This window comes from Acidobacterium capsulatum ATCC 51196, from assembly GCF_000022565.1.
GTDB lineage: Bacteria > Acidobacteriota > Terriglobia > Terriglobales > Acidobacteriaceae > Acidobacterium > Acidobacterium capsulatum.
Window position 1 is genome coordinate 1,901,352 of record NC_012483.1, and the last position, 57,671, is coordinate 1,959,022.

General features: G+C 62.0%; 49 protein-coding genes (2 of these 49 cut by a window edge). 21 read left to right on the forward strand and 28 right to left on the reverse strand.

Going from position 1 to position 57,671, the window contains the following annotated elements:
• Both ACP_RS07620 and ACP_RS07625 read left to right on the forward strand, forming a co-directional pair.
• Window positions 1–340, forward strand: the final stretch of a protein-coding gene (locus ACP_RS07620; protein WP_015896712.1) for a vitamin B12-dependent ribonucleotide reductase. 2,912 nt of this gene lie to the left of the window's left edge; the window shows 340 of its 3,252 coding nt (coding positions 2,913–3,252); its start codon lies off the left edge, out of view; it ends in the stop codon at window positions 338–340.
• A 390-nt stretch (window positions 341–730) separates the two neighbouring features.
• Entirely contained in the window at window positions 731–1,426 is a 696-nt protein-coding gene (locus tag ACP_RS07625) for a hypothetical protein (RefSeq protein ID WP_015896713.1), read from the forward strand.
• 205 nt (window positions 1,427–1,631) lie between these two features.
• On the opposite strand, the gene ACP_RS18815 is transcribed toward ACP_RS07625, so the two are convergent.
• On the reverse strand, window positions 1,632–1,838 hold the full coding sequence (locus ACP_RS18815; RefSeq protein ID WP_083770555.1) for a LysR substrate-binding domain-containing protein: 207 nt from the start codon (window positions 1,836–1,838) through the stop codon (window positions 1,632–1,634).
• A 56-nt stretch (window positions 1,839–1,894) separates the two neighbouring features.
• The gene (locus tag ACP_RS07630) at window positions 1,895–2,212 is read right to left on the reverse strand and encodes a winged helix-turn-helix transcriptional regulator (RefSeq protein ID WP_052294736.1); all 318 of its coding nucleotides are present in this window, start codon (window positions 2,210–2,212) and stop codon (window positions 1,895–1,897) included.
• A gap of 214 nt (window positions 2,213–2,426) precedes the next feature.
• Between ACP_RS07630 and ACP_RS07635 the strand changes: the two genes are divergently transcribed.
• Complete coding sequence (locus ACP_RS07635; RefSeq protein WP_015896717.1) at window positions 2,427–3,368, forward strand: oxidoreductase; 942 nt, start codon at window positions 2,427–2,429, stop codon at window positions 3,366–3,368.
• 39 nt (window positions 3,369–3,407) lie between these two features.
• Here ACP_RS07635 and ACP_RS07640 read toward each other — a convergent pair whose 3' ends face one another.
• Window positions 3,408–3,818, reverse strand: coding sequence for a hypothetical protein (locus ACP_RS07640; RefSeq protein ID WP_015896718.1), 411 nt, complete (start codon window positions 3,816–3,818; stop codon window positions 3,408–3,410).
• Window positions 3,819–3,957: 139 nt separating this feature from the next.
• On the opposite strand from ACP_RS07640, the gene ACP_RS07645 reads away from it, so the two are divergent.
• Window positions 3,958–4,992, forward strand: a complete 1,035-nt coding sequence (locus tag ACP_RS07645) for a tetratricopeptide repeat protein (protein ID WP_169305948.1) — start codon at window positions 3,958–3,960, stop codon at window positions 4,990–4,992.
• A gap of 8 nt (window positions 4,993–5,000) precedes the next feature.
• Here the strand turns inward: ACP_RS07645 and ACP_RS07650 are convergent, their stop codons facing one another.
• Window positions 5,001–6,248 (reverse strand): hypothetical protein, encoded by a 1,248-nt coding sequence (locus ACP_RS07650; protein WP_015896720.1) that lies wholly within the window; start codon window positions 6,246–6,248, stop codon window positions 5,001–5,003.
• Between the two features lie 220 nt (window positions 6,249–6,468).
• Here ACP_RS07650 and ACP_RS07655 point away from each other — a divergent pair, with 220 nt between their 5' ends.
• The 3 genes from ACP_RS07655 (at window position 6,469) to ACP_RS07665 (ending at window position 13,187) form a co-directional block, all read left to right on the forward strand.
• Window positions 6,469–10,086: a TonB-dependent receptor domain-containing protein gene (locus ACP_RS07655; protein ID WP_015896721.1), complete on the forward strand. Its 3,618-nt coding sequence runs from the start codon at window positions 6,469–6,471 to the stop codon at window positions 10,084–10,086.
• 138 nt (window positions 10,087–10,224) lie between these two features.
• Window positions 10,225–12,744: an amylo-alpha-1,6-glucosidase gene (locus ACP_RS07660; RefSeq protein WP_052294737.1), complete on the forward strand. Its 2,520-nt coding sequence runs from the start codon at window positions 10,225–10,227 to the stop codon at window positions 12,742–12,744.
• 89 nt (window positions 12,745–12,833) lie between these two features.
• On the forward strand, window positions 12,834–13,187 hold the full coding sequence (locus ACP_RS07665) for a hypothetical protein (RefSeq protein WP_015896723.1): 354 nt from the start codon (window positions 12,834–12,836) through the stop codon (window positions 13,185–13,187).
• 1,222 nt (window positions 13,188–14,409) lie between these two features.
• Here ACP_RS07665 and ACP_RS07670 read toward each other — a convergent pair.
• From ACP_RS07670 to ACP_RS07680, 3 genes are read right to left on the reverse strand one after another with little or no spacing between them, the layout of a single operon-like run.
• Window positions 14,410–15,597 (reverse strand): efflux RND transporter periplasmic adaptor subunit, encoded by a 1,188-nt coding sequence (locus tag ACP_RS07670; protein WP_015896725.1) that lies wholly within the window; start codon window positions 15,595–15,597, stop codon window positions 14,410–14,412.
• 1 nt (window position 15,598) lies between these two features.
• Window positions 15,599–17,962, reverse strand: a complete 2,364-nt coding sequence (locus ACP_RS07675; RefSeq protein WP_015896726.1) for an ABC transporter permease — start codon at window positions 17,960–17,962, stop codon at window positions 15,599–15,601.
• Window positions 17,963–17,965: 3 nt separating this feature from the next.
• Window positions 17,966–18,703 carry an ABC transporter ATP-binding protein gene (locus tag ACP_RS07680; protein WP_015896727.1) on the reverse strand — a complete coding sequence of 246 codons (738 nt, stop codon included), beginning with the start codon at window positions 18,701–18,703 and terminating at the stop codon, window positions 17,966–17,968.
• A gap of 988 nt (window positions 18,704–19,691) precedes the next feature.
• Here ACP_RS07680 and ACP_RS18605 point away from each other — a divergent pair.
• Window positions 19,692–20,861, forward strand: a complete 1,170-nt coding sequence (locus ACP_RS18605; RefSeq protein WP_238525679.1) for a hypothetical protein — start codon at window positions 19,692–19,694, stop codon at window positions 20,859–20,861.
• Window positions 20,862–20,946: 85 nt separating this feature from the next.
• On the opposite strand, the gene ACP_RS07700 is transcribed toward ACP_RS18605, so the two are convergent.
• Genes ACP_RS07700 through ACP_RS07720 form a run of 5 tightly spaced genes read right to left on the reverse strand, consistent with a single transcriptional unit; the run spans window position 20,947 to window position 25,840 of the window.
• Window positions 20,947–21,726, reverse strand: coding sequence for a DUF3108 domain-containing protein (locus ACP_RS07700; protein ID WP_238525680.1), 780 nt, complete (start codon window positions 21,724–21,726; stop codon window positions 20,947–20,949).
• A gap of 43 nt (window positions 21,727–21,769) precedes the next feature.
• A complete protein-coding gene (locus tag ACP_RS07705) occupies window positions 21,770–22,348 on the reverse strand; it encodes a methyltransferase family protein (RefSeq protein ID WP_015896731.1) in 579 nt (192 codons plus the stop codon).
• Window positions 22,345–23,415, reverse strand: coding sequence for a glycosyltransferase family 9 protein (locus ACP_RS07710; protein ID WP_238525681.1), 1,071 nt, complete (start codon window positions 23,413–23,415; stop codon window positions 22,345–22,347). The genes ACP_RS07705 and ACP_RS07710 overlap by 4 nt, the downstream gene beginning before the upstream one ends.
• Before the next feature lie 29 nt (window positions 23,416–23,444).
• Window positions 23,445–24,509, reverse strand: a complete 1,065-nt coding sequence (lpxK, locus tag ACP_RS07715) for a tetraacyldisaccharide 4'-kinase (RefSeq protein WP_015896733.1) — start codon at window positions 24,507–24,509, stop codon at window positions 23,445–23,447.
• The gene (locus ACP_RS07720; protein WP_015896734.1) at window positions 24,506–25,840 is read right to left on the reverse strand and encodes a 3-deoxy-D-manno-octulosonic acid transferase; all 1,335 of its coding nucleotides are present in this window, start codon (window positions 25,838–25,840) and stop codon (window positions 24,506–24,508) included. Before ACP_RS07720 ends, lpxK begins: the two co-directional genes overlap by 4 nt.
• Window positions 25,841–25,890: 50 nt before the next feature.
• Here ACP_RS07720 and ACP_RS07725 point away from each other — a divergent pair, with 50 nt between their 5' ends.
• Window positions 25,891–26,508: a hypothetical protein gene (locus tag ACP_RS07725; protein WP_015896735.1), complete on the forward strand. Its 618-nt coding sequence runs from the start codon at window positions 25,891–25,893 to the stop codon at window positions 26,506–26,508.
• A gap of 215 nt (window positions 26,509–26,723) precedes the next feature.
• On the opposite strand, the gene ACP_RS07730 is transcribed toward ACP_RS07725, so the two are convergent.
• From ACP_RS07730 to ACP_RS07745, 4 genes are all read right to left on the reverse strand, one after another.
• Window positions 26,724–27,884 (reverse strand): cysteine desulfurase family protein, encoded by a 1,161-nt coding sequence (locus tag ACP_RS07730; RefSeq protein ID WP_015896736.1) that lies wholly within the window; start codon window positions 27,882–27,884, stop codon window positions 26,724–26,726.
• Window positions 27,885–28,243: 359 nt separating this feature from the next.
• Entirely contained in the window at window positions 28,244–29,668 is a 1,425-nt protein-coding gene (gene rseP, locus ACP_RS07735; protein WP_015896737.1) for an RIP metalloprotease RseP, read from the reverse strand.
• 31 nt (window positions 29,669–29,699) lie between these two features.
• The gene (gene dxr, locus ACP_RS07740) at window positions 29,700–30,890 is read right to left on the reverse strand and encodes a 1-deoxy-D-xylulose-5-phosphate reductoisomerase (RefSeq protein ID WP_041839404.1); all 1,191 of its coding nucleotides are present in this window, start codon (window positions 30,888–30,890) and stop codon (window positions 29,700–29,702) included.
• 91 nt (window positions 30,891–30,981) lie between these two features.
• Window positions 30,982–31,806: a phosphatidate cytidylyltransferase gene (locus ACP_RS07745; protein ID WP_041839405.1), complete on the reverse strand. Its 825-nt coding sequence runs from the start codon at window positions 31,804–31,806 to the stop codon at window positions 30,982–30,984.
• Window positions 31,807–31,983: 177 nt separating this feature from the next.
• Here ACP_RS07745 and ACP_RS07750 point away from each other — a divergent pair, with 177 nt between their 5' ends.
• The gene (locus ACP_RS07750; RefSeq protein ID WP_015896740.1) at window positions 31,984–32,949 is read left to right on the forward strand and encodes a vWA domain-containing protein; all 966 of its coding nucleotides are present in this window, start codon (window positions 31,984–31,986) and stop codon (window positions 32,947–32,949) included.
• Between the two features lie 96 nt (window positions 32,950–33,045).
• On the opposite strand, the gene gltX is transcribed toward ACP_RS07750, so the two are convergent.
• The 7 genes from gltX to ACP_RS17320 all read right to left on the reverse strand — a co-directional run bounded on the left by gltX (window position 33,046) and on the right by ACP_RS17320 (window position 39,891).
• On the reverse strand, window positions 33,046–34,491 hold the full coding sequence (gene gltX / locus ACP_RS07755; RefSeq protein WP_015896741.1) for a glutamate--tRNA ligase: 1,446 nt from the start codon (window positions 34,489–34,491) through the stop codon (window positions 33,046–33,048).
• 303 nt (window positions 34,492–34,794) lie between these two features.
• Window positions 34,795–35,418: a 2-C-methyl-D-erythritol 2,4-cyclodiphosphate synthase gene (gene ispF, locus ACP_RS07760; RefSeq protein WP_015896742.1), complete on the reverse strand. Its 624-nt coding sequence runs from the start codon at window positions 35,416–35,418 to the stop codon at window positions 34,795–34,797.
• A 20-nt stretch (window positions 35,419–35,438) separates the two neighbouring features.
• Window positions 35,439–36,158 carry a 2-C-methyl-D-erythritol 4-phosphate cytidylyltransferase gene (ispD, locus tag ACP_RS07765; protein ID WP_015896743.1) on the reverse strand — a complete coding sequence of 240 codons (720 nt, stop codon included), beginning with the start codon at window positions 36,156–36,158 and terminating at the stop codon, window positions 35,439–35,441.
• A gap of 50 nt (window positions 36,159–36,208) precedes the next feature.
• Window positions 36,209–36,487, reverse strand: coding sequence for a hypothetical protein (locus ACP_RS07770; RefSeq protein ID WP_041839406.1), 279 nt, complete (start codon window positions 36,485–36,487; stop codon window positions 36,209–36,211).
• Window positions 36,488–36,647: 160 nt separating this feature from the next.
• Window positions 36,648–36,959, reverse strand: a complete 312-nt coding sequence (locus ACP_RS07775) for a hypothetical protein (RefSeq protein ID WP_015896745.1) — start codon at window positions 36,957–36,959, stop codon at window positions 36,648–36,650.
• A 369-nt stretch (window positions 36,960–37,328) separates the two neighbouring features.
• On the reverse strand, window positions 37,329–38,915 hold the full coding sequence (bshC, locus tag ACP_RS07780; protein WP_015896746.1) for a bacillithiol biosynthesis cysteine-adding enzyme BshC: 1,587 nt from the start codon (window positions 38,913–38,915) through the stop codon (window positions 37,329–37,331).
• Window positions 38,899–39,891, reverse strand: a complete 993-nt coding sequence (locus tag ACP_RS17320) for a DUF2520 domain-containing protein (RefSeq protein WP_015896747.1) — start codon at window positions 39,889–39,891, stop codon at window positions 38,899–38,901. Before ACP_RS17320 ends, bshC begins: the two co-directional genes overlap by 17 nt.
• A 44-nt stretch (window positions 39,892–39,935) precedes the next feature.
• On the opposite strand from ACP_RS17320, the gene ACP_RS07790 reads away from it, so the two are divergent.
• The 6 genes from ACP_RS07790 (at window position 39,936) to ACP_RS07815 (ending at window position 45,142) form a co-directional block, all read left to right on the forward strand.
• The gene (locus ACP_RS07790) at window positions 39,936–40,694 is read left to right on the forward strand and encodes an NUDIX hydrolase (RefSeq protein WP_148215086.1); all 759 of its coding nucleotides are present in this window, start codon (window positions 39,936–39,938) and stop codon (window positions 40,692–40,694) included.
• Window positions 40,695–40,827: 133 nt separating this feature from the next.
• Window positions 40,828–41,046 carry a cold shock domain-containing protein gene (locus ACP_RS07795; protein WP_015896749.1) on the forward strand — a complete coding sequence of 73 codons (219 nt, stop codon included), beginning with the start codon at window positions 40,828–40,830 and terminating at the stop codon, window positions 41,044–41,046.
• Window positions 41,047–41,159: 113 nt separating this feature from the next.
• Window positions 41,160–42,902, forward strand: coding sequence for a DNA polymerase/3'-5' exonuclease PolX (gene polX / locus ACP_RS07800; RefSeq protein WP_015896750.1), 1,743 nt, complete (start codon window positions 41,160–41,162; stop codon window positions 42,900–42,902).
• Window positions 42,903–42,936: 34 nt separating this feature from the next.
• The gene (locus ACP_RS07805; protein WP_015896751.1) at window positions 42,937–43,548 is read left to right on the forward strand and encodes a hypothetical protein; all 612 of its coding nucleotides are present in this window, start codon (window positions 42,937–42,939) and stop codon (window positions 43,546–43,548) included.
• Between the two features lie 51 nt (window positions 43,549–43,599).
• Window positions 43,600–44,223 carry a flavin reductase family protein gene (locus ACP_RS07810; RefSeq protein ID WP_015896752.1) on the forward strand — a complete coding sequence of 208 codons (624 nt, stop codon included), beginning with the start codon at window positions 43,600–43,602 and terminating at the stop codon, window positions 44,221–44,223.
• Window positions 44,224–44,356: 133 nt separating this feature from the next.
• Window positions 44,357–45,142, forward strand: coding sequence for an isoprenyl transferase (locus ACP_RS07815; protein ID WP_015896753.1), 786 nt, complete (start codon window positions 44,357–44,359; stop codon window positions 45,140–45,142).
• Between the two features lie 234 nt (window positions 45,143–45,376).
• On the opposite strand, the gene ACP_RS07820 is transcribed toward ACP_RS07815, so the two are convergent.
• Window positions 45,377–45,700 carry an integration host factor subunit beta gene (locus tag ACP_RS07820; protein ID WP_015896754.1) on the reverse strand — a complete coding sequence of 108 codons (324 nt, stop codon included), beginning with the start codon at window positions 45,698–45,700 and terminating at the stop codon, window positions 45,377–45,379.
• A gap of 239 nt (window positions 45,701–45,939) precedes the next feature.
• Between ACP_RS07820 and ACP_RS07825 the strand changes: the two genes are divergently transcribed.
• Complete coding sequence (locus tag ACP_RS07825; protein WP_015896755.1) at window positions 45,940–46,722, forward strand: dolichyl-phosphate beta-glucosyltransferase; 783 nt, start codon at window positions 45,940–45,942, stop codon at window positions 46,720–46,722.
• An 87-nt stretch (window positions 46,723–46,809) separates the two neighbouring features.
• Here ACP_RS07825 and ACP_RS07830 read toward each other — a convergent pair whose 3' ends face one another.
• Complete coding sequence (locus ACP_RS07830; protein WP_041839408.1) at window positions 46,810–47,082, reverse strand: hypothetical protein; 273 nt, start codon at window positions 47,080–47,082, stop codon at window positions 46,810–46,812.
• Window positions 47,083–47,439: 357 nt separating this feature from the next.
• Between ACP_RS07830 and ACP_RS07835 the strand changes: the two genes are divergently transcribed.
• Together ACP_RS07835 and ACP_RS07840 are read left to right on the forward strand one after the other, a co-directional pair.
• Window positions 47,440–48,225 carry an ABC transporter ATP-binding protein gene (locus tag ACP_RS07835; protein ID WP_015896757.1) on the forward strand — a complete coding sequence of 262 codons (786 nt, stop codon included), beginning with the start codon at window positions 47,440–47,442 and terminating at the stop codon, window positions 48,223–48,225.
• The gene (locus ACP_RS07840; protein ID WP_041839409.1) at window positions 48,213–49,904 is read left to right on the forward strand and encodes a hypothetical protein; all 1,692 of its coding nucleotides are present in this window, start codon (window positions 48,213–48,215) and stop codon (window positions 49,902–49,904) included. The genes ACP_RS07835 and ACP_RS07840 overlap by 13 nt, the downstream gene beginning before the upstream one ends.
• Window positions 49,905–50,290: 386 nt before the next feature.
• Here the strand turns inward: ACP_RS07840 and ACP_RS07845 are convergent, their stop codons facing one another.
• The 3 genes from ACP_RS07845 to ACP_RS07855 form a co-directional block, all read right to left on the reverse strand.
• Window positions 50,291–52,459, reverse strand: a complete 2,169-nt coding sequence (locus ACP_RS07845; protein WP_015896759.1) for a prolyl oligopeptidase family serine peptidase — start codon at window positions 52,457–52,459, stop codon at window positions 50,291–50,293.
• Between the two features lie 142 nt (window positions 52,460–52,601).
• Window positions 52,602–52,928 (reverse strand): hypothetical protein, encoded by a 327-nt coding sequence (locus ACP_RS07850; RefSeq protein WP_041839410.1) that lies wholly within the window; start codon window positions 52,926–52,928, stop codon window positions 52,602–52,604.
• A gap of 123 nt (window positions 52,929–53,051) precedes the next feature.
• On the reverse strand, window positions 53,052–54,521 hold the full coding sequence (locus ACP_RS07855) for a TolC family protein (RefSeq protein ID WP_052294740.1): 1,470 nt from the start codon (window positions 54,519–54,521) through the stop codon (window positions 53,052–53,054).
• A gap of 304 nt (window positions 54,522–54,825) precedes the next feature.
• Between ACP_RS07855 and ACP_RS07860 the strand changes: the two genes are divergently transcribed.
• Both ACP_RS07860 and ACP_RS07865 read left to right on the forward strand, forming a co-directional pair.
• Window positions 54,826–55,761 carry a sensor histidine kinase gene (locus ACP_RS07860; RefSeq protein WP_052294741.1) on the forward strand — a complete coding sequence of 312 codons (936 nt, stop codon included), beginning with the start codon at window positions 54,826–54,828 and terminating at the stop codon, window positions 55,759–55,761.
• A 201-nt stretch (window positions 55,762–55,962) separates the two neighbouring features.
• A protein-coding gene (locus ACP_RS07865; RefSeq protein ID WP_015896764.1) for a glycoside hydrolase family 31 protein crosses the window boundary here: on the forward strand, window positions 55,963–57,671 show its 5' portion. Its footprint extends 745 nt past the window's final position; only the first 1,709 of its 2,454 coding nucleotides appear in the window; the start codon lies at window positions 55,963–55,965; its stop codon lies off the right edge, out of view.

Genomic DNA, 57,671 nt, shown 5'->3' on the forward strand with positions numbered 1-57,671 from the left:
GCAGCAGCTCTCGCTCTTCGCGGGCCTTGCGGCTCCGGCCTCGGGCGAAGGAATCGAGGCGCTGAGCACGGCCGCACTGTCGCCCGAACAGCACACCCCCACGCGCGGCATGGGAGCGACCGGCGCGCCGCAGGGCGGACTGCTCTCTGAGTTGCACGCCACCGCCGAGGCCGGAGACCTGAAGATGGAAGACCGTGGCGTGTTCCACGCCGCCGACGCCATGAAGGACCTCTATGACATGGGCGACGCACCAAGCTGCCACACCTGCGGAGCCATCATGGTCCGCAACGGAAGCTGCTACCGCTGCATGAGCTGCGGCAGCACCAGCGGCTGCAGCTAAGAACATGCGCGCACACCTAAAAGTAAAAGTGTGCGCGCACACTTAAAATGAAAGTCGCGCACACGAAAATGAAAGTTGCGCTGAAAGTGAAAGTTCCGCCAAAGAGACCACCTCTCAGCGGGAAATCATAAAAAGCCGGCCAGACTCTGGCCGGCTTTTCTATTCGTCCGGGACGAGGACAATTTGAGCTTTTTAGGAGCGGCACGCCCATGGCGTTTCCCACTTTCTCACCGCTGCGGCGGCGAATTAACTTACCTCAGAACCGTGCGGAATCTCGGGGCAGGTCAATCGCACGAGGAACTCAGCAGGAGGTTATAGGCAATAAGGATTTCTATTTGGACGCATTACCGGGAACAGGCGGAGACTAGCGGCAGATAGGAGAAGACAACCATGAAGGTCAACGTGAAATCACTTGTTGCAGTCGCGGCGCTGGCAGTTGCCAGTGTCTCAGCAGACGCCGCAGCGAGGCCTCGTTCCAATACCCTCCGGGTCGAATTCCCGGCAAGCAATTCAGTTCTTGCACAGACCGGCGCAGAAGCAATGTATCTGTATTACAACAATGACGGGCAAGCGCTGCTCTATGTGGAGTCCGATCATGGACGCGAGCTCACTACTTTGGATGTGACAGACCCGTCAGCGATCCGCAGGGTATCCCGGACAGAACTGTCCGTTCCCTCGGCATATGACTTTGTACGGTCCATCGGCGAGCACACCATTCTGATTCGCTATCGCAAGGGCAGTGAAGTGGCGGCGCTTTGCCTTAAGCACGACATGCATCCGGCGCTGAAAAGCGCGTCCGCTCTGGAAGATGCCAGCGTGCAGCAAACATTGGGGCAGACCGGGCTTCTGATCTCGCAAGGACAAACAACCCCGGAGGCATTACCCGATCCGCAGAGCTATGAGGTAGTGGATACGGCGAATATAACGCACCCGGTGGTTCTTGCCGACATTGCAGGAGTGACGGAGCAAGTATCAAATCCTGACACCGGCACGCTCTTCCTGCTGAACGAAAGTGGTGTCACAGTAGTTCGCCGACTGCGTGTCGAAACAGAGCACCAGATGGAACTGGACCAGGACTTGAACTGATCGAGTGCTGGCTATAAATTGAGCTGCCTCGGCGGAGAGGAAAGGATAAATCTTTTCCGCCGGCACGCTGTCATCGCCTTCCAGGCCAATTTGGCCCTGCTCCCTGCGCCAGCGGTAGTAAGTCTGTTTGGCGATTCCCGCTTCGAGGCTTGCTATCGGGTGCGGCTTGGAGCTTCCCTTGGCATGCACAGCAGTCAAGGTCGAATCACTTTCTCAAACCAGCTGACAAAGGCTCGAGCCTTTGTGGCGGTAAACTTCCCCGACGGATAGATAGCCAGAGATCCATCGGTGGCAGAGTCCACTCCGGCAGCACCGAAATGACCCTTCCATCCGCAAGTTCGGGCCAGAACATCCAGCGCGACACTACCGCAAATCTATTTCCGCGGAGCGCTGTCGATACGGCACTAGAGATTTGGCATCAACTGACGAGAAGAACGTTTCATGCGAAGTAGTCGCTGACCGTCCGACTTACCGTTGGTCGAAGCTTGCTTGCGCCTTCTGAAAGCGTTCCACATTCTTCACGGCCCACAGCCATAGGGGATGGACCTGCTCAAGCATCTCCTGTCCCAGGTCCGTGGCTTCATACTCGACGCGTGGAGGGACTTCTGGAAATACCTTCCGTGTAACAAGCCCATCACGCTCCAATTGCCTGAGGGCCTTCGTCAGTGACTTCTGACTTACGTTCTCCACCTTCTCCATGACGCGTGAAAATCGCATCGGTTCGCCCGCCTCGGCGAGCACAGCGAGTGTCCACAGCGTCCACTTCTCCGCCATTCGGGTCACCATCTCGCGCGCCAGGGTCTCTACTCCGGGCCCTAAGTCTTCGCAGACGGCATTTGCATCACTCCAATCAATGGAGGATGACCTCCGAGCGGACTTCGCAGATTTTTTGGGAGTCAATCTCGCGGTTTTGCTCATTCGTTACCTCAAGGTGCATATAGGCCAACAAGGTGCCTTATTGCTATCGGATACTGTCTGGCCCATAGTACAGCTTATGAAGATGAATTGGACCGCTCAGGACATCCCTTCGCAGCAAGGTCGCCGCGTTCTGATTACCGGAGCCAACAGCGGCATCGGCTTCCATACCGCCCTTGAGCTAGCCCGCCATGGTGCAGAGATTATCCTGCCTGCGCGAACGATCGAGAAGGCAACGGCAGCCGCTGACAGAATCAAGCAAGCTGTCCCGAACGCACAGATCGTGCCCGAGGTCCTTGACCTGGCAGACCTGAGTTCCGTACGCGCCTTCGCCGAGCGAATCCTGCGGCTCTATCCGCAGCCCTCGCTTGATCTGCTCATCAACAATGCCGGAGTAATGGCCATTCCAAAGCGACAGCTCACACCGGATGGCTATGAGCGCCAGTTCGCTACGAACTACCTGGGCCCGTTTGCGCTCACCGCGCGGCTCTTCCGTGCGGTCAAGCCCGTATCGGGCTCCCGCATCGTCATCGTCTCGTCAAGCGCCAATAGAGTGGGCAGAATCGACTTCGAAAACCTGCAGTCCGAACGGCGGTACAGCCCGACGAGTGGAGCCTATGCGCAGTCCAAGTTGGCAGATTCCATCTTCGCCATCGAACTGCAACGCCGCCTCACAGCTTCTCATTCCCCAATCATCGCAACGGCGGCCCATCCGGGCATTGCGATTACAAACCTGCAGAAAAGTGGCCCCGGCGAAACCTCTCTGCTAAACCCGACGCGCATCATGACCGCGCTGCTCAAGCCATTCTTCACACACGACGCATCTCACGCTGCTCTACCCACGCTCTATGCTGCAACCGCTCCGGATGCCACACCGGGAGGCTATTACGGCCCAAATGGATTTCAGGAGTTGAAGGGAGCACCCGCCGAAGCCAGAATCCCACGCATGGCGCTTGATCCCGCTATCGCTGCTCGACTTTGGCAGGTTAGTGAGCAGCTCACCGGGATTGAGTTCCCAATTGCCTGATCAGGAGAGAGGGAGCACTCATGTGAAGTCGGCTCATCGTCAGCCGTTCATACTGACGTCTTCAACTGGCGAGAACAGCCCAATGTACCCATTCAAAACGATTCGCGTTGCACGGTATTGCACCGGCTCTTTAGCCGGGATAGGGTCTACGACCCCGCTCAAGCCAACTGCAGGCTTGAATAGAACAAACTGTGGATGCAAATCCAGTGTCACGACCTGCGGACTGTAAGCGATCCGGTAGTTCTCATCGAGAATTCTATCGAGGTGAGTATGTTCGCCCGCGCTCCGGGCTGGAAGCGGCTGCAGAGCAGTCAAGATTGCCGGAATCCCCAATCTCAAAGAGGGAGCTATCTGAATTGCTGATTCGCCTTCGCGAATGGAGATCTCTTGTGGAAGTGCATTGAAATCGAAGACTACGATTCCTCTGCATTCAGAGGTGATGCCAATCACCCCTTCTACTCTGGCGACTCAATCGTCCCTGCAGCAAAAGACGCTTTCTCCCCACGTTAGCCGTCTGCGATGCTGAATGCCTGCAAGGTTCCCGGCCTCAGTTGCGCGGAGTCACCTGCCCCGGGGTATGCTCGTAACCGTGAATTATCGTTCCCTGCTCTGCATCTCTCTGGTGGCGGCGTGGTTGCCACTCTGCATGGCGCAAACCTCCTCCGCACCGGCTGCACCGGGCCCATCACTGTCTCAGGCGCAGGCCGATCTGCATCACGGCAAGAATGCCGATGCCATTGCGGTGCTCGAGAAGCTGGCCGCGGCGAACCCGGCACAACCGGGAGTGCAGCACGCGCTCGGCCTGGCTTTTTACCGCACCGGCCGGCTGCCGCAGGCAAAAGAAGCCTTTGAGAAGGCGATTGCGCAGAATCCCAAAGATATCGAGTCCGTCCAGTTGGAGGGCCTTACGCTCTTTCGCATGGGCCAGCCCAAGGCTGCGATTCCTTATCTTGAAAAGGCGAAGCAATGGATGCCCACCGCCAATGCCGACGCGAGCCACGTGCTCGGGCTCTGCTACATGAATGCACAGCAGTTTGACGATGCGCGCCGGGCCTTTGCCGCGGAGTATGATCTGCCGCCTGACTCCGCTGCGGCTCATCTCATCCTGGCGCAGATGTTGATGCTCTCAAACCTCACCGACCAGGGAGCGGCCGAGGCGCAGAAGGCGCTCGCGCTGCAACCGGGGCTGCCGATGGCGCACTTTCTTATCGGCGAGGTGGACTTGTTCAAGTCTCAAGTGGATGAAGCGGTGCAGCAGTTGCAGGCCGAGCAGAAGATCAACCCGACGTATCCCCCTGTTTATTCGCGGCTGGGCGATGCCTACTTTCGCATTGGCAAGTACGACCAGGCCGAGCAGGCACTGTTGAAGTCACTGGCGCTCAGCACTTCGAGCACCGGTCCGTTCATTCTGATGGGCAAAGTGCTGCTGCGCAAGCAGGACCCGGAAACGGCGGCGATGTATCTGCGCCATGCCGAGCAGATGGATCCCGCAAGCTTTATCACGCACACTCTGCTGGGGCAGGCCTACCGCCGCATGGGAGATGAGGCGGATGCGAGGAAAGAGTTTGAAGCGGCGGAAAAGCTGCAGAATGCAAGCCGGCTTCATCTCGGCGCTATTCAGTAAGCCCGGCTTCAGCGAATGTGTACGGTGACCAGGTGCGTCTCCACCGGCACTCCGCCGACGATGGAGGTTTCCAGCACTGCTTCAAAGGGCCGTATCTGTCCGTTCTTGCCGCGTACTTTGCTCAGAAGCTGCTGCAACGTATCGCGATGGCAGGCAAACTCGACCGCGGCCTGTGTGCCGTAGGTGGTGAGTCCGCTGAAGATGAGCGTCTGGTAGCCGGGCTGCAGCCCGGGCAGCAATGCCAGTATGGCGTAGTCGCGCGTGAGCGGATATTCGGGTCGCTCGTAAATCTTTGGCTCGCCCGGCAGCGGGTGATGGTTGATGATGCCGGACTCGGTTCCATTGGACATCAAGCTGAACTCGCGCGTGTTGGGAATATCTCGCAGAGAAGGATTTTCGGCCACCGAGCCGATGAAGATCAGATTGCTGTTCTGGGCCTGGTCCCAGGTGACCAGCAGGCTGCGCTTGAGTACAAACTGCGAGTGATAGCGATCAAAGAGATGCGCCAGATCATAGACGCTCGTCAACTCGCCGATGCCGGTGTAGTCATCGACGTAGTTGGGGGGCAGCGGCTGCTGCATAGTCATGGGGTCGGCGTATTTCAGCCCGTCTTTTGAATTGCCTGAGAAAAGCGCGTTGCTGTAGATGACCAGCGAAGACTTATTTGCGAGGAAGGGCGCCCAGAACTGTTTCACCGGACCAGGGTGGGACTGAGCGTGCGTCCACGCGAACCAGCCTCCAATGGCCAGCAACAGGACGGCCAGCAGCCCGGCGAGCCAGAGAAAGCGATGCCGCGCCGGGCTTGCCGCAGCCTCTTCCGCTACTTCTTCCGGTGCGGGAGGGGACATTGCGGGCGGGACATTGCCGGTTTGTTCCTTCAGTTCGCGTGGCTCCCGAGGCTCAAAGACCGGCAGGTAATGGCCTTTCGGAATGGTGATGACGATCTCTTCGTTTGCGCCTTCGCTTGAAAAATACTCCGTCAGCTTTTGCCGCAGAGAACGTGCGTGCGTGCGCACGATGCTGTCTTCGCTGGAGTTGTAACCGGGCGGCCGCCGGAAGACGTGGATGCCGATCTGCTGCTCGGTCGCCTCTTCGGGGACGCCGCGCAGGGCGCAATCGCAGACGTAAAAGAAGAATTCACGTACCCGGTGGGAGGAGTGAAACCCACGGCTCGCGGCGACTCTCTCTACCAGAGCCCAGTGCGGGTTTTGGCGGGCTTCCGGGCTGATTTCAAGAGGTAAAGAAACACGGGGCATCCGTTGGGGAGTATGTCACACGGGTTTTTAACGGGTCAAATCACCGTGACATACGTTGCAAGTTGTTCATTGCAGGTTGGAGGGTGGCAGAGATTCTGGCAAAGCTCTGTTCTGCATCTTTAAGTATGCGCAGACAGAACAAAAAAACAAAAAGCAGATGCCCGGCAACTGATGGCGAAGAGGCGCGGCCGAAGCCGGGAATGAGACTCAGGAGGATGTGATGGCAACGAGCAGCAATCTTCACTTTGCGTGGACCAAACTCAGGAAGCCAGGCCGCTGGATGGGCGGGGGGATCGCCTGCGCTCTGTTATGCGTGATCGGAGTCATGATGCCACGGGCCGCGGTGGCGCAGGCCGTTTATGGATCGATTTTTGGCACCGTGACCGATAAGACCGGTGCGGCCATTCCGGGCGCGAAGGTGATGGTGACCGACATCTCCAAGGGAACCTCGGTTTCGGTGGCCTCGAATGCGAGCGGCAACTACCGGGTGGATCATCTGATTCCGGACGCCTACAGTGTCACGGTCAAGATGAAGGGCTTTCAGACCACGACGGTGCCCAGCGTGACGGTGAATGCCGATTCGTCGCCCAAGGTGGACGTGTCGCTTCCGGTTGGCTCGGCCAGCCAGACGGTGACGGTGAACGGGGGCACGCCGCTGCTGCAGACGGCCAGCACGGATGTTTCGACGGTGCTGAACTCGCGGACGATGGAGCAGACCCCCAACCTGGACCGCAACCTGACGGCTTTTGAACTGCTGACGCCGGGCACCTCTTACCTGGGCTGGAGCGTCAGCCAGGCGACTAATCCGCAGCAGAGCGAGCAGATTGAGGTGAACGGCCAGTTGCCGTTCGCCACCGGTTATCAGCTCGATGGTACGGACAATGAAGATCCAGTCAACGGCGTCGAAGTGATCAATCCGAACCTGGACGCGGTGGCTGAAACAAAAATCGTCTCGCAGAATTACGATGCCGAATTTGGAAACGCGATCGGCGGCGTGGTCACGGTGCAGACCAAATCGGGTACGAATCACTTTCACGGCTCGGTTTTCGATTATCGCCGGTCGTCTGCGCAGTTTGCGCGCGATCCGTTCACGCAGCCTGCCGGAACGCCGCTGCCCTCTTTTCTGCACAACCAATTCGGCGGCTCTATCGGTGGCCCGATCAAGCGGAACAAGCTGTTCTTCTTTGGCGACTATCAGGGGCTTCGCGAGCGGACGGGAACGACCATCATCACGACGGTGCCGACCGCGCTGGCGCATACGAGTTGCACCTCGGGCGGTAACTGCAATCTGAGCGATTATCTGAATCCCACGCTGGGCGGTTCGGCTGCGTTGCAGGCTTATGATCCGGGCACGGACCAGAACAATCCCGTCGCTCCGGCGAATCGCACGCCGTTTGCGAACAATATTATTCCGGCCGGGCGGATTTCCGCGCCGGCGATCAACCTGATCAAAGATCTGCCGATGCCGAATTATGGGAACGGGTCGATCATCAACAACTATGTGGGAAATGGCGCCGGCGGGTTTAATACGGACCAGTGGGACGTGCGTGTGGACGATGAGCTGAGCCAGAACTTTCATGCCTTTGCCCGGTACACGCGCTTCGACTCCAACCTGAACGGCCAGCCGGTCTTTGGCGCGGCGGGCGGCCCGGGGCTTGGAGTGGGCAACTTTGCGGGCACTGACACGACGCTGGACCAGAGCCTCGCGGCGGGCGGCGACCTTTCGCTGTCGAGCCACTGGCTCACGGACTTCCGCTTTGGCTGGTACCGCCTGCACCTGCAGGAACTGGGGCCGGATGCGAACACAGCCGCGGGCACGGCGCTCGGCATTCCGGGCGTGAACCAGGCGCCACTTAGCATCAACGGGGGCCTGCCGCAGTTCAACATTCAAATTCCAGCGAATGGAGCCAATGAAGGCAACAACGTCAGCTACGGCACTCAGACCGACGCCACCAACCAACTTGAGAATGTGTATCAGATATCGAACAACTGGACCCGTACGCTTGGGAACCACACGATCACGTTTGGAGGGTTATATGAGTATGCGACTCTCTTCAATCCTTCCGTGCAGAACGGGTATCTGTTCTCTGGCAACTTCACCTTTAACTACAACACCACGCAGGGGCCGGGAGGAGCAGCCGGACTGGGATATGCATCCTTCCTGCTGGGAGATTCCTACAGCTTTACTCGCACGGTGCTGCAGAATACCTCGGCAGCCTCGCACCAGCCGCGGCTCTTCTGGTTTGCACAGGATCAGTGGCGCGCGACGCGCAACCTGACGATCAGCTATGGGCTGCGCTGGGACATGGTCTATCCAGAGGCCGTGGATGGCAAAGGGCAGGGCGGGTTGCTCGACTTCAACACAGGAGCTGTGCGTGTGGCCGGATATGGCGGCTTTAACAACGCCCTGAACGTGAAGATGAAGTACACGCATCTGGCGCCGCGCGTGGGGATTGCGTGGCAGGTGCTGCCCCACACCGTTGTTCGCGCCGGGTATGGGCGGGAATACGGCATGGGCTGGTCGGGCAATACCTTCGGCGATGTGCTGACTTACTCCTACCCCGTGGCGGTGGAGCAGAATAATAATGCCGCCCAGAGCTATGGATGGGCGCTGAATCTGACGAATGGCCCCTCGGCGGTCAACTTCCCCGCCATTCCCGCGAATGGGCTTTATCCGCTGCCGAACAATATTCAAGAGTCCTCGCGTCCACTGACGATGCGGGTTCCAACTCTGGATGCCTGGAACCTTACGGTGCAACAGCAACTGACTCGTTCGAGCAGCCTGCAGATTGCCTATGTGGGCAGCCACGGCATTCATAACCAGTTTGACTCGTCGAACCAGGCCAACAACAACACCCAGACGCTTGCCGGCTTCAACTGCTATGCGCAAGGCACCTGCAGTCTGGCACAGGTTCCCAAGGATCCTGTAACGGGACAGCCCTACACCCTGAATGAGCGCTTGCCCTATTACGACGGCACCGCCCAGAAGTATCTCGGAGTTGGATACGGCTCGGCGTTCGGCTGGACGCAGCAGTTCCGTTACAACGCGAATGAAGCAACCACGAGCTATAACGCGCTGCAAGTTGTCTTTAACAAGCATTTCTCCAATAGCTTCCAGTTCATGGCCAACTATACGTGGTCAAAGGCGCGGGCTCATGAGTCGGAGTACTTCTTCATCAATCCGGCTGAGGATTATGGCAACAGCTACTACAACCGGCCGCAGCAATTTCTCGCCAATGGCAACTGGGATCTACCATTTGGTCACGGCCACAGGATCGGCGCCCATGTGCCCGGCTGGGTCAACCAGATCATCGGAGGCTTCAGCATCAATGGCGTGCTGACCGCCGAAGATGGGTTGCCCTTTACACCTACCTACGCGGAATGTGGACAGGATGAAGACATTGATACGGGAGGCACGCTCTGCCGCCCGAATGCGATCGGGCCTCATGTGAACTATGGCCTGGGCAAGCAAGGGTTTAATCCAGTTGCGCACAATGAGCGCTACTTCACCCCCGTGGCTCCGTTGACGGTGAATGGACAGGCGAACGGCATTTATGTACGGCCTGCTCCGGGCACCTTTGGCCAGATTGAACGCAACTCGCTCTATGGGCCGGGCTACTTTGACACGGATGCTTCGGTCGCGAAGAATTTCTTTCTGGCCAAGGCATACAAACTGCAACTTACCGCGCAGTTCTACAACCTCTTCAATCACCCAAACCTGAATGAACCGAGTAATTGCATCGATTGCTCCACGGGAGGTCTGGTGACGGACGTAGTGCCTAATCAGGTTGGCACCTCGATGCGCGCGGTGCAATTCGCTGCCCGGCTCCAGTTTTAACCGTTTGCCCTTCTGCCCGGTGACTGTTCCACAGCCGCCGGGCAATTTGTTATTTTGCAATCCGATGCTGCCGGTGGCCTGGCGGCAGTTGATATTGCCAGTCTGGCTGCTGCTTTTTTAGACCATGGAAGATTTCAAATGAATCGAATTGCGCTTGCTCTGCTTTTACTCCTGACGCTGCCGCTCTCTGCTCAAACCACAATGCAGCCGCTGATGCCTGTGTCCTCTGCCGCCATGCCTTCTCAAGGCGATCCGAATATCTCTCAGCAGGCGGTGCCGGGCAAGCCTTTCTCCGTCGTCGGGCCGCGGGGCGCTTTGCTCGGCCAGCAGAATGGCAAGTACGAGGCGTGGATCTTTCCCTGGAAGATCTTCAGCGATATGCGCATGACCGTGCGCATGAAGAACTATGCGGTGCCGATTGACGTCAACAAGCATGCCGCATGGATTGACGTGCATCCCTATGCCACGACCATTACGTATTCGCACGCCAACTTCACCATCCGCCAGACTATGCTTGCTCCCAAACGCGGGCCCAATCAGGATGGAGCGCTTGTGCTCTACCAGTTTGAGGCGGTTCGTCCCATGGATATTACGTTCAGCCTGCATCCTGTGATGCAGCGCATGTGGCCGGCGAACTCTCCTGACGCGTCTTCTCCGGAGTGGGTAAAAACCAACGGTCACTCCGGTTTCTACATCCTCCATCTCCCGTTCCCTCAGAACACCGCGGCCCTTGCGATTCCTGATGCGGAGCCCGGCATTCTTGCGCCGTATCAGGAACGCGCAAAGTACTGGCCGCTGCAATTTGTGCTGCACTACGATCCGGCAAAGGATCGCGGCAAAGTGTATCCGTTACTGATCACTTTCAGCACAAGCCAGCAGGCGTCCAGCAAGGCATCCCTGTACCGAAGTCTCGCGTCGCTGGATCAGAGGGTCTCATCTCTCGTGGACGCCAACCGTGTGTATTATGCGCATTTGCTTGAGACGCACACGAGTATCGACACGCCGGATGCGCGATTGAATCAGGCCTTTGCATGGGCCATCACGGCCATGGATCAACTGCGTGTCAAGACCACGCCTGACTTTAACGAGGAAGCTCTCACGGCCGGCTTTGTGGCATCAGGTGACGCTGCCCGGCCTGGCTTCGGCTGGTTTTTTGGCCGCGATGCCCTCTGGACGCTCTTTGCCGTGAATAGTTACGGAGGCTTTCAGACATCCCGTCAGGAGATTGACTTTCTGCTCCACCGACAACGCGCGAATGGCGAGATTATGCATGAGTGGTCGCAGACGGCCGATCTGGTCGCCTGGAAGTCTCTGCCCTACGAATATGCCTCGGCTGACTCCACCCCGCTGCTGCAAATGGCGATGAATGACTACTACACGATCAGCGGGGATAAGGCTTTTGTTGCTTCAAAGTGGAACCAGTTGCAGAAGGCATGGCAGTTTGAGACCTCGCATGACTCGAGGGACGGAATTTACAACAACAGCGTCGGCACCGGATGGGTCGAGTCGTGGGTGCCTTCGATGCCACATCAGGAGATCTATCTGGCATTGCTCGACGAGCAGGCCAGCGCTGCCTTTGCGAATCTGGCTCATGCGACGCATCATGACGCGCTCGCACAAGCAGCCGCGGCTCGCGCCAGTCACATCCGAGCGACGATCGAGCGCGAGTACTATATGCCTTCGCTCAAGTTTTACGCATTCAGTCACAACGAGGATGGCAGCGTCGACAAAACCGCTACGATCTTTCCGGCGGTCGCGTGGTGGAGCTATGCCTCTGCCCTGCCGCATGCCGCTGCAATGATGTCGCGCTGGGCCTCCAGCGAGTTTGCCACCGACTGGGGCAGCCGCATTCTAAGCGATAAGGTCAGCTTCTATGACCCCATTAGTTATCATCAGGGATCGGTGTGGCCGCTCTTCACGGGCTGGGCCGCAGTCGCGGAATACCGCAGCGGGCATCCGCTGGCTGGCTATGCCGCGATGATGCAGAATGTGGATCTCACCTGGCCGCAGGACCCGGGCGATGTTACGGAGTTACTCTCTGGCCGCTTCTACCAGGTGCTGGGGCGAAGCACTGCTCATCAGCTCTGGTCTTCGTCGATGGTCATTTCTCCGATTCTGCGCGGCATGTTTGGCCTGGAGTGGGATGAGCCTCACGGCCGCCTCTATGTCTCCCCTTCTTTACCTGCGAATTGGCCCGAGGCATCGATTGATCGGCTGCCCTTCGGCAAAGGCTCCGTCGATCTGCGCTTCAAGCGGGATAAAGGATCGCTCATAGTTACAGAATCGGCTACAGGCGTGGATGCACCGCAGCTTGCATCGCGCATCCCGGGCGCGCAAAGCGGAGGCCAGCAGCTTCACATTCCTCTGCCTGCGGTCGAGGCGTTTGTTCCGCGCCATCTTCCGAATCCAGGCTCTGAAACACATCAGCTCAAGGTGATTGGAGAACTGCACACCGCGCGCTCCTACACCTTGACGCTATCCGCCCCTGCCGGCGAGCAGATGTCCATTCCGCTGCGGGAAAACATTCCGGGACTTGACCTGCACGCTGACGGCGCAGAGATGTCCGGCTCCAGGTTGGGCGATGACGTGCGAACCCTGACGGTGGACTTTCCTGCCGGGCAAGGATACGTAGACAAAACTGTTCGGATCTCCTGGTAGAGCCGCGCATGCACCGCGTATCCATTCTGCTTCGCTGATTCATTCTGCTTTTTTGCGCGGCTCTGGCGCTGCCGACGGCAGTCAATCTTTTGGCGCAACAGACGCCTGAACGCAGTCAGCACCTCTCGGCTCTTGCCTGGAAAACAGACGCCGCCGAGCCGCAGCGATTTGTCGCCGTGCATGGCCGCGAGTCGGCCATCTTCGGTTATTCAGATAAGTGTCTGGAGGTCTGGGCTTGCCCGATCCAGCTTCTGAGTGATTACCAGATCAGCTTTCACGAGCAGGGCAGCGTGGAGCCTATCGCTGGGCGTCAGATTTTGCGGCGCGTGCAGTATTTTCCTGACCGCGTGATTCGCATTGATCTCTTTGAGCGCGAGCGGCTCGTCGTGACACGCAGCAAGTTTCTGCTCGTCGAGGGTCCATTGCAAAATCAGGACGTGTGATTCACGTGAAAGCTCATCGCCTGCGCAGCCTCTCTGGCCAACTGCTCAACCTGCGCTCGCATGACTTTCATTGAAGCAGCATGAGGACAGAATCTGACGGCACACTTCTCCCTGCGAGAAAAACCCAGCAACAAGCGAGGCATCCGATGGTTAGCTCCGCGGTCGAGCAGGTTCCCGGTTACCCACTGGAGACGCTCCCCAACATCCGCGACCCTAAGGAGCGCGCACGCGTTGGCTATTCTTCGCCTTCAAGATCGCGCTGATAGTGCCGAGCATGTGTTTCTGGTCAATCGCCCTCGCATACTATGCAAATCCGCTCGGCTCGTTGGCAGCGGTATACATTCAAATGGTCGTTGCCTTCCTCGGCTTCCTGTTTGCGTTTCGCTGGGCTTGGCGAGACCCGCGACGGCGTTGTCCGGTATGTCTTCAGTTGCTCTCAAATCCCGCCCACGTCAGCCGCGCATCGCATAGTTTCCTTGACTGGAGCGGTACGGAATGGATATGCAGCAAGGGGCACGGCTTCCTGCACATCCCAGAAATCCCGACAAGCTGGCTCAGTATTCAATGCTGGCTCCACATGAATCCGTCCTGGCACTCTCTGTTTTCTGATACTTGTATTGAGTAGATTGATTGACGCCCGCATCCTCCGGCTTGCGTGTGCCCAAGATCTAATTTGCTGGCGGGGCTAATCGACCGTGATAAATCTCAATCGTCAGCAGAATTATCGCTAAGAGCGTTTCTGTTCGATTGGGACAGGCTCGTCATGAAGAAAGCCAGGATGGCACGAGAAAAGCGATATTAGCCTGAGCCGCAGGGGAACGTGCTTCGACAGATTTAGGTGGTAATTCAGCTCAACAACACGCAATTTACACCGCATTACAAACTCTGAATAATCAATTGCTTGTAAGGGCGTTGCGAAAACTTTCATCTTAAAGCGCACGTTGATCACGAAACTTTCACATTAAACGCGGTCTCCACTTTCACTTTCTCGATCACGCGAATTCTTAAGTGGTTGATCTCAAAGATGAGGAACTTTCACTTTATCTGTGCGCGCACACTTAAAACAACAGCCGCGCTTAGAGTGAAGGTTCCACCAGAGCGACCATCTCTTGGAGAATCAAGATAGACAGCCGGCGCCCTGCCTGGAAATCAAATCTCGACAAGCGGCTCATGAATAAATCTCTCATTGGCAGCCGTTGGGTTCTCGCGGGTGGGAGGGCACTCAGTGAGCTTCCTGCGCAGCCCTGCTTTCTTTCACTCTTACGCCATCTTCAATATCGGCGCCGGGATGCACAACCACACGATCCCCCAGCCGCAAGCCCGCAGTGACTTCCCAAAAGGTACTGCCGCGGTGCCCGATCTGGACGATAGTTCTATGGGCTTTGCCATTTTTGACGAGAAATACAGCCCACTCCTTCTGGAAGCGGAAGATAGCGCTAGCCGGAACTTTGAGAACGTTAGAACCCTGCCAGACAATGACTTGCACGTTGACGTGATAGGCGTCTTCAAGGCCATGGGTAGGGCCAATTGGATCGCAAACCACGTTGACTCTCTGCTCCTCAACGCCGAGAGCGGAGACCTTGGTGAATCCTCCAGGTTCGACGAGGCGGACGCGCGCAGGAATATCCTCGGCGCCGCCCCAATCGGTTATGAGGGCGTGCATTTCAGGCTGGATGCGCACAGCGTCGCGCGTGAGGAAGTCTGAGACAATTTCGAGCCGCGGCGTAAAGCCGATTTCCAGCAGTGGCATGCCGGGTGTGACGACGCGCTCGCTCTTTTCAAACAGCCGGAGTACGCGGCCGTCAATTGGAGCGCGGATGGGGGTGGGCAGCGTGGAGGGTCCGCTGTGATACTCAAGCAGCGCTGATCTCGCTTCTTCTACCTGAGATTTTGCGGCCTCGAGCGCGGAGTCGGCGGCATGAGCCTGTTTCGCGGCAACAGAGTCCACCGTGACGGCTCTTTCCTGAGCTTCCTGCGAGATGATGCCGTGCTGAAAAAGCTGGCGCGCGCGATCGAGATCCTTTTGCGCCTGTGCTTGGTCGGCAGCGGCACGGGCGGCGAGTGCTTCTGCCTGCTTCTGGCTGGCTCGAGCTGCATCCAGGCGCGCCTGGAGTATGGCCTGCTGCCGAGGGTCAATGGGTGCAGGGTCAATCCATGCGATGATTTGGTTTTCCTTCACGGCGTCGCCAGCATCAAGATGGATTCTCCGCAGCTTTCCGGCAACGGTGGCGGCGACCGTAAAGTGGTCGTGCATGCGGGTTTTGCCTTCTTCTTCGACCGTTTCCTGCAGGCTGCCTTTTGCGATCACAGAGGTTTCCACGGGTACGGAAGCGGGTCGAAAGATGAATGCAAGCCCCGCACCGAGCAACAGCACGATGACAAGGAAAATAACTAACCGTCGCCGCTTCATATCATTCCCTCGATTTGAGTACAGAGATCATATCCAGATGCGCGATGCGGCGCCCCACGAGATTGCCGGAAAGCGCCGCAGAGAAGAGAACCATGAGAAGCGCCCAGGCGTAGCTCGTGGGACGCACGACCAGCGGCATTCGATATAGCTCAGTCTGAAGGCGGGCTGCCAGAAGCGCGCTCAGACCGTAGCCGGCGGCAAAGCCGAAGGGCAGCGCGAAGAGCGTGATCACGGCCTGCTCGCCCAGCAGGATCGAGGTAATCTCCTGCCGCGTGAAGCCAAGTATGCGGAGCGTGGCGAGTTCGCGAGCTCGCTCAGAGAGTGCGATGCGTGCTCCGTTGTAAATCATGCCGGCGGCAATGATAGCGGCAAAAATAATGAGTGTGCCAAGCGACAGTGCCATGCTGCGGTTGATAGTGTCCCGGAAGCTGTCTACGGTAGTTTTCTTGATCGCCACGGACGCCACCGCAGGCAAGGTTTTCAGGCTCTGGTAGAGCAGCGGCTGCTTTGCCGCGTCGACCTGGAGGAATGCTCCTGAGATGGATCCACCTTCCTGCAGAAGGCGATTGAGCGCAGGTAGCTCGATGTAGGCGTTGGTGCCGAGCGGCTCATCCACAAGCGCCGCGACGGGAAGACTACGCACGAGGCGGCGTCCTTCGAGGATTTCGACCTGGACGGATTCTCCCGGCACGACGTGGAGGAGTTCAGCGAGTGTAGTGGAGAGGACGACACCGTCAGGCGGCATGAGCGCACGACGCCCCTGCTGGTCGATCATGAGCCGCATGCGGCTGTCGCGCGACAGTCCAAGCAGGCTGGTTTTGTGAGATCGATGCTGGAAGCGCAGACGCACAGGGACGTCGCGAAAGGGCTCGGAGGCAATAACGCCAGGCAGGTGAGCCAGTTCCTGCCGAATGCCGGCCGAGCGCGCTTCGTTAAAGGTGACGGTGATATCTTCCCGCTGCGTATCGCGAAACTGCAGATCCATGATGCGATCAAGGGAGTCGAGCATGCCAAACTCGACGACGACAATCATAATGGCGGTGCAGATGGCGAAGGCAGAGGCCAGGGCTCTCCACGGGCGTCGCTCGAGGTTGCGTAACATCATGCGCAAAGCCGCGGAGCGGACACGGAGATTGAACCTGTCCAGCAGCGTAGGGCGGAATTGCTGCGGAGACTCGGGGCGCATGGCCTCAGCCGGCGGAAGCGCGGCCGCGTAAAGAACGGGAACAAGCGCACCGGCAATGGCTGTGCCCGCGCAAATGAGCCCGGCCCAGAAGAAGATGCTGACTTCAGGCCGGTAAATAAGAATGGGAAATCGGTAGAACTCCGCATAAAGCCTTGCGAGACGAATGCCAAAAACCCATCCCACCACGCAGCCAAGCAGGTATCCGGCGGATGCGATCAGAAGACTGAACTGTACATAGTGCGCGGCCACCTGGCCGCTGGTAAAACCGAATGCCTTGATGACGGCGATCTCTGAGCGCTGCATGCTGACAACACGGGTGAAGGACAGATGTACGAGCACGGCCGCGACCAGAAGAAAGATGGCCGGAATAATCATCGCGCTGATACGGTTCTGAGATATTTCGTCAGAGATGAAGCGATGCGAGATCTGATCTTCTCGCCCGTACGCGCCAAGGCACCCATAGCGGTCGAGAATGCGGTCCATGGAGGCGATGACTTCCAATTCGTTGGCGTGTGGCCGCAGCGATACGGCGACCGAGTTGAAGGCGCCCTTCATGTCGAGCGCGGACTGCAGGGCTTCCGGCGACATCCACAGAACACCGAAGCGGCGGTTATCGGGAAATAGCGAGGCGCCGCCTCGGATTTCGTAAATGTATTCCGGGGATAGAGCGATCCCAACGACGGTCAATCGCTGCCAGCGGCCCTGGATGATGGCCTGAATGGTACTGCCGAGTTGCAGATGATTGGCGGAGGCGAAGGCTTCGCTTGCAACGGCCTCGTTGGCAGCGTGCGGCTCGATGAATCTACCCCTGCGAAGAAAGAGCGCGTTGAGTGCGCCGCTATTTTCGGCGGGCATGGAGATGAGCCGGCCCACGGCGGGCTCATCGAGTCCCGGAACGTTCAACGTAACATCCATCACCACACGGGGCTGCACCCGGGCAACCCCCGGCACCTCCCGGATACGGTCAGCGGCACGCTCGGGAGCGCGCTTGAGTTCGGCAAAAACATCGGCAAAGCGATAACGAGCGTAGTAGTCGGCCTGAGATCGTAACAGTGACCGATACATGGATCGCATAGTGACAAAGGCCGCGACACCGCACGCGATGACAAGAATGATGGCGATGGCCTGGCCCCGAATGTGGAGAAGGTCGCGGACGAGTTTGCGTTGGAGTACAGCCATGGCTTACCACTCCAGTTCGTCGGGGCGCGCCTTTCGGGCGTTGCGCGTGATCTCTGTGATTTCTCCACTGCGCAGACGGACGACGCGGTCTGCCATGTCTGCAATGGCCGTATTGTGCGTGATCACAGCGACGAGCGTGTGCAACTCCCGGTTCACGTCAGCGAGCACTTCCAGAATAAGTTTTGCGGTCGGGTAATCGAGCGCGCCTGTCGGCTCGTCGCAGAGCAGAATATCGGGCGTTTTGGCGATGGCGCGCGCGATGGCGACGCGCTGCTGCTCCCCGCCGGAGAGTTGTGAGGGGAAATGGTTCTGCCGCTCGGTGAGGCCCACCAGTCGCAACGCTTTGCGGGGGGCCATGGCGTGCTCGGCGATTTCAGTGACAAGAGCGACGTTCTCAAGCGCGGTGAGACTGGGAATGAGGTTGTAGAACTGAAAGACGAAGCCGACATGCTCGCGGCGGAACTGAGTGAGGCCCGCGTCTCCAGCCTTGGAGAGCCAGTGGTCGCGGAATCGCACGTCGCCAGTGGTGGGCGTATCGAGCCCGCCCATAATATTCAGCAAAGTGGATTTACCGCTGCCCGAAGGCCCCAGGATGACGATGAATTCCCCGGCGGAGAGATCGAGGCTGACCGAGCGCAGAGCGGTGACCGTGACATCGCCGGTCTGGTAGGTTTTCGACACCTCATGAACGTGAAAAACCACATCCGTACTATCTACGATGCTGTGGGCTGAAGTTGCCATAACCTCTCGAATCGTGATTTATGGTCCCCGTCTCACCATGCCTTCATGGTATGAACGATTTCAGCAGCATCCTCCGTGATGATCATCACCAGGATGCAACGGCAAAGACGACCTCATTGTCGGCACGGAAGACTGCAGCACACAAAGCAGCGGCAGCCTTGAGGTGATGCTCGGCAATGGCGACGGTACCTTTCAGGCGCCAGTCACGATTTCTTAGTCCCCAGTTGTCAGTCCCCGGTTTTCAGTCCCGCGGCGTCATTCTGAGGCCTGTTTCTGGCCGAAACGGCGTCCCCGGGGAACGGGTCTTCGTTCCCGGGGTGGGAAGAATCCCGGCGATGCTTCAGGATCCGATGCTGCCCGAAGTTTCTCCCATTCGCGGGCGGGATTTGGTGGGCGGAAGAGGGCGCACTTGAAATGTGAATGGAGACTCACATTTGCGCATTTTTCTAAAAGATGGCCGCAGGTGATTGATTCTAAATGTTAAATAATGCGAATGGGGATTCACATTTGCAATTCCGAGCAGCGAAACACGGGAATAAAAGGATGCCCTGATTTCAGAGTAGCAAGAGATGGGGGAATTTCCGGCAAGGGCATGGTGACGAGTGGGATTCAGCACGTTTCCCATGGAGCCACGGGCTTCTTCCGCGATGCTCGCGAGCAGATGGGAGAGACTCCGGGCAGCATCGACACCCGAAGCATCGCCGGGATTCTTCCCACCCCGTTTCGGCCAAAAGCAGGCCTCAGAATGACGCCTCGCGGAGAGGGACCGACCACTGGGGACTGAGAACTGAGAACTGAAAACTGAAAACTGGGGACTGAAAACTGGCAACTGCCGGTAATTTCCCCCAAACTTGCTACTCTAAAAATAGAGACTTCTCCTCCCCGAACGGGACGCCTGCACACGCGGCGTCCCGTTCGCTTTTTCAGCAAGAAGCAAGCCAGGTCGCAGCGCCAGATCGCAGCACCAGGCAGCAGCAAGGAGCACGGCATGAACCCCGAAGAAATTCCCGCCCGCATGGCCGGCGAGCCGCACGACGACAGCCCCTACACGGCGCGGCCCGCATCCACTGCGCCGCATTTCCCCGCTCCCGGCGCGGTCTTCGACCCCTCCTACGATCCGCTGCGCGACTACGACCAAAACGGCGAGCCAGACGAAGCTCTCGCCTCCGTCTGGTCGCGCCGCAGCTTCGCGCAGGCGCTGCTCGCCGCCGTGCACGAGCGCGAAAAAGAGATTGCCAAGGCCTTTGCCGGCAAGCTCTGCGAAGGCAGCGTCTCGCTCATCAAACTCACGGTCGAGCTCGAGCGCGAGTCCGCCGAAGAGGAGCGCCGCGCCGAAGAACGCCGCGCCCCCACGCTCTCACAGGCTCTGCTGCCGCTGCTGCGTCGCGACCTCATTCCGCAAAAGGAGGCCGAGCGCAAAGCCGCCCAGGCCATCAAACCCTGGGAGACCCCCGGCTACGGCCAGGACGGCTTTGACCTCAAGGCAATGTGCGAGCGCATGACCGAGACAATGGTTTGTTTTATGAACGAGATCGAAGCACGCTCTTGCCAGACGCACCCTCCCGCGCCGCCGGCAGACCCCGGCGTCACGCCTGACGCCACCACCGGCGCCACGACAGAAGTTGATCTCAAGGCCATACAGGAAAGCCCCATGCACCGGCGGCTTTTCCCCACGCGTGCCCGGCGCCGGGCGCGGCTGGCGCGGCCGATGCCGTGGCGCAGGTCATCTCTCGCGGATACCCATGCGCCGCGTGAAAACGCATCGGGCCATGCTGGGCATTTTTCAGCGTGCGCAGCCATGGCAGTGGAGTTAACATCGCCGCAAAGCATGTTCACTCCAGGCGTGATCCGTGCGAGCTGTCCAGCGTCAGCGTTCCATCAAAGAACGGCCACAACGCTTCGCCGCGAGACACCGGACCGCATGGCTGAAAATGCTTTCACAGGAGGAACGCCGCCGCATGGAATCCGATTCCGCCTCCGCGCCGCAACTGGCGCAAACCGCAGCCGAGCTTCGCGAGGAACGCCGCAAGCTTCGCCGCCTGCAACTCATGATGGATATGGTGATGTCCGTGATCGGGCAAAGCCCTCATCTCTCCATCGACGAGGCCGCCGAGATGATCGCGCAGTCCGAGCGGGCCGCGTTGGCGATGTTTCCTGACAAGGAGCTGGCCTTCCGCCTGCTCTACAAGCCGCGCCTGCAGCGGCTGATGCGCGAGCGTTACCGCATTCAGTAGCAGACTGCGCTACTTGTCGGTCATGGCCGTCAGTTGAAAAGTGATTGTGCCCCAGAAGAGCCGCGCCCGCATCTGCACCGGAATATGCCGCGCGTCATCGGTGTACCAGATCCAGATGTTGCCGCGATTTTTCACCACTCCGGCATCGGCCGTGGGCTGCACGCGCACCGTGGCAAAGCTGCCGAGCGGCGTCTTGATCTGCTCGTGGTCTTCCACCTTCATCGTGACGGCAACCGTGCGCGTGGCGTCCGCCAGGGGAATGCCGAAGCTGTGCCCTACCTGAAGATCCTGCGACGAAGGATAAAAGATGGCCGAGAGATCATCCGTCACGCACGAAGGAATCTTTGACACAATGCGCTTCTGATTGCCGGCGACCAGGTTCTTCTCCTGAAAAACTTCTTCGCCCTTGGCATAGTCAAACTGCTCGACGCTGTTGACCTTGCGGCGGCCTTCCTGCGTCTGCTTTGAAAAGTTGAGCGAGCATCCCGTCGCGCGGTCAAAGGTGGACTGAAATTTATCGATGACCTTGTAGATCAGATTGACGGCGCCGAGCGTCTCGCTTGTGACTGAGACGTGCTCAAAGCTCCCGTCCTGTTCCAGATGAAACACAGCCGTGCCGGCCGGGAAGACGCGCCAGTCCACCGAGTAGGTAAGCGTCTGGTGCGCGGGAAAGCTGTAGCCGGCGCGGGGCGGCGCGAGTGCGGGCAGCGACTGCGGCGACTGTGCGTGCAGGCTGCCCGTGAGCAACAGCAGGGTGGCCATGGCAGGCAAAAGAGTACGCCGAATCAATCTGTCCTCGATTCCTTCAGTGTTCGATCTCTTCAGTAGAAGATCAGCGGTGGAAGTAGAGCCGCAGCAGCAATGCGCCATAGAGGGCTGCGGCACCCATAAACGCATTGTACTCACGATGCCGCCGGTAAAGGCCGGAAGAAAATCCCCCCTCCCCCTTTACCCGTGGGGTTCCGGGCGTGAGCCGCGGAAAAAGCCGCGGAACGCGCGCGCAATAAGCGTCAAAGCCGGCAAACTCGCCACGCAGAAAAGCCTCTTCCGAGCGAATCACAGGCAAATAAATTGCGAAGAAGAGAACCGCGATGCCCAGCAGAATCCACGCATTGCGCGAGGCCACCGCAAAGCCCAGCGCCATCAGCAGCGAGCCCAGGTAAAGCGGATTGCGCGTGTAGGCGTAAGGGCCGGTGGTGGTGAGTTCGCGATTTTTCTTCACATAGCCCGACGCATACGCGCGCAGCGCGAGGCCGGGCAGCACCAGCAGCAGGCTGTAGCCCAGCGAAGTCCACTCCGGACGCGCGAGCCACAAAAAGACAGCGGCAAATACAAATCCAAGCGGCACGCGAATGCGCCGCGCAATGCGCGACCACGTGGGCTTCTGTTGCGGTGCGGCAGAGGGGCTCAAGCGTTTCCTCGCAGTGCGGAAGTTTGCGGCGCGGCCAGCAGATCCAGCGCGGCAGCGGTGACGGCCTCAGGCGTGATGGTGAGCAATCCCGCCTCGGGCTCGGCGCGGCGTGTGTGATCGCGCTTGCTCTCAGGGTGGCGCAGCACGCGAAAATCATTGCCAAATGGACCGTTGCGCGCCGGGTCCGTCGGGCCAAAAATGCCCACCGTGGGTCGGCCCAGCGCACAGGCCAAATGCAGCGGGCCCGTGTCGCCCGCAATCACCAGCGCCGCGCGGCGAGTGATGGCCATCAGCTTTGACAGGCTCGGCGTCAGCGTGTGCACAACGCCGCCGCTCGACTGCACAATCTCTTCGGCCAGCGCCATTTCCATGGGGCCGCTGTTGATGCAGACATGAAAACCCTGCGCGGCGAGCGCTCGCGCCACCGCTCCGTAACGCGCGGCCGGCCAGCGCTTCGCGCCCCAGCCGGCACCGGGGCTCAGCAGCACAAAGGGCTGCGGCAGCGTGGCCGCAAAGGCTTCGCTTTCGGTATCCGTAGGCAGCAGCGGCAGCGTGAAATCCAGATGATCGCCCGCGATAGCATTGACCACTTCGATGGATTGCTCAATCACATGCACGCCGCGCGTCGGCACCTTCTCTTTGAAGAGCCACTTCGCGGCAGGCTCGCGCGGCACCGCCTCTCCAATCAACCGGGGCGTGCCAGCGCTACGGGCCAGCAGCGCCGAGCGCACGGCCCCCTGCAGGTCCACGGCCACATCGTAGTGCTGCGCGCGCAGCTCGCGGCGCACGGCCATCACCTCTTCGCGCGTGGAGCGGCGCATCCAAGCCTTGGCCCAGCGCTTCGCCGGAACCATATGCAGCGCGTCCACCAGCGGCATGCCAGCCGTGCCCGGCGTAGCGTGCGCGGCGCAAAATAGCTCGCTCCACTGCGGCTCGACGGCCCAGCCCAGAGTCCACTCCGGATGCGCCCGGCGCAGCGCCGTCACCGCGGGCAGCGAATGCAGAATGTCGCCCATGGCGCCCAGGCGCACAAGCAGCACGCGCAACGATTTGGAATTTTCAGGCAAGCCTTTATTTTCTCATGCCAGTCGCAATCTCACTGACGGCAAACCGCAGCGAGAAGTTGCGCGCGCACAGCGGATTCCTCAAGAAATTGCACCGTGAGCGGGGCGGTCAAAACCGGCGCGGCGCGGCTCAACCGCGCACGCTGCGCGGCCGTGAGCCGGATGGCATCTTTCTCCGTGGTGACAAAGGCCTGCACCTGGTGCTTGCGCGCAAGCGCAAGCAGGTAGTCAAGATCGGCGGCAGTAAAGGCGCGGTGATCGCGAAACGCCGCCTGCGCCACAAGGTTCGCACCCTGCGCCGTGAGCGCGGCAAAAAACTCCCGCGGCCGTGCAATGCCGCAAAAGGCCAGCACCGGCGTTTGCGCCGGCAACCCCGCGGGCATCTGCAGCGAACGGCGCACAAGCCACCGTGGCTGTTGCAAATCCAAGGCGTCGAGGCGCGCGGCCAGATCCGAGTCCAGATCCGAGTCCTCTTCGCGCAGCACCAGCACATCGGCGCGGCGCAGCGCGCGCAGCGGCTCGCGCAGGCGGCCTGCAGGCAGCAGCCACTCGTGAAAGTCACTGGCATGCAGCACCACGATGTCGAGATCCCGCGCAAGCTGCCGATGCTGAAAGCCATCGTCCAGAATGTGTACGGCACGGGCGCTTCCCGGCTCCTCGTGTGCGAACGCGGCCTCGCGTTCGGCGAGTTGTCCCGCCTCATACCGCGAAGCCCCCACATACACCGGCGCATGCGTCGTGGCGGCGATGAGCACCGGCTCATCCCCATATTGCGCGGCCAAGTGGTCTTCAGCGTTGCCCGCCGCATCGGCGGACGGCACGCGCGCCACGCCTTGAGAGCGGCGGCCATAGCCACGCGAGAGCACGTCGGCGTGCATTCCCTCTTCACGCAGCAGCTCGACCAGGCGCATCACCACGGGAGTCTTGCCCGCGCCGCCCACCGAGAGATTGCCCACGCTGATCACCGGCCACGCAAGGCGTTGCACGGTTGCGGAATCTTTCTGCCCGTTTTTGTAACCATCGTAGCGACGATTTTTGAGCGCCAGCCCCAGCGCATAGAGCGGCGTCAAAGGCGCGAGCAGCCGCTGCGGATTCATCGCGCACCCTCCCGCTCTTTTTCGAGCACGGCGAGCAGCGTTTTCACCGCACGTTCCGTGGCTCCGGCTTCGCGCTCGCAGACCATCCTTGCCCGCTCGCCCATCGCGCGCGCCTGCTCCGGATGCGCCAGAAGCCCGGCAAACGTGCTGCCCAGCGCAGACGGGCTGGTCAATCGCAGCGCATTCTCTGACTCAAGCGCCGCGACCACGCCGCGAAAGTTCGCATAGTGCTCGCCCATCACCACCGGCACGGCAAACTGCGCGGGCTCCAATGGATTATGCCCGCCGAGCGGCAACAGGCTGCCGCCCACAAAGGCCACCGTGGCGAGCGCATACAGGCTCGCGAGCTCGCCGATGCTGTCGAGCAGCAGCACCGAGCCGGGCACAAGTGGCACAGGCTGCGCGGCCCACGCGCTGCGGCGATGCCACGCTCTGCCGCTGTGATCAAGCATCTGCGCCACCGCCTCAAAGCGCTCGGGATGGCGCGGCGCGAGAATCGTGACCACATCGGACGGCAGCGCGGCCAGCAGCAAACGCTCTTCGCTCTCGCTTCCCTGTCCGCAGGTCGATCCGCAGACCAGCACCGGAACCTGCGGCGGCAGGTGCTGCCGCACCAGCTCCACCGCCGTCGCGGGCGTGCGTGCCGCTGAGTCTCCCGCGACAGGTGCTCGTTGCTGGGGTGATATGTCGTACTTCAAATTGCCCGCCGCCTGCGCATTCGCCGCGCCCAGCGCGCGCAGGCGCTCGGCATCGAGTTCGCTCTGCGCCAGCACGGCGGCAAAGTGCGCCAGCAGATGCCGCCACAAAAAGCGCAGCCGATGATAGCGCGGCCACGACCGATCCGAGATGCGCGCATTCACCACGCAGACCGGAATTTCGCTGCGGCGGCACTCCGTGAGCAGGCGCGGCCAGAACTCCGTCTCCAGCAGCACCACCATCCGCGGCCGCAGTACGCGCAGATACGCACGCACCGCAAAGGCAAAGTCGAGCGGAAAATAGAAGACTGTCTCGGCCCCCAATGCGGAGCCAAAACGCTCGCGCGCCAGCCGCTGGCCCGTGCGCGTGGTGGTCGAGACCACCACCGTGCAGCCGCTCCGTTCGCGCAGGGTGAGAATGAGGCGGCTCGCGGCCAGCACTTCACCCACGGAGACGGCATGCACCCAGATCACGCGCTTGCCCGCCACAGCCTCGCGCAGCGCGCGCGGCACCAAGCCGAGCCGCTGCCACAGCCCCTCGCGATACTTGCCCGCCGTGGCCATGCGCACCAGCCAGAAGGGCGCGCCCACCACGAGCACGAGCAGCAACGCGAGACTGTAAAGGGCAAGCAGCAATCGATCTCTTTACGGAGGCTTCCGCTTGCGATGATAATTTGCCCAGGCTTATGCACGCTCGTTTCTTTGCCATGGCCGCGCTCTTTGGGGCACTGCTCACCGCGCCCTTCGCACAGGCCGCGCGCCATTTGCCGCAGGCGCGCGCCGCAGAGAGCTATGCCCACGCGGTCACAGAGGCGCGCGTCTCCATCGCCGCCGTGCCCTTCCCCCGTGCCGCGCAGCAGCGGGTCTTCGCCATTCCTTACGGGCGCTTCGGCTTTGTGCCCATCCGCCTCGTCATCACCAATCACAATGACCGGCCCATCTCGATTGCCGAGGTGCGCGTCTATTTCATGAGCGCAAACGGCGACCGCATCGACGCGGCCACTCCCGACGATGTGGAGCGCGCCATTCCGCTGCGCGACAAGCGCGGCCGACAGATTCCGCTGGGGCCGTTTGAAGTAAACACGCACGCCAGGGACTCCGATGCGAAGGTGGAACAGGACTTTCGCCGCTACGCATACAACGCACTCGCCGTGCCCGCGCATGCCACCGTGGCGGGATTTCTCTGGTTTGATGTGGAGGGTCTCGGCACCAATCCGCTCACCGGGGCGCGGCTCTCCGTGCGCCAGGTGCAAGGGCCGGACGGGCAGGAATTGTTCTCGTTTGAAGTGCCGTTGGAAAAGTGACGGGGATATCGGAGAGAGTCAGGGATTCTGTCCCACGTCGCAGAGGGACAACCCCACTCAAGCCAACGGCGGGCTTGAATGGGGCACCCACCCCGCAGGATGAAACCCGAAGACGGACCACTGGCCACTGGATACTGGCCACTGGGGACTGACCACCGGAGACTGGGGGGCTGGCTTGCATTCTCCCCCGTCAGCGAAGACCGGAGGACTACGAATCAGCCCAGCGTGCCCGCGTTCGCCGGGGACAGCTCGCGCAGACGCGCCACGCATGCAGGAATCACTTCGAGCGCGGCGTCGATGTCTTCCGCAGTGTTGAGCTTGCTGAGGCTGCAACGAATGGTGGCGCGCGCCCGGGGGCCCGGCACGCCCATCGCGAGCAGCACATGCGACGGATCGGTCGCGCCCGACATGCAGGCCGAGCCGCCCGAGACGGCGAGCCCGCGCAGGTCGAGCGAGATCACCAGCGCCTCACCCTCCAGTTGATCAAAGTAGAGGCTGGTGGTGTTGGCCGTGCGCGGCACGCCCGTGCTGTGCGCGCCCGCGCCTTCCACGGCGGCGAGCACGCCCTGTTCCAGGCGGTCGCGCAGCGCGGCCATCTTCTCAATCGCGCCGGAGGCGAGGCCCGCCATCGCAAGTTCTGCCGCTTTGCCAAAGCCCACAATGCCCGGCACGTTTTCGGTGCCGGCGCGGCGCTGGCGCTCGTGCGAGCCGCCAAAGAGCATCGGCTCCAGTTGCAGTCCCCGCCGAATATAGAGCAGCCCTGTGCCCTGCGGCGCGTGCATCTTGTGGCCGGAGATGCTGAGCAGATCGACGTTCAGTTCCTTCACATCAATCGGCAGTTTGCCCGCGGCCTGCACCGCGTCCGTGTGCAGCAGAATGCCGGCCTCGCGCGTGAGCCGGCCGATTTCAGCAATCGGTTGAATCGCGCCGGTCTCGTTGTTCGCATACATGATGCTCACCAGCCGCGTATTGGGCCGGAAGGCGCGGCGCACCTCGTCCGGATCGACCACGCCCTCGGCCGAGACCGGCAGAAAGGTGACCTCCATGCCGCGGTCGCGCAGCTTCTCGGCCGTGTGCAGCACGGCGTGATGCTCAATGGTCGTGGTGATGAGGTGGTCGCCCGGCTTCAGGGCACCAAAAAGGGCGGCATTGTCGCTTTCCGTGCCGCCCGAGGTAAAGACAATTTCGCCGGGACGACAACCCACCAGTTGGGCAGCAAATTCGCGAGCCTGCTCCACAGCGGCGCGGGCGCGCTGGCCCGGCTGGTGAATCGAGGAGGCGTTGCCAAAGCTCTCAAGAAACCACGGACGCATCGCCTCCAGCACCTCGGGCAACACGGGTGTGGTGGCATTGGCGTCGAGATAAATGCGGCGCATGAGTTGATTGTAGTAGAACGGCGGGGATCTCAGTCCCCAGTTGTCAATCCTCAGTGATCAGTCCCCAGTCCTCAGTTATCAGTTGTCAGTGGTCAATGCCTGGCGGCGGGAGGCGAAGTTGTCCCGCGAATGCCGTTGACAGCTTTCTCCCATGGTGCCGTAGGGTGTGGGAGAAACCTGACGCAGCGGTGGCGACCGGAAGATCGCCGGGATTCTTCGCCGCGTTGCGGCTCAGAATGACGCTGTACGAGAACTGAAAACTTACAACTGAGGACTGTGGACTGAATACTGTGGACTGATAACTGTGGACTGACAACTGGGGACTGGTTCCGCTCAAATCCGCAAAGCTCTGAAGACCGTTACGGCTTGAGTTTGCTGAAGAGGTTCAGCTTTGAGACGTCGTTGAACATCACAAAGGCGAAGAACAGAATCAGCACCACAAAGGCGACCTGATAGATGCGCTCTTTGATCTCGATCTTGAGGTCGTGGCGCAGAATCTCTTCAATCACCAGAAACGTAATCATGCCGCCATCAAGAATCGGGAACGGCAGCAGGTTCATGATGCCGAGGTTGAGGCTGATGAGCGCCATCAGGTTGATGAGCGGCTGCCAGCCCGGCATCTGCACGGCCTCGCCGGTTTCGCGGGCAATGCCGATGGGGCCGCTCAACTGCTGCAGGCCGGTCTTGTGCGTGACCAGGCGGTGCAGCACGTCCAGAATGTAGCCGGAGTAATGCGCGTTGATCACCGCCGACTGGCGCAGCGCCGCAAAGAAGGGCATCTGCTCAATGTTGTAAGGCGGCTGGGCAACGCCAAAGCCGAGGCGGTAGCCCATCTGTCCGCTGCCGTCATCGCCCCACTTGGGCGTGACGGTAAGCTGCTGTGTCTGGCCGTCGCGCAAAATGGTCATGGTCACAGGCTGCCCATGCTGCTGCTGCAGCCAGGCAATCACGGCCATCACCGAGTGCAGCGGCACGCCGTTGAGCGCCGCGACCTTGTCGCCCGGCTTCAGACCGGCCTTGGCGGCGGGGAAGCCCGGCACAATGTCGGTCACCTTCATGGGCCCGTTCTGCATGCGCGGAATCAGGCCCACTTCATCCAGGCTGAAGTCCTGCCCCTTGGTCGGGTCGGCGATGAACAGGTGCGTGGAGACATCTTCGCTCTTGCCATTCACCGTGCGCTCCACCGTCACGGGGATGGTCGAGTTCGCATCGAGCGCGGCGCGAATGCGCACCTGCTGCCAGGTGGGGTCATGGGCCACGTCGAACTGCAGAATCTTGTCGCCCGCCTCGAGGCCCGCCCTGGCGGCGGCGGAGTTGGCCTTGACCACATCGATCACCGCCGGCTCTGACAGGTAGCGATCCACCTCGTTGTGCATCATGTAGAGGCCGGTCATGAGGCCAAAGGCCAACAGAAAATTAGCCACCGGGCCGGCCAGCGCGATGATGATGCGCTGCCAGCGGGGCTTGGAGTTCAGGTCGCCGGGGTCGAGCACGCGCGGGCCGTCTTCGTCCTTGCCCGTCTTGTTGCCGGTGTTCAGCGGAACGGTGCCATCGCCGCCCAGCTCGCCGGCCATCTTCACATAGCCGCCCAGCGGCAGCAGGCAGACGCGGTAGTCCGTGTCGCCCCGGCGAAAGCCGAAGAGCCGCGTGCCAAAGCCGATCGAGAAGACCTCCACGCGCACGCCAAAGGCCTTGGCGGCGATGAAATGGCCGAGCTCATGCACGAGCACCATGATGCCCAGCACAATGAGCATGGAGACAGTGGCGGTTAGGAAAAATGGCATAAAAGCTTTTCGAAAGAAGTCCTGAATCTGATTAGACGCGGGAGGGTGTGGCCGCGTCGCGGAAAGCCGGGGCTAGCAACTTGCGCGCGGTCTCGCGAGCCTGTTCATCGAGCGCGAGCACTTCTGTGATGCTCTGCGGATGCCGATGAGGCGTCGCCTCCAGTACCTGCTCTATTGTACGTGGGATGCCCGGAAACGGGATGACCCCTTCGAGGAATGCCTCCACGGCAATCTCATCGGCGGCATTGAGCGCGATGGTGTGCGCGCCGCCGGTTTCCGCCGCCTCGTAGGCCAGCCGCAGGCAGGGGAAGCGCTCGAAGTCCGGCGTCTCAAAGGTGAGCTGGCTGAGCGCGGTCATGTCAAAGGTCAGCTCCGAGGCCACCCGCTCCGGCCAGGTCATGGCATAGAGAATCGGCAGGCGCATGTCGGTGACGGAAATCTGCGCCAGCAGGCTGCCATCCACATATTCCACCAGCGAATGCACCGTCGATTGCGGATGCACGGTCACCTTGACGGCCGAGGGCGGCAAGTCAAAGAGGCGGCAGGCCTCGATGATCTCCAGGCCTTTGTTGAGCATGGTGGCCGAGTCAATCGTGATGCGGCGGCCCATCACCCACGTGGGATGCTTGAGGGCCTGCGCCACGGTGATGTGCTCAAAGTCGGCCAGCGGCAGCGTCCGGAAGGGCCCTCCCGAGGCGGTGAGCCAGATCTGCTTCACCTCGTGGAGATCGCCGGCGCGCATGCACTGGTGAATCGCGTTGTGCTCGGAGTCAATGGGCAGCAGCGGCACGTTTTTGGCGCGGGCGGCGGCGTTCAGCAGGTCTCCGGCGGCCACCATGGCCTCTTTGTTGGCCAGGCCGACGGGCTTGCCCGCCTCGACGGCGGCGTAAGTCGCTTCGAGACCAGCCACGCCCACGATGGCCGAAACTACAAAGTCCACCTCAGGCAGCGTGGCCACGCGGACGGTTCCGGCGGTGCCGTGCAGCACCTCGATGCCGGTGACTCCGGCAGCCTTGAGGCGCGCGGCCAGCTGGGCGGCGAGTTCTTCGGTGGCGAGTGAAATCGCCAAGGGACGCCAGCGGCAGGCCTGCTCAAACGCAGCCTCCAGGTTGCGCCCCGCGGCCAGCGAGGCCACGGCAAATCGCTCAGGAAAACTCTCGATGATGCTGAGGGTGCTCTGCCCGATGGAACCGGTCGAGCCCAGGATGGCGATGCGCTTCAAAGACATTCCTTTGGGGCGGAAGCCCACCTTTTGGGGGCGGGTTACGGCATGGCTAAAGCCATGCCCTGATACAAGATATTTCCCGAAAGTATTAGAAATACTGCTGGGCAATCTGAGCGTACCACAGCAGCGGAGCCGCCAGCAGCAGCGCATCGATGCGGTCAAGCATGCCGCCATGGCCCGGCAGCAGCGTGCCGGAATCCTTCACGCCCGCGCCGCGCTTGAGCCCCGACTCCACCAGGTCGCCCAGTTGGGCGGCAGCGTTGAGCAGCACGGCCAGAATGAGCCAATGCACGATCGATCCCGGATAGCTGAGCGCGTTGACCCCATGATTGGCCAGAAAACCCGCCAGCCAGATGAGAAAGAGCGCCGACAAGGCGCTGGCGGCGAGCGAAGCTGCCGCGCCCTCCCAGGTTTTGCCCGGGCTCAGATGCGGAGCCATCTTGTGGCGGCCAAAGAGTTTGCCGATATAGAGCGCAGCAATGTCGCCGGCCCAGACCGCGAAGAAAAGGAAGAGCAGCAGCGCCGGGCCATTCTCCTGCGCGCTCAACAGCGGCAGCGTAATCAGCGAGAGACCGATATAGAACACCCCGAAGGTGGAGAAGGCCGCATCCGGCAGAATCCGGTTGAGCGGCGAGCGAAAGGTACACAGTGCCAGCAGAATCAGCGCGATACCGCCCAGCAGCGGCGTCAGCAGGTCAGGAAACCGGAAGGCGAAGAAGAACAGCACGGCCACCGCAATGCACGTCGCCACGCGGGGCGTTTTAGCTCCCATGCCGTCGGCGAGGGCCAGATACTCCCACAGGGCAAGCTCGGCCACGGCGGCGCAGGCCAGAGTGAAGAGCCAGAAGGGGGCCCAGAAGACCAGAAGAATGGCAATAGGGATCAGGACAACAGCCGTGAGAATTCGCTTCATTCCTATGGAAGGATACACGCTGGGGAGCGGAAAGCCGGGCGAAATCGGGGCAGCGGCAGCAGCAAAAAGGCAAAAGCCGGGTTGCCATGAGATAGAAAAGCATTGGGGCAGGATGCGCTTTTTCTGGCCATTCTGCCGTCTAATGAAGCAGGTTGTAGGGTGTCGGGAGGAAGAGATATGAGAAATCCACTGCAAACCAACTGGAAGCGCACGACCTTAAAACGCTGGATGGGGGCGAGCGCGGCGATCCTGCTGCTGGGCGCGACGGCATGGGCGCAGCCCAAGGGACCGGGACAAGGCATGGCGACCGTCACGGTCATAAGTAAGCAGGCCGACGCCGCCGCGCCCGCGGTAACGGAGAACGACCTGAATCTCCGCGTCGATGGGCGTCCGGCGCATATCACCGGATGGCGTCACGCCTCCGGGCCGCTCGAAGTCGTGCTGCTCATCGACAACGGCGCGCGCACCAGCCTGGGCCAGCAGATGAATGACATTCGCGGCTTTGTGCGCGAACTGCCCCAGGACGCGGCCATCGGCATTGCCTACATGCAGAATGGGCAGGCCCAGTTCACCGGCCCCATGACCACCAACAAGGAGATGGCGCTCAAGGAACTGCGCCTGCCGGTCGGCACACCGGGCAGCAGCGCCAGCCCCTACTTCTGCCTGTCGGACCTGGCCAAGCACTGGCCCTCCCGCGAGCAGGACGCGCGCCGCGAGGTCATCATGATCACCAACGGCGTGGACAACTATGAGCCTCGCTACGACCCGAACGACCCCTATGTACAGGCGGCGATTCGCGACTCGCTCCAGGCCGGACTGGTGGTCAACTCCATCTACTGGACCAACTCCGGTTGGTTTGGCCACACCGCCTACGCCGCCAACACCGGGCAGAACCTGCTCATCCAGGTCGCGCAAGCCACCGGCGGCAAGCTTTACTGGCAGGGGCTGGGTAATCCGGTCAGCTTCCAGCCCTACTTCAAAGAGCTTCTGAAGCGCTTTGACGAGCAGTATCAACTGAGCTTCACCGCCCAGATGCAGGAGCGCAAGCCCTACGTGGCCAACATGAAACTGAAGGTGCGGACGCCCGGCGTGAAGGTGGACGCGCCGAACCGGATCTGGCTGACGAACGCGGGAACGGAGTAAGACTCGGCCCCGGGTCCGAACTGACGGACCCGGGGCACCCCCGCGGTTTACGGGAGGGAAATTAGTTCGCGGGCTCGGAGTAAGACCGCTTCCGCCTCAGCCTTCGACGGAGATGGACGGGGCGGCCCGCAGCCGCTCCACCACCCGCTCGCGGCCGAGATGGACCATGACGGCAAAGAGGCTGGGTGCGACGGCCTGCCCGGTGAGCGCCACGCGCGAGCCGTTGATGAGCGCGCCGGCCTTCAGGCCCTTTTCTTCGGCAAAGGCGCGCAGCACCTGCTCGGTCGAGGCTTCGGTGAACTCCGCCGCCCCGGCATAGCGCCCGGCCAGCTCGGCCAGGAGGGCGCGCACATTGGCGTCGGCGAGAAACTTGGCCACCGCCGCGGGATCGAACGCGAATGTGTCGCTGAAGTAGGCGCAAAACGCGGTCGAGAAGTCCTTCAGGCTGCGCGCGCGGGGCTTCAGCAGCTCCATCCCGGCCAGAATCTCCTCCGCCGTGCGCGTGGGCGTGAAGCCGGCCTTCTGCCACTCTTCCTCGACCAGCGGCAGCAGCCGCTGGGCCGGGTAGGCGCGAATGTATTCGGTGTTGAACCAGGCCAGCTTGTCGTTGTCAAAGACGGCGTTCGACTTCGAGATGCCATCCAGACCGAAGAGCTGAATCAACTCTTCGGATGAGAAGATTTCGCGGTCCTTGTAGGCAGAGCCGGGCGTCCAGCCCAGCAGCGAGAGGAAGTTGCGGAAGGCCTCGGGCACGATGCCCATGTCCTTGTAGGCAATCACGCTGGTGGCGCCGTGACGCTTGGAGAGGCGCGTCTTGTCAGGCCCCAGAATCAGCGGCACGTGCGCAAAGACCGGCAGCGGCGCGCCGAGGGCGCGGTATTGCAGCACCTGCTTGGGGGTGTTTGAGAGGTGGTCCGCGCCGCGAATGATGTGCGTCAGGCGCATGTCCACGTCATCGGCGACCACACTGAGGTGATAGGTGGGGATGCCATCGGAGCGCAGCAGCACGAAGTCTTCAATCTCGCTGTTGGCAAACTCCACCTTGCCGAAGACGGCGTCATCAAAGCTGGTTGAGCCCCCCTCGGGCACGGCAAAGCGCAGGGCGGCAGGCTCACCGGCGGCCTTGCGCGCGGCGGCATCAGACGGAGCGATGCGGCGGCAGCGGCGGTCATACATCGGCGGGCGTCCGGCGGCGGTGGCTTCGGCGCGGCGCTGCTCCAGCTCCTCTTTGGTGCAGAAGCAGTGGTAGGCGTGGCCGCTCGCCAGCAGCTTTTCCGCCGTAGCGCGGTAAAGATCGAGCCGCTGCGACTGAAAGAACGGACCTTCATCCCAGTTGAGGCCAAGCCAGCGCATGCCCTCCAGAATGCCCTCGACCATGGCCTCAGAGGAGCGCTCAAAGTCGGTGTCTTCAATGCGAAGAATCAGCGTGCCGCCAAAGTGGCGGGCATAGAGCCAGTTGAAGAGCGCGGTGCGGGCTCCGCCGACGTGCAGATAGCCGGTGGGCGAGGGGGCAAAACGGACGCGAGGGGTGATTTCAGACATTTTGAAAAGGGTAGTTCTCGATTTCAGATTTTAGCGGCTGGCGGTGATGGTTCTGTTCCGCCAAGACGCAGGGGCTAAAGCCCGATTTTTACTGTGGGCTCTTGCGGCACGGCTAAAGCCGTGCCCTGATACAAACTTCGTCGCTGCCTTGAAAGAGCTGAAGCCCGCCCACTCAGAGCCTTGCCGAATTCCCCGGGGCCGAACGGACGGCCCCGTTCGACTCGCCTTCGGCTCGCTCGGGGCAGGCTTCGGCGCACCCCGGTCTTTTTTTGTAGCGAGCTTTCGGGTGCGAACGCGGCTCTCTTAGGTGAAGTCTTCGGTGTCGTAGGCCGGCTTCTTGATGGCGGGCTTGGGGCTGCTGCCGCCCAGCTCGCCCAGCAGCTCGTCGATCTCTCCTGCGCTCACCGGAATCTCTTCGCCGATCTCGGCGTGCAGCACCTTCAGATCGTCGGATTCTTCGACCCTCTCCAGCAGCACGGTGGCATGCGCCTGCGCGACGTGATCGAGGCCGAGGCCCTCGGGCGTCTTAGCCTTGATGCTGATGTCGCCGAGCGGAATATCGAGCAGCGAGGCGACGCGCTCGCGCATCTCCCCGGCGATGGGCCCGATGCGCGGGGCGGCAAGCACCAGCGTGGTGTCCACATTGGCGATGCGGTAGCCCGCGTTCTGAATCTCTTCAAGCGCGATGTTCAAAAAAATGGCCGAGTCGGCGCCCTTCCAGCGCGGGTCGCCCGGCGGAAAAAAGCTGCCGATGTCTCCCGCCGCGACCGCGCCGAGCAGGGCGTCGGTGATGGCGTGCAGCAGCACATCGCCGTCGGAGTGACCGGCCAGCCCTTCGGGGTGCTCGATGGCCAGGCCACCGATGCGCAATGGCACGCCCGGCTTGAAGGCGTGCGAGTCCCATCCATATCCAATGCGTATCTTCATCTGAGCTTCCGTCTTTCAGATTACCTTGAAGAACGCTGGCGCAGGTAGAAGGCCGCCAGTTCGAGGTCGCCGGGCTGCGTAATCTTCATGTTTGAGGGCGAGCCGGGAACGACGGTGACCTGCGCTCCGGCGCGCTCGACCAGGCTGGCCTCGTCGGTGCCCGTGAAGCCGTCGGCCTCGGCCTCGGCAAAGGCGCGGCGCAGCAGCTCGCAGCGAAAGCCCTGCGGCGTCTGCGCCTGCACGATGTATTCGCGCGGAATGGTGGCGGTGATGATGGCTCCGGCGGCGGTGCGCTCCACCTGCTTGATGGTATCGACGGCGGGCAAGCCGACGATGGCCGCGCCGCTCTTCTCAACAGCCTCGATGGTGCGGGCGATCACGGCCGGCTCAATGAGCGGACGCACCGCGTCATGCACCAGCACAATGTCTGACGCGTCGCACTCGACCGTGGCCAGCGCGCGCGATACGCTTTGCTGGCGCGAATCGCCCCCGGCCACGACGCGAACCTTGTCCTGAAAGCCGTATTCGTTCACCTGCGCCTGCACGCGCTCGATTTCATTGGGGCGCACAGCGACAATCATGGCGCTCACGGCCGGCACGGCGGCAAAGGCGCGCAGGGTGTGAATGAGCACAGGAACGCCCTCCAGCTCAAGAAACTGCTTGGGCTGGTGAGGCGTATGAGAGCCAGCGGCCATGCGTGTGCCGAGGCCCGCTGCCGGAAGAATGACAAATACCCGCATAGGAATCGGAGTATATCAGGGGATGGGCTCGCGGCTCATCCGCCGGGGTGTTAACGCTTTGCAAAGGTCTGCTTGAGTTTCTCGCCCTGCACCTGCACCTCGGCGACCGTGTCTTCGAGCCGGCCCACAAAGTCCTCGGCGCGGCGCAGGTAGCCCGGCACGCGGTCCCACAACTCGGCGGCGGCCTCGGGATTGTCAATGGCCATCAGCACTCCGGCGGCCACGGCGGCCAGCAGCGCGCCCTTGCGGCGGCCCGTCATCAGCAGGCATGCGCCGGCGACCAGCGAACCGGCCGCGGCAGTGCGGGTGAGCGATACATCCTCAGTCATTCGAGCCACTCCGTTGGACGATTGGGCTGGCAATTGGGCCTCCAGTGTTGTCGGGTAATCCTTCACCATCATTGTTCTCTTCTGCCCCTGTCGCAAATTGTGCTCCGGAAGGTAGGGTGCGCCTCAGGCGGCACGCGTTGCTTCGGCGGAGTGCGAGGCATTAATCGAGGTCGAAATCGCGCAGCGGCTTGCCGGCGTCCGGAGACTCCTTGGCGCGCTTGAGCGCCTCGGCAAACTTCTTCTCGAGCACGTCGTTGCGGTTCTTTTCTGCATCGATCGACTGCTGAAAGAGGCTCTCCTTGCGCTGGTCCTGCTCGCGCATGGCGCGCGCCGCGGTCTCAAAGTCCTCAAAGGTACGCTTGCGCGGCGCAGGGGTGTGGCTGATGACCGTGCGGGTCTTGATGTCGATTTTCAGAGTCGCGCCGCAATCGGGGCAGGCGACTTCGAGATAAGTTTCATCCTTGGGTGCCATACAAGGCGGAATCTAGCACTCCGTGGGGCGAGATGCAACGGGGGGACAGTTGCCAGTCCCCAGTTCTCAGTCCTCAGTTGTCAGTCCTCAGTTGTCAGTCCACAGTTGGCAGTCCCCAGTCCTCAGTCCACAGGCCTTGGCACTCGCGGGCCTCTGTATCAGGGCGCGGCTTCCGGAGCCTGCCCTGAGCCAGTCGAAGGGTGCCGCACCCAACCTCAAAAGAAGGTCTTCAGCCCTTGCGCCCATCCCGACCCCAGCTCTAGCCCCTGACACCAACTCCCGCCCCTCTGACAACTGAAAACTGAGAACTGGGGACTGACAACTGAGGACTGTGGACTGAAGACTGGGGACTGGCAACTGGGGACTGTCCTACAAAAAGATCTCGCGATGGCCCGGGCACATCTCGCGCGCCTCGGCCAGCGCCGCGTCGATCACCGCCTCGCCATAGATGGCCAGGTAGCTGAGCCCGGCCACGGCGCGCTCCTGCGGATGGCCGCCGGGGGCCAGCGCGTGGGTCATCGCGTCCACGTGCTTTTTGAGGCTGGCCTCTTTCTGAATCTGGTAGTTCGCGGCCAGCCGGCGCAGACGGTTCATCTGGTAGCGCATCTTTGAGGCAGCGGTGTCGGCGGCGCGGCCCAGCCCGGCATCGAGGGTGCGCATCCATTCGGTCACGGTGGCCAGCTCGGCATCGAGCGACTGCCCGGCGGCGGCCAGCTTGCGCTTGCCCTCGATGGGCATGGTGCGCGCGCCCAGCCGCTGCAGCAGGTCCTCGGGCCGCGTCTGCAGCACATCGGCCAGCGAAACCTCGTCGTGGGCCATCACCTTGGCCACCGCAGGCTCGATAAGCGTGGCGCTCACGCGCGGCAGCACGGGAGTGACCGCGCCCAGCAGCGCTTCATAGAGCACCTGCGTCTGCGCGAAGTAGGCAATCTCCGCAGGGCCGCCGATGTAGGCTGCCGTGGGCAGAATGGCGTCCTGAAACACGGGCCGCAGCAGCGCGTTGGGGCTCAGGCGCTCGGGCTCGGCGTCGAGAATGGCCAGCAGATCGGGGGTGGAATAGCTTTGCCGCCCGGCATGCCACATGCCGCTGGCGTCGCGGCGCAGCGGCAGGCGCGCGCCCGATTCCTTGTCGACGAGAAAGAGCAGGCTGCCGTGCCCGGCCACCAGCACCTGCGCGTGATAGCCGCGCTCGGCCAGCAGCGCGTTGCGCGCATGCAACAGGGCCTCAAGCTCGGCGGCGCGCTCGATGGCCTGCCGCAGCACATGGGCTCCGGCGGCGTGCCACTCGCGCGTGGAGGCGTCGATGACGATGAGCCCCTGTTTCTCGAAGAGCTTCGCCATCCACTGCCCGAAGGCCTGCGCCAGCGTCGCCTCGGGGCGGTAGGCCGCGCGCAGCAGGTCGATCTCGGGCACGTCGCCCAGCAGCTCCGCTGCGTCGTTCAGCACGGCTTCAATGCCCGCGCCCAGCTTGAGGCCGCCGACAGGGCGTCCCGCGCCCTCGACGGCCAGCGCAAGCGTGCGCAGCTCATGCCGCGTGCTGAGCGTGGTGTGGTTGACCTCGTCGAGGTCGTGGTCTTCGCTCGCCAGCCAGAAGACCGGCACCGCTCCGGCCGCGCGCGCGCGTTCGATGGCCGTGGCCGCTTTGTAGAGCACAAACAGCGGGCCGCCGAGCAAAGTGACCTGCTGGCCGGTGACGACCACGGGCGCGCCCTGGGCGAGCTTCTCAATATTGCGAAAGGTCTCTTCGCCCGCGCCGAAGGCCCGGTTTTGCGCGGCGAGGCGGGCGGCGGTGGCGGCGCGATCCCCGGCAAAGGCGGGCCGGGCGGCCTGGGGCCAGTTCGCGTTGGTGGGGCTGACGGCGTAGAAGGGTGCGAGCGGCTCGGGGCTCGCGGTGTAATCGACAAACAGCCGGCTCAGGTGCGGCAGAATCGTGATCGGGCTACAGTGATTGGGCACCGGCGTTCACTCGTCTCCGTTGGGATTTCTTCTGTGGTGCTCGCAGCAGGGCCGCGATGCTTTCGCGCTCCCGCACCGGCAGCGCCTCCAGCGCCTGAAGCGCCAGCGCGCGATAGACCCCGGCGAGAACTGGATGCGCGGCCAGCGCCTGAAGATGCAGCTTGATGGTTCCGGCATCGCCGCGCGCAAACGGACCGCTGAAGCTCTGCGCGGCCCCACGCTGTTCGATGTTCTGGAGCGTGGCCCCGGCCAGCACTGCTGCCATTTTGGCGGCCGCGGCCGGTGCGAGTCCAGCCAGACGCGCCGTTTCGGCCGCCGCCGTGAAGGCGCTCACCAGCAGCGGAGAGGCCAGCGTGCCCGCCGCGTGATACAGATGCTTGCTTCCCGGAGCAATCGCAAACGGATCGCCGCCCAGCGTCCGCAGCATGGCAAAGAGCCGCCGACGGGCCGTGGCATCGGCGGTCTCGACGCCGTAGAGCAGGCCCTGGAGCGGAACGGCGGCGCGGGTGGGAAAGCTCATCACCGGATGCACGGAGGCGATGCGCGCACCGGCCTCAAGTGCTGGCCGCAGCAGCGCGGATTCACGCGCACCACTCGCATGCAGCACGATCTGGCCGCGCAAATCCGCCTTCCGGCCCACCAGCTCCGCGCACGCTGCTTCAATGGCGTCGTCGGGCACGCAGAGCCAGAGAAATTCGGCGTCGAGGGCGGCTTCGTTCCAGGTTCTGGTGGGGGTTCTGATGGGCAGGCCGCTGCGCGTCTGGCTTCCGCGCAGGCTGGCGGCGGCAGGCCGCGTGCGCACCACCACCTCGCGCAGCGTGAGGCCATTCTCAGGCCGCAGACGCAGGGCGGCATGGGCCAATGCGGTGCCCCAGTTGCCGAGGCCGATGACGGCCAGGGTCCCGCGCGCTGTTGCCGTCAAAGACGGCGCGGCTGCGTCCGGTTTCCGCACGATTTTGCGAGGCTTCGCAGGCATGGTTCTTCTTAACGGATGGTAACGTAGCCCACAGAGGAGAGACGATGCCCACCGCTCAGAAACCTGCCCGTAAACCCGCCTCCCAAGCCGCATCCCAAACCGCATCAAAGCCAGCCGCCGCCAAGGCCACCCGCACCGCTCAGAAGAAAGCCGCCGCGTCAAAGAAAGCCCCCAAAACGCCCGGCGGGAAGGCTGCGAAGACGCCGGCCGCCGACCCGATGCCGGTCGTCCGCAACCTGCGCATTCGCCCCGGCAAGCCGGGCAAGGTGCTCTCGTCGGAGCTGCGGTATGAAGGCCCGCTGTTTCGCATTTTTTCTGAAGAGGTCGAGGAGCCGACGGGCAAGCGCAACCGCCGCGACATAATCCGCCACAACGGCTCGGTGGTGATTCTGGCCGTGGACACCTCGAAGAGCAAGCGTGACCCGCTCATCGTGATCGAGCGGCAGTACCGGCACGCGGCGCAGCAGTATTTGTATGAGGTTCCGGCCGGCAAAATGGAGCCGGGCGAAGAGCGGCTGGCCGCGGCCAAGCGCGAGCTGCTGGAGGAGACCGGCTACGCCGCCCGCAAGTGGAAGAAGCTGGTGCGCTACTTTGCCAGCCCCGGCTTTCTGGGTGAGTGGATGCAGGTGTTTCTGGCCGAGGATCTGGTGCCGGGCACCGCGACCCCGGAAGACGACGAATCCTTTGAACTGCAGCGTGTGCCCCTTTCCGAGTTGCTGCGTCTCATAGAGCGGGGGCAAATCCAGGACGGCAAAACGCTCGTCTCTGTGCTTTGCTACGCACGCTCTCTGGGCAGGAAATAGCCGCCGGTGCGCCCCGGGAGCAGGTGTTGCGGCGAGGAAGAAAACCAAAGCTCTGCGGCTGGCGTCTGTACTAGTCACAGGCAGGTGGGACTCCTCTCCCAACCGAAATCTGTCTCAGGAAGGTCCAGGGCTTGTGGCTCAATACAAAGGCAAAGTGAAGTGGTTCAACAACGCGAAGGGTTATGGCTTTATTGGTCGCGATGATGGGCCGGACGTGTTTGTGCATTACAGCGCCATTCAGATCGATGGCTACAAGAGCCTGAAGGAAGGCGACGAGGTCGAGTTTGACATCGTGCAGGGGCAAAAGGGTCCACAGGCCGATCAGGTGACCCGCATGCGCGAGATTGCCTGACGGCACACGATAGAAATTGCAGCACAACATGACCCCGCACCGGCCCCTGGCCGGAGACTGCGGGGTTGTGTGTTTTGCGCCGGAGCCGTGCGAGCCGTGCTTTAATTTTCCCTATGGACAATCGTTCCATCGCGCATCTGCTGGACGAAACCGCCGACCTGCTGGAGATCGACAGCGGCGACAGCTTCCGCATCCGCTCTTACCGCCGCGCCGCGGAAGCCGTGGAGGCCACCACGGTAACGCTGGCCACCATCGCTGGCGACGCCAAAAAGCTGCAGGAGATTCCCGGCATTGGCAAGGGCATGGCCGCCAATATTGCGCAGATTGAGGAGACGGGCAGCTTTGACCTGCGGCGCGAGCTGCTGGAGAAGTACAACGCCTCTATTCTTGAACTGCTGAAGCTGCCGGGCATGGGTCCGAAGACCGTGGCGCTGCTCTTCAGCGCGCTGAAGGTGGACTCGATCGAGACGCTCGAAGCCGCCCTCAAGGCGGGCAAGCTCAACGGGCTGCCGCGCTTCGGCAAAAAACTGATCGACAACATCAAAAAAGGCATCGAGGAGTACCGCCAGCACCATGGGCGGTTTCTGGTCAGCGTCTCGCAGCGCGCCGCCGATGAAATTGCCGAGTACCTGCGGAAGCTTGAGGGCATTGAGACGGTGACCCCGGCCGGCTCCACGCGCCGGGGCCGCGAGACGGCCGGCGACCTTGACCTGCTGGTGACCGGGCCTGCCTGCGCGGAGGATGTCTGCGCGGAAGCTGTGGAGTACACGGCCAGCTATCCGGGCATCGACAGCATGATTGCGCGCGGCCAGAACAAGGTGAGCTTCAAGCTGCACAACGGCCTGCAGGTAGACGTGCGCCTGCTGCCCGAGGAGAGCTACGGCGCGGCGCTGCAGTACTTTACCGGCTCAAAGATGCACAACGTGACGCTGCGGCAGCGGGCGCTGCGGCGCGGCTACACACTGAGCGAATATGCGCTGGCCAATGTGGCCGATGGCTCGGTGGTGGCGGCGCGCACCGAAGAGGAGATTTACGCGGCGCTCGATCTGGACTGGATTCCGCCGGAGCTGCGCGAAAACAACGGCGAAATCGAGGCGGCGGAAAACCATACACTGCCAGACCTGATAGAGCTGAAGGACATTCACGGCGACGTGCACATGCACACCGACGCCACGGATGGCCGCAACACGATCCGCGAGATGGCCGAGGCGGCGCTCGAGCGCGGCTACCAGTACATTGCCATCACCGACCACTCGAAAAACCTGGCGATGACCAACGGGCTCGACGACCAGCGGGCGCTCGAACACATCCGGCGCATTCGCGAGGTGGACGAGGAGATGGAAGGGCGCATTCGCGTCTTTCCGGGCATCGAGGTGGACATATTGGGCGATGGCGCGCTCGACCTCGCCGACGAGACGCTGGCGCAGATGGACGTGGTGATTGCGAGCGTGCATACGCTCTTTCAGCAGCCGCGCGAGCAGATGACGGAGCGGGTGCTGCGGGCGCTCGAAAATCCTTATGTGCGCATTCTGGGCCACCCGACCGGGCGGCTGCTGCTACGCCGCGAGCCCTTTGAGATGGACTTGCGGGCCGTACTGGAAGCCTGCGCCCGGCTGGGCGTGGCAGTGGAGCACAACAGCTCCCCGGAGCGGCTGGATCTTTGCGACCGCGACCTGCGGCTGGCGCGCGAGCTGGGCTGCAAGATCGTCATCAACACGGACGCGCACCACACCAGCCACCTGGCGAATATTCGCTTTGGATTGCGGCAGTTGCGCCGGGCCTGGCTGACGCGCAAAGAGGTGCTGAACCATCACACGGCCGAGGCATTTTTGAAGGCAATGCGCCCGAGGCCCTGAGCGCGCATCCAAAGGAAGCGGATACACTGCTGCGATGAGCGAACCTACGCCCTCCTCCCTTTCGTTTGACCGTGAAACTACCCGCCGCGGACTGATTGCCGTCTGTGGTGCGCTGGTGGTCATGGCCGTGCTGGTCTGGGCCTTTTTCTATTACGGGCAGGCGGCGATTGGCCACACCGGGCAGGTGGATTCGCTCACGGTCTACCCGATTCAGCACGAGCTGGCCAACAAGGGCAATCCGCAGCATGGCATGAACGGCAGCACGGAGCAGTACAACGAGCTGATTGTGCTGGCCGGCGTCTCGGTCACCAACACCTCAAAGAAGCCGCTGACGCTGCTCGACATGCAGGCCAACGTGCTCTTGCCGGACAACAAGGCGATCAACAGCCTGGCGGCTTCGACACCCGATATTCCGCGCATCTTTGAGGCGTACCCGGGGCTGGATTCGCTGCGCGCGCAGCCGCTGCTGCGCGATACGGTGATTGCGCCGGGGCAGACAGTGGAAGGACAAATGATCTTCAACTATCCGCTGACGAAGCAGCAGTGGGATGCGCGGCAGGGGCTGGATGTAACGATTCAGTTTGTGCAGCAGACCTCGGACCTGCACATCAACCTGAAGGGCAATGCGACGGTGGGGCGGTCGTAGGGAAATGCTGTGGATTCCCGCAGCCTCTTGGCAGAGGCGGGCGGGCGGCGCATGCTTATGAATATGCACGTCATCGACCCGGCCTCGCACGCTTACCCTGAAATCTACAAGCTCATGATTGGCGCGATTGTGCCGCGCCCGATCGCCTTTGTGTCTTCGCGGGATGCCGCGGGCGTGCTGAATCTTGCGCCCTTCAGCTACTTCACCGGATGCAGCACCAACCCTCCGGTGGTGTGCTTCTGCTCGGCGGTGCGCACGGGGCCGCGCCCGCACAAGGACACGCTCGAAAACATTCGCGCCACGGGCGAGTTTGTGGTGAACATCGTGACCGAAGAGATAGCCGGGCCCATGAATGCAACCTCCGCCGAGGTGGCCCCCGAGGTAGACGAATTTGCCCTGGCCGGGCTGACGCCGCTCGCGAGTGAACGCATCGCGGTGCCGCGCGTGGCCGAGAGCCCGATCCAGATGGAGTGCCGGTTGCGGCAGATTATCGAGATCAGTCCCCTGCCCGGCGGAGGCAACCTGGTGCTGGGTGATGTGCTTCTGTTCCATATTCGGGAAGACCTGCTGGTGAACGGCAAGATCGATCCGGACCGGCTGCGCGCGGTGGGCCGCATGGGAGGCCCGACCTTTGTGCGGACGCGTGACCGGTTTGACATGCCGCGTCCAAAGTAGCGGGGAGCAGCCGCCCGAGGGTGGTTTAGCATGGAAATTGCGCAGCCTTTGCCGCAGGTGATAGCGTTGCGCCGGGAGAAGCAGAATTTTGGCATTGGATACCAGCCGCGTTCACGAGTTACCCGCCGACGAGATGGCCCTGTACCGCCGTCTGGACCCGGAGCGCATGCCGCACCACGTCGCCATCATCATGGACGGGAACGGACGCTGGGCCGGCAAGCGGAGCCTCAAGCGCTTTCTGGGCCACCAGAAGGGCGCGGACGCCGTGCAGTACATCGTGGAGACCTGCTCGCGCATCGGGCTGCCCTGGCTGACGCTGTATGCCTTTTCGCTTGAAAACAACCTCAAGCGCCCCAGGACCGAAGTGAACTTTCTCATGATGCTGCTGCGCACCTACCTGAACAACAACGTGCAGCGCATGAATGACAACAATGTGCGCATTCGCTACATTGGCCGCACCGAAGAGCTGCCGGGCGAGGTGCGCGAGCGCATGCAATGGGCCGAAGAGGCCACGGTGCGCAATACCGGCACCACGCTGACACTGGCGCTCAACTACGGCTCCCGCTCTGAGATTGTGGACGCGGTGCGCCGCATCGCCGCCGAGGTGAAGGCAGGCAAACTGCAACCCGGTGACATCAACGAGCAGGATATCGACCGGAACCTCTACACGGCCTACATGCCCGACCCCGACCTGCTGATTCGCACCTCGGGCGAGATGCGCATCTCCAATTACCTGCTGTGGCAGATTGCCTATACCGAGATTCTGGTCACCGACCGGCTGTGGCCCGACTACCGGGGCATTCACCTGCTCGAAGCCATCGAAGAATATCAGCGCCGGGAGCGCCGCTTTGGCGGGCTGAATACAGGCACCGAGTCAGACGACGTGTCCTCTCTGCCGGACCGTCAACTGGTGCTGTAGGCCGCGAATCTCTCCGGGGCCGAAACCCCTTTTCATTCACATCCTGAGAAAAGCACGGCGGAAGCCATGCGCGGATCGACTTCTCTGAGATCTACGTCTCTAAGATCTACGATCTACGCGGCGGGCGGCGGGCGGCGGGCGGCGCGCAATTCAGACGGTGACCGGCCTCGATGGGCCGGGGGACTTTTTGGCAAGGGAGTGCGCCGGCTCCGCATGGGAGCCGGTGGAGAGGGCTCAGGAGCCGGAATCTTCGTCTTCGCCGTGGTCCTCGCCGTTGTCACCGTGAGGATTCACGAGATCGCGCAGCTCCTTGCTGGGCTTGAAGTAGGGCACCTTCTTGGCCGGTACATCCACCTTGGCGCCGGTCTTGGGATTGCGGCCTACGCGCGGGTTGCGCTGGCGCACGCGGAAGCTGCCAAAGCCGCGAATCTCGATCTTGTCGCCCGACTTGAGGGCGGCAATCACGGAATCGAAGATGGTATCCACGATGACTTCGCCATCCCGGCGGGTCAGCTCGCCGCTCTTGGTCAACTCTTCCACCAAATCTGCTTTGGTCATGTTTGGCTTTGCTCCGGTAGTTTGTTCCACCTTGTAACCATAGTAGATGCAACAAATTTGTGCATCATCGACAAAAACTTTCAGGAAAAATGAACCAGCCCATCCCCGGGGAGGCAACGAAGGAGCGACAGAACCAGCCACCGGGCACAAATGCCACGGGTTGCGCCCTTGGAGAGGTCACTTTCATCGTATGCTGGTAAGCGTATCTCTGAAGTATATTCAGGGACCGTATTTTCAGGATGGTTTTTACGGCTTCTCCCGCACTGAGTATCGTGATTCCCGCTTACAACGAGAGCGCCCGCATCGGCCATGCGCTGGATGAGGTGCTGGCCTGCGTGGCCGCGCGCCAGTGGAATGCCGAGGTGCTGGTGGTGAATGACGGCTCCAGCGACCAGACGGCCGAGATTGTGCGGGGCTATGCGCGGCAGCACCCCGAGTTGCGGCTGATTGAGAATGACGGCAATCGCGGCAAGGGCTACAGCGTGCGGCACGGCATGCTCAAGGCGCGCGGCGAAATCGTGATGTTCACCGACGCGGATCTCTCCGCGCCGATCATCGAGGCCGAGAGCCTGATGGCCGCCATTCAGGGCGGGGCCGATGTGGCGATCGGCTCGCGCTGGCTCGACCGCAGCCGGCAGACCATGCACCAGCCGCTGTACCGGCGCTTCTTTGGCCGCTGCTTCAACGGCGTGACCCGGCTGATCATGCGGCTGCCCTTTGCCGACACCCAGTGCGGCTTCAAGGCCTTTCGCCGCAGCGTGGCGCACACCATCTTCCAGTTGCAGCGCATCGAGCGGTGGGGCTTTGACCCGGAGCTGCTCTTCATTGCGCTCAAGCGCGGCTACCGAGTGGTGGAGGTTCCGGTGACATGGGGCCACGACGAACGGACGCGCATCAGCTACCTGCGCGATGGCATGAAGATGCTGGAGGAGCTGGCGTGCATTCGCTGGTGGTCGCTGACCGGCGTGTATGACAAGCCGGTGCGCGAGCTGACACCCAGCGTGCCGGCAGTGAAGAGCTGAAAGCACCCGGCTTCCGGAAAGAACTTTGAGCACGGAAATGCGCTCCCTTTTTCTTCGGGGAGCGCATAGGTGTCTCTGCGGGCTGGGTCAGGAGGCGAGCGGACGCCGGTGCGGCGTCACATCGGGCAGGTCGAGCGACTCGACCGGGCGCGGCGTGACCTTGGGCAGCAGTTGTACCTCTTCGCCTTTGCGGGCCAGCACAAAGCGCTGGGCGCAGGGGCCGCAAAGCCAATAGTGCTCGAGGCGGTGGACGGGCTTGCCGCCATCGACGGGGTCCTGAACATCAAACACAAAAATTCGGCCTTCCCGCAAATAGTGCAGGGGTTTCGCGCACTGCGGGTTGGAGCATTGATCGACCATGATTTCCCTCACAACAAATGGTCCGCGCCGGGGAGTTACCCGGACGGAGCAGGGGTGGACAGCCGGGGGGATCGCGCTCAAGCCGGGCCCGGACTACTTAGCTAAGACGCCAAATTGCAGAATGCTGTCTGCACTAGCTATCGGGTTAGATGGCAACTCCCATGAGTCGTGACATGAAAAGCAGGAAAAATTTTCGTGAGAACTGAAATAGTTTCCTCCCCCGGAAGGGCCGGCCAGCCAGGCTTCTGAAAGGGAGGCAATGAAACTCGACGCGGGTGCTCTTTCTATGGGGCATGAGCGAGTAGAAGCTCGATTCTGCTTGAGCCGGACCGGCGGGGACCTTATGCTGGCGGGAACATGGAAATCTCCGCAATCGAAACGCAGAATGTGACGCGCCGCTTTGGCGAGTTTGTGGCCGTCGAAGACCTGAGCCTGAAGGTGGCTCCGGGGCAGTTTTTCGGCTTTCTGGGGCCGAACGGCGCGGGCAAATCGACCACGATCAAGATGCTCACAGGGCTGCTGTCGCCCACGTCCGGCTCGCTGCGCGTGCTGGGCCATGACATGGCGTCGGACGGGATTGCGGCCAAGCGCCAGATGGGCGTGGTGCCGGAGGGGCTGGCGCTGTTTGGGCGGCTGACGGCGGCCGAGTATCTGCGTTTTGTGGGGCGCATGTATGGGCTGGAGGCGGCGGTGATCCGCCAGCGCGTGCCCGAGTTGCTCGAGTTCATGCATCTGGCCAATGAGCCGAAGAAGCTCATCACCGATTTCTCGCACGGCATGCAGAAGAAGCTGGCGCTCGCGGCGGCGGTGATTCACGGGCCGAAGGTGCTCTTTCTGGACGAGCCCTTTGAGGGCGTGGACGCCGTGGCCGCCGTGACGCTCAAGAATATGCTGCAGGGCATGATTGCGCGCGGGGCGACCATCTTTTTGACCTCGCACGTGCTGGAGATTGTGGAGCGGCTGTGCAGCCATGTGGCCATCATTCGCCAGGGGCGGCTGGTGGCGAACGGTTCGCTCGAAGAGCTGCGGCAGGGCGTGGCCTCAAGCGAGACGGGACGGAAGCGGACACTCGAAGAGATTTTTCTGGACGTGGTGGGCGGCCAGCACGAGGATGAAGCGCAGGAGCTGTCATGGCTCGCGTAGGGGCTGGCGCGGGCGCGGCGGCGGAAGCCGGAGCTGGGATCTTCTCGCGGGCCTCGCGGCAGCAGTACGCCGCGATTGTGCGCATGCGCTTTGACATGCTGGGCCACTCGGTGCGCACCTCGCGCGGGGCCTTTGACCTGATTTCGCAACTGGTGTCGTGGGGCGTGTTTTCGGTGTGGGGGCTGGGCATCGCGACCGGCTTCGGCTTTGGCGCGTACCACGCGGTAGAGGGGCATCATGCCGGGCTGCTGGTGCTGCTGCTGTGGGCGGCGCTGATGATCTGGCAGCTCGTGCCGGTCATGGCCGTGTCGTTTCGAGAGACGGTCGATCTCTCCAGCCTGCTGCGGTTTCCTATCGGTTTCGGCGCGTATTCGCTGCTGTTTCTGATCTTCGGGCTGCTCGATGTGGCGACCATTCTGGGCACGGCCGCACTGGCCGGGCTGGCCGTGGGCGCGGGAGTGGCCGATGCCGGAATGCTGGCGTGGCTTTTGCCGGCGCTGGCGGTGTTCGGCATCTTTAACCTGCTGCTGACGCGCGCCGTGTTTGCGTGGGTGGATCGCTGGCTGGCCAAGCGGCGCTCGCGCGAGATTCTGGGCGTCTGTTTTTTTCTGATGATTCTGGGCTTTCAGTTGCTGAATCCCGCGTTGTATGGCGGCGAGGGCCACACGCATGCGCAGGCGGCCTGGCTGGTCGCGCACGCGCATACGCTGTTGGCCGTGAACCGCTGGCTGCCTCCGGGCCTGGTGGCGGCGGCCGGGCAGGGCGGCGCGGCGCTGGGGACTTCGCTGGCCGGACTGCTGCTTTATGCCGTAGCGGCAGGCAGCCTGCTCGGTCTGCGGCTGGGCAAACAGTACCGCGGCGAGAGCCTGAGCGAAGCTCCGGCACGCGCGGCCAGCAGCGGCAAGGCGCGTGAGGGGCGCGCGTGGTTTGATGTCTCCGGACTCGTCTCTGGCCCGGTGGGGGCAATTTTTGTGAAGGAGGCGCGGTACCTGATGCGCGCCTACCAGTTGATTTACTCGCTGGTGGCGCCGCTGATTCTTGTGGTGGTCTTCAGCGCGCGGCACAGCCGGCCGGGCGCGCCGACGCTTCCGGCGGAATACGTGATTCCCATGGGCGCGGCCTATGCGTTTCTGGGGCTGACGCGCATGCTCTACAACAGCCTGGGCACGGATGGGCCGGGGCTCGGGTTTTACTTCACCTCGCCGGTGCCGCTGCGCACCGTGATGCTCGGCAAGAATCTCTTTCACCTGACGCTGCTGCTCGTGGAACTGGTGGCCGTCTGGACGGTAGCGGCGCTGCGGGTAGGATGGCATGATCCGCAACTGCTGGTGTTGACCTTGTGCGCGCTGGTTTTCGCGATTCCGGCGGAGTTCACGGCGGGCAACATTCTCTCGATTCAGTCGCCGTATGCGGTGAACTTCTCAAAGCTGGGCCGGCCGCAGGGCGCGGGCGCGAATGCCCTGATGAGCCTGCTGGTGCAGGCGGTGGTGGCGGGCCTTGGGGCGGCGATTTTCAATGGCGCATATCACCTCGGCAACCTGTGGCTGGCCGCGCCGGCATTTCTGGTGCTGGGCGTGATCGCCGCCCTGGCCTACTGGCGGGTGCTGGGCAATGTGGAGACGATGGCCCGGAACAGGATTGAGCCGCTGCTGCAGGACCTGGCGAAGACAGTGAATTAGTCCGGTCGAGATGGGGAGTGATCCCTCAGGGGCTGAAGCGCTCTTTCCTTTTTGTGGCCCGGATGTACGGGCTGAAGCCCGCACCCTTCAGGATGGCGTGAAGGCGGGCATGGTGGGAGAAACTTCGGGCTGCGTTTGGCGGCCGAGGCGTCGCCGGAATTCTTCCTGCCCCGTGAACGAAGACCTGTTCCCGGGGGCCCCGGTTCGGCCGCTGGCCTCAGAATGACGCATCCTGAGGCAGGCTTGCTGTCTTGCTGACTTGCTGACTCGCTGACTTGCTGACCCGCTGACTCGCTTCCCTCAGTCCCCGGTAAAGCTACAGGCAAAAAAACGGCATGGACTTCGTGGAGAAGCCCATGCCGTTTGGCTTTGACCGCGCGCCCGGCTCAGTGCGAGACGGGTGTCGTTTTGACGCCGATGTTCCAGCCCTCGAAGGCCCAGACGTCGGCATCCTGCTGAATCTCCTTGTCGGTGGGCATGTAGTCGTGGGCCGTGCTGCCGGTGGTGCGCAGCAGGATCGGGTTGGCGCAGCCCTGGGCCTGCTGAATCTTCGCCGCGAATTTGAACTCGTGGCTGGGCACCACGCGGTCGTCATCCCATGAGGTGGTGATGAGGGTCGGCGGATAGCAGGTTCCCTTGTGAACGTTGTCGAGCGGCGAGTACTTGATGAGCCAGTCAAATGCCTTCTGGTTGGCCGAGCTGCCATACTCCGAAACCCAGAACGAGCCGCCGGAGAACTTCTGATACTGCAGCATGTCGAGCACGCCGTGGCCGATGTAGGCCGCGCCAAAGAGCTGCGGGCGCTCGGTGATCGACGCGCCGGTCAGCAGGCCGCCGTTGGAGTAGCCCTGAATGGCCAGATGCTTCGGCGAGGTGTAGCCCTGCTGGTAGAGATATTTGGCCGCCCAGGCGAAGTCATCAAACACGTTCTGCTTTTTGCCGAGCATGCCGGCGTGGTGCCACTTTTCTCCGTAGACGGCTCCGCCGCGCAGGTTGGGCACGGCATAGACGCCGCCGAGTTCGAGCCACACCGGCAGAATGGGGTCAAAGCGCGGCGTGATGGTGATGTCAAAGCCGCCGTAGGCATACATGATGGTGGGGTGGGTGCCGTCGAGCTTGATTCCCTTCCGGGCGACGATGAACATCGGCACCATCGTGCCGTCTTTGGACGGGTAGAAGACCTGTCTGGTCTGGTAGGGCGAGGCGTTGAAGCGAATGTGCGGCCGGAAGAGCACCGAGGTGGTGTTGGCCGCGGTGCTGTAGTGATAGATGGTCGTGGGATAGAGGAACGAGGTGAAGGAGTAGTAGACCTGAGGCGAGTCCTTGCGGGCCGAAATGCCATTCACTGAGCCCAGCGTGGGCAGCGGCAGGGTATGCAGGCGCTGGCCGCTGGTGGAGAAAAGTTCCAGGCGGCTCTTGGCCACGTCCTGCAGGTTGACGAGCAGCTTGCCGTCGGTGAGCGCGGCGCTGGCAATGACCGCCTTCGACTCGGGCACGAGGGTCTTCCACGCGGCGCGGTCAGGATGGGCAAAGCTGGTGGCGACGATGCGGCCCTGCGGCGCTTCATAAGTGGTCTGCAGGTAGAGCGTGTTGCCGATGTGGCCAATGGGCGTGTAGGACGCATCGTTCTGCGTGTAGAGCGGCTCGATCTTCGCCGTTACGTCAGGATGCGCGGGATTGCCCAGGTTCGCGTAGAAAAGCTCGTTGTTGCTGATGGAGTTGTTCGTCAGAAAGATGTAGAGATAGTGGCCGTCTTCGCTGACGTCGCCGCCGATGGAGGCCTGCGGCAGGTCAGGGCGCGCGTAGATCAGCTTGTCGGCGGACTGCGGCGTGCCGAGCGCATGGTAGTAGAGCTTCTGGTTGACGATGGCGTGGCTGATGGCCTTTTCGCCGCCGGGCGGCTCCGGGTAGCGCGAGTAGAAGAAGCCTTTGCCGTCATGCGTCCAGGAGATGCCGGAGAACTTGACCCAGCGCACTACGTCGGCGGTGGGCTTGCCGGTGGCCACGTTGAGCACATGAATCGACTCCCAGTCAGAGCCGCCGTTGGAGAGCGCATAGGCAAGGTATTTGCCGTCGGGCGAGGGCCGCGTACCGGCCAGCGCAATGGAGCCATCAGGCGAAAGCGTATTGGGGTCAAGCAGCACGCGCGGCTGCGCGGTGGGCGAGCTTTGCACGAAAACGACGCTCTGGTTTTGCAGGCCCGAGTTGCGGCGGAAGAAGAGCATGCCGTTCTGCAACTGCGTGGGCGTGCCTTCCTTGGCGTAGTTCCAGAGCTCGGTGAGGCGATGGTCCATCCAGCCGCGAATGGGAATGCTGGACAGGTAGCTGCTGGTCACCTTGTTCTCGGCGGCCACCCACTGGTGCAGTTCGGGGCTGGTCAGATTGTCCATCCACTCATAGGGCACGGGCACCTTGGTGCCAAAGTAGTTGGCGACGGTTTTGTCGCGGTGCGCCACGGGGTAGTGCAGAGCCTGCGCGCCGAGGGGCGCGAGCGATGCGGCAGAAACGGCAGCCAGCACGCAGAGGCTGCGGAGACGATGCCTGATCGAAAGCATTCCTGAGACCATCCTTTGAGTTTTGAAGAACATTCAGGGTATGCGAGGGCGCATGGGGATGCAAGCGGGCAGCCTGCGCAAATGCGGACGGAAAGAGGACTGCGGAATGGGCAGGGCCACCTGCATGGGCGGCCCTGAAAGACTACCGTGGAAGCGGAGGATGGGCGCGATGCGCGATCCAGAATTGGCGCGCGCGCTGCTGCAGGGCGTCCGGATCGAGGCGGCCGGTCCAGAGAGCGATGCCGATCGCAAGCAGCAGCCCGCTGAGCATCCATTGACGGAACTGCTCGGCGTTCCGGGCGTGATCCTCTTCGAGATAAAGCGCTAGCTGGGCCGGATTGCCGGAGGCGGCCAGCTCAAGGTTGAGCCGCTGCGCATTGCAGTACCGGTACTCAAAACGATGCCACGCGGCAGTGGCAAAAAGAATGACAGCCAGTCCAATGGCAACTCCCGCAACCCACTTCCTCATGCGGCGATTCCCTCTTGGCATGCGAGTCTAGCACCTCATCCCGGTGAGATAGCCAGCAAAAAATGCTGGTGATGTGCTTGGATGCAAAAGATTTGAAGGAGGGTCGCCCCGGCGCGATGGGGACTACGGCTGCGCCGAAGCCACCTGCACGCCATGGAAGGCCTGATCGACAATGCCGAGATTGCGCGCGAAGCCGAGCTTGGCCTCGTTGTACTGCAATTCGCTGCGGATGTAGCGGGTTTGCGCCTGCGCGACGGTAGCCTGAGCTTCAATGACGGGCAGGTTGGTATCGACCCCGGCGACATAGCGCTCGGTGGTGTCAGCAAGCGTCTCATTGGCCAGATGCAGATTGCTGGCGGCCACCTGCATCAGTTGCGATGAGGTTTCCACATCGAGCATGCTGTCACGCAACTGCTCATCGATCTTCTGCTTGAGGTCCTGCATCTGCGTGCGCAGTTCATCGAGCTGCGCCTCGGCTACATCGTGATCGCCGCGAAACTTGGCTTCCTGAAAGATCGGAATCGACAGCGTGCCCACAGCGGCAAAGGTGCCATGATAAAGGCCGCCGGAGATGCCGGTGACGCCCCAGTTGCCACTGAAGGAGAGGCTGGGCAACCGCTGGTGCGAAGCCGCTTTGCGCTCGTAGAAGGCCGCGTGAATTTCGGCCCGGAGCGTCTGGTAGTCCTGCCGGTTTTGGTACGCCTCAAGCCGCGCGCGGTCGATGGGCATGAGCGGCAGGTTGGCATAGGGCGCGGCCTCGGCAAGCGCAATCTTCTGCTCCGGGGCGAGGCCGATGGCGCGATTGAGCGCGATCTTGCTCTTGGCGAAGCTGTCCTCGGCCTGCAACAGAGCCTGTTGCTGTTGCTGGTAGGCCACGCGGGCGCGCAACACGTCGAGTCCGGCAACGGTGCCGGCTTCGTGCTCGTCCTCGGAGTGGCGAAGCGTGACGGCCTCGCTGCGCAGCAGGGCGCGGGCCATGTGCACCTGGGTGCCAGAGGCGAGCGCCTCAAGATAGAGATCGCCCACATTGAGCACGACCAGCCCATAGGCGGAGTTGGCGCTGTAATCCGTGGCATTGACGGCGGCATTGGCGGCGCGCCAGGCATCCCACCCGGCCCAGTTGAAGAGCTGCTGCGAGAGATTCAGTTGGGCGGTGGTGACATCCACCTTGGTAATGAAGGGGAACGGAGCATTGCTGCCCGGATCCAGCCGGGCAAACTGCGCGGCCTCGGCCTCATGAAAGCCCTGCGCCGCCAGGTTGTACTGATGCACGCCGGTCTCGGCATGCAGAGAAATGTTGGGCGTGAGGTAGTTGATGGTCTGCAGCTTCTCGGCCCGGATGTTCTTCTGCTTGACGTGCGCCAGTTGCAGGCCCAGATTGTGCGCGATGCCCATGCGAATGGCCTCGTCGAGCGTCAGGCTCATCACGCCGGGCTGCAGCGCCAGCGGGCGCACGCTGCCCAGATAGGCATTCTCCAGTGAACTCGTGGGGGAGGGATTGTTCGGCAGGCTGCTCGACGCGCTCTGCGCACCGGCCATGCAGGCCAGGCTGACGAGCAGCGCGGCAACTCCTATTTTTCGGGCAGTCTTCATCAGAACTGGGCGGCCTCGGGCAAGCGTTCTTTTCAGGTTTCCTCTCATTAGATAGGGTAACGAAGCTCAGGTTGCCAAAATTCACCGGCAAAGCGGATTTGCTCTACAACAGGGGGACAGCCCGGCATTTGACGCTGGTAAAAACTGGCGAACAATGCGGGTTGGCGGAGCCGGTTCGCCAAGCAACAGCACCCCTGCGGTACACATCGTACATGGCAGAACACGATTTGCCCGTTTTTCTCCTGCGCGGCGTTCGTTCCAGGGCCCCTTCATAGCATGCAGGAAACGGGCCAGGAATGAATGTATGAAGCCTGCCAGCCACAATTCGGAAACCGTATGCATCACGAGCCGCCGCAAGGGTTCCAGCGATTCGTCCCTGGCCGCCGGGCTGGGAGCCGATGCCGAGGCGCGCGCGGCTGAAACCTTGCGCTCCAGCCACAAGCTGATTGAGCTGGGACGCCTGTCGGCATCGATCGCGCACGAAATCAACAATCCGTTGTCCTCCATTACCAATCTGCTTTTCCTGCTGCGGCAGGAGCCGGGACTCTCTCCGCTTGCGACCGGATACCTGGACCTGATTGAGAGCGAGATGGACCGCGTGATCTCCATCAGCAAGCAGACGCTGAGTTTCTCCCGCGAATCCAGCACACCCGATCACGTTTCTCTGGTGGAACTGGTGGAAGAGGTGCTCTTTCTCTACCGGCACCGCGTGGAACAGAAGCATCTGGAGGTGCGGCGGGAGTATCTGCCGGTGGAAGCGGTCTGGGGCAATCCTGGGGAGCTGCGGCAGGTGCTGTCCAACCTCATCGTCAATGCCATCGACGCGAGCCGGCAGGGCGGCCGGCTGCAGATCAGGATCCGCAAGGCCGCCAACGGCCGCGGCGACTCTGGCATACGCGTGACCGTGGCCGATACCGGAACGGGGATTCCGCCCGAGGTGCTGCGCCGCCTGGGCGAGCCGTTTTTCACCACCAAGGGCCAGCAGGGCACCGGCCTGGGGCTGTGGGTGACACGCGCCATAGTGGAACGCCACGGGGGCGAGCTGCGCTTGCGCTCCCGCTGGGGAGGACGGCGTCACGGCACGGTATTTTCTCTGTTTCTGCCGCTGGCCGCGCCGGTGGGCGGAGCTTCGAGCGGCCCCATGCTGGTATCGTCGGCATCGAAGTCGCGCTCGCTCACAGAGATTTCGCGCGCTCAGCCTCTATCTCGTCGCGAAGAGCAGCGGGCGGCGGGCGACTGATTTCTTCTTAAAAGCATTGGCAATTGAAGCCACGGAAGACCCGGCTCCTCAACGTGAGCCGGGCCTTTTGTGGCGTGCCGTGCGTGTAACCGCGTACACTGTTGACCCGCGAGTAAAACGATTTCGCCTGCATACGGCAGCGTGATCGCAGCCGCTCGCGCACCCGACTTTCACGGTTCACGACGGAGGCCGCTCAACGCCATGATTCGCTTGCCCCACCGCTCTTCCCTTCTCTCTGCATTCCGTGCTGTTGTGCCCCCGGCGCTCGGCCTTGCGCTTGCGCTCACCACCGCGCCCGGACTGCGGGCCCAGTCACCGGCAGGCCAGACACCAGCAGCCGCGCAGCCCACAGCGAAGGAAGTCATTCCCTACGGCAACAGCACCATCGTGCTGACGCCGTATGCGCCCAACATCATGCGCGTTTCGCTCAGCCTGCTCAAGGCTCAGGCGCTCGCCGCCCCCGGCTACGGCATCACCGGCCAGCCCGACGCGAGCGGCTGGAGCTACCAGCGCACGGAGAATGGCTACGTCTACCGCTCCAAAGACCTGGTGGTGACGGTGGTTTCGCCCGAGCATCCGGTGCCCTATCACCCCTACCCGCACGAGTGGGACCCCGGCAAGTTCTTTGGCGGCTCGACGCCCGGCGCGAACATCACCTTCACAAGGCCCGACGGCAAGATGCTGCTGCACATGGAAGGCTGGCAGATGTCTGTGCCGAACCACAAGGACGGCAACTTTGACATCACCTATGACCGGCGGCCGGGCGACGATCCGTTTTACGAAGTGGGCGCCACCTTTGTTTCGCCGCACGGCGCGCACTACTACGGTCTGGGCCAGAATCAGGAGGGCTACCTCGATCACCTCGACCACCAGGTGAACTGCTGGAACGACTACAACGCCGTGGCCTCGCCCACCTTCTGCGTGCCGTATATGGTCACCAACCAGCACTATGCGCTGCTGTGGGACAACCCCTCGAAGACCACCGTGGCGCCGGGCTTCAACAACCAGCTCCGGTTCACCTCGCAGGTGGGCACGCGGGTTTCGTTCTTTGTGGTGGCCGGCAAAAGCTACAACCAGTTCTACAAGGGCTATCGCACACTGACCGGCTCGACGCCGATGCTGCCCAAGGCGGCTTACGGCTTTCTGCAATCGAAAAACCGCTACTGGAGCCAGCAGCAGGTGCTCGACGCGGCCGAGGGCTATCGCAAGCGCAATCTGCCCGCCGACATCATGGTGATCGACTGGTTCTACTACACCAAGATGGGCCAGATGGACATGAATCCCAAGTACTGGCCTGACCCGGCGGCGATGAACAAGAAGCTGAAGTCCATGGGCTTTCAGACCATGATCAGCATCTGGCCGCGCTTTGTTCCTCAGGACCGCTACTACGACTTCCTGCTGCACAAGGGCTGGTTTGAGCACCTCGCCGATGGCACGCCCACCAACGGCTTGCCCTATGACAAGGCCGGCTCGGACATTGACGTGACCAATCCGGCGGCGGCGAAGTGGTTCTGGAACGTCGTGTACGAGAACTTCTACAAGAAGGGCTTTGACGCCTTCTGGGCCGATGAAACCGAGCCTGATCTGCCGCCGAACGGCAGCTACTTCCATATTGGCCCTGGCACGCAGTACTTCAACGTCTACCCCTACTTTGAGACGCGCGCCTTCTATGACGGCTTCCGCAAGGACACAGACCGCCGCGCGCTGATTCTGGCCCGCGACGCCTATCTGGGCACGCAGCACAATGGCGCGACCATCTGGTCCTCTGACGTCTTTCCTACCTGGGACACGCTGCGGCGGCAGATTCCCACCGGCCTCGATGTGACGGCCTCCGGCATTCCCTACTGGGGCAATGACATCGGCGGCTGGCAGTCGCTGCCGGCGATGCTGCCCCCGAAGCGGCCCGAGCT

Bases quoted from the DNA above. Each gene is read 5' to 3' on its own strand.
- ACP_RS07625 (WP_015896713.1), top strand. From the start codon at position 731: ATGAAGGTCAACGTGAAATCACTTGTTGCAGTCGCGGCGCTGGCAGTT.
- ACP_RS07630 (WP_052294736.1), bottom strand. From the start codon at position 2,212: ATGGTGACCCGAATGGCGGAGAAGTGGACGCTGTGGACACTCGCTGTG.
- ACP_RS07635 (WP_015896717.1), top strand. From the start codon at position 2,427: ATGAATTGGACCGCTCAGGACATCCCTTCGCAGCAAGGTCGCCGCGTT.
- ACP_RS07650 (WP_015896720.1), bottom strand. From the start codon at position 6,248: ATGCCCCGTGTTTCTTTACCTCTTGAAATCAGCCCGGAAGCCCGCCAA.
- ACP_RS07655 (WP_015896721.1), top strand. From the start codon at position 6,469: ATGGCAACGAGCAGCAATCTTCACTTTGCGTGGACCAAACTCAGGAAG.
- ACP_RS07660 (WP_052294737.1), top strand. From the start codon at position 10,225: ATGAATCGAATTGCGCTTGCTCTGCTTTTACTCCTGACGCTGCCGCTC.
- ACP_RS07670 (WP_015896725.1), bottom strand. From the start codon at position 15,597: ATGAAGCGGCGACGGTTAGTTATTTTCCTTGTCATCGTGCTGTTGCTC.
- ACP_RS07675 (WP_015896726.1), bottom strand. From the start codon at position 17,962: ATGGCTGTACTCCAACGCAAACTCGTCCGCGACCTTCTCCACATTCGG.
- ACP_RS07680 (WP_015896727.1), bottom strand. From the start codon at position 18,703: ATGGCAACTTCAGCCCACAGCATCGTAGATAGTACGGATGTGGTTTTT.
- ACP_RS18605 (WP_238525679.1), top strand. From the start codon at position 19,692: ATGAACCCCGAAGAAATTCCCGCCCGCATGGCCGGCGAGCCGCACGAC.
- lpxK (WP_015896733.1), bottom strand. From the start codon at position 24,509: ATGAATCCGCAGCGGCTGCTCGCGCCTTTGACGCCGCTCTATGCGCTG.
- ACP_RS07725 (WP_015896735.1), top strand. From the start codon at position 25,891: ATGCACGCTCGTTTCTTTGCCATGGCCGCGCTCTTTGGGGCACTGCTC.
- ACP_RS07730 (WP_015896736.1), bottom strand. From the start codon at position 27,884: ATGCGCCGCATTTATCTCGACGCCAATGCCACCACACCCGTGTTGCCC.
- rseP (WP_015896737.1), bottom strand. From the start codon at position 29,668: ATGCCATTTTTCCTAACCGCCACTGTCTCCATGCTCATTGTGCTGGGC.
- ACP_RS07745 (WP_041839405.1), bottom strand. From the start codon at position 31,806: ATGAAGCGAATTCTCACGGCTGTTGTCCTGATCCCTATTGCCATTCTT.
- ACP_RS07750 (WP_015896740.1), top strand. From the start codon at position 31,984: ATGAGAAATCCACTGCAAACCAACTGGAAGCGCACGACCTTAAAACGC.
- gltX (WP_015896741.1), bottom strand. From the start codon at position 34,491: ATGTCTGAAATCACCCCTCGCGTCCGTTTTGCCCCCTCGCCCACCGGC.
- ispF (WP_015896742.1), bottom strand. From the start codon at position 35,418: ATGAAGATACGCATTGGATATGGATGGGACTCGCACGCCTTCAAGCCG.
- ispD (WP_015896743.1), bottom strand. From the start codon at position 36,158: ATGCGGGTATTTGTCATTCTTCCGGCAGCGGGCCTCGGCACACGCATG.
- ACP_RS07770 (WP_041839406.1), bottom strand. From the start codon at position 36,487: ATGACTGAGGATGTATCGCTCACCCGCACTGCCGCGGCCGGTTCGCTG.
- ACP_RS07775 (WP_015896745.1), bottom strand. From the start codon at position 36,959: ATGGCACCCAAGGATGAAACTTATCTCGAAGTCGCCTGCCCCGATTGC.
- ACP_RS17320 (WP_015896747.1), bottom strand. From the start codon at position 39,891: ATGCCTGCGAAGCCTCGCAAAATCGTGCGGAAACCGGACGCAGCCGCG.
- ACP_RS07790 (WP_148215086.1), top strand. From the start codon at position 39,936: ATGCCCACCGCTCAGAAACCTGCCCGTAAACCCGCCTCCCAAGCCGCA.
- polX (WP_015896750.1), top strand. From the start codon at position 41,160: ATGGACAATCGTTCCATCGCGCATCTGCTGGACGAAACCGCCGACCTG.
- ACP_RS07805 (WP_015896751.1), top strand. From the start codon at position 42,937: ATGAGCGAACCTACGCCCTCCTCCCTTTCGTTTGACCGTGAAACTACC.
- ACP_RS07810 (WP_015896752.1), top strand. From the start codon at position 43,600: ATGCTTATGAATATGCACGTCATCGACCCGGCCTCGCACGCTTACCCT.
- ACP_RS07815 (WP_015896753.1), top strand. From the start codon at position 44,357: ATGGCCCTGTACCGCCGTCTGGACCCGGAGCGCATGCCGCACCACGTC.
- ACP_RS07820 (WP_015896754.1), bottom strand. From the start codon at position 45,700: ATGACCAAAGCAGATTTGGTGGAAGAGTTGACCAAGAGCGGCGAGCTG.
- ACP_RS07825 (WP_015896755.1), top strand. From the start codon at position 45,940: ATGGTTTTTACGGCTTCTCCCGCACTGAGTATCGTGATTCCCGCTTAC.
- ACP_RS07830 (WP_041839408.1), bottom strand. From the start codon at position 47,082: ATGGTCGATCAATGCTCCAACCCGCAGTGCGCGAAACCCCTGCACTAT.
- ACP_RS07835 (WP_015896757.1), top strand. From the start codon at position 47,440: ATGGAAATCTCCGCAATCGAAACGCAGAATGTGACGCGCCGCTTTGGC.
- ACP_RS07840 (WP_041839409.1), top strand. From the start codon at position 48,213: ATGGCTCGCGTAGGGGCTGGCGCGGGCGCGGCGGCGGAAGCCGGAGCT.
- ACP_RS07845 (WP_015896759.1), bottom strand. From the start codon at position 52,459: ATGCTTTCGATCAGGCATCGTCTCCGCAGCCTCTGCGTGCTGGCTGCC.
- ACP_RS07850 (WP_041839410.1), bottom strand. From the start codon at position 52,928: ATGAGGAAGTGGGTTGCGGGAGTTGCCATTGGACTGGCTGTCATTCTT.
- ACP_RS07855 (WP_052294740.1), bottom strand. From the start codon at position 54,521: ATGAAGACTGCCCGAAAAATAGGAGTTGCCGCGCTGCTCGTCAGCCTG.
- ACP_RS07860 (WP_052294741.1), top strand. From the start codon at position 54,826: ATGAAGCCTGCCAGCCACAATTCGGAAACCGTATGCATCACGAGCCGC.